Consider the following 57,671-nt stretch of genomic DNA (forward strand, 5'->3'; position numbering starts at 1 on the left):
GTAGAAGACGGAACAGTGATACTGATTGGGGCCACAACGGAGAACCCGATGTTTGAAGTTAACCCCGCCCTTATTTCACGGTCAAGGCTATTCAGACTCCAGCCGCTAACAGATAATGAGGTAAAACGTGTCATTCAACAGGCAATAGAAGACGAGGAACGCGGATTCGGAAAATACAAGATAGAGGTAGCTGATGAGGCGTTTAACCATATGGTGGATATATCAAATGGGGATGCGCGTACAGCATTAAATGCCGTTGAGCTTGCTATCTTAACAACGGATCCTGATGAGAATGACACCATTTTTATAGACCTTGAAACGGCGGAAGCATCTATTCAAAAACGAATGATTAGATATGATAAAGCTGGAGATAATCATTATGATACGATCTCTGCCTTTATTAAAAGTATCCGGGGGTCGGACCCTGATGCGACTCTTTACTGGCTTGCGAAAATGATTTACGCAGGTGAAGACCCCAGATTTATTGCCAGGCGTCTTTATGTTCATGCAGCTGAAGATGTAGGGCTCGCTGATCCTAATGCTCTTCTTATAGCCCAGGCAGCCTTTCAGGCTGTAGAGTTCATCGGTATGCCTGAAGCAAGAATTCCTTTGGCCGAAGCTGCACTCTACCTGGCGACAGCCCCTAAAAGCAACGCAGTAATTAAAGGGATTGACGAGGCTTTAAACACGGTAGAAAAAGAGAAAGCAGGTGAAGTGCCAGTCCATTTACGTGATGCTCATTATAAAGGTGCATCAAAATTAGGCCATGGCCAAGGATATTTATATCCCCACAGTTATGAGCATCATTACGTTGTCCAGCAGTACATGCCTGACCACCTCATTAACCGGAATTTTTATTCTCCTTCCTCTAACGGTTATGAGAAAACGGTACAGAAGAGGCTTGATTACTTTTTACAGAGAAAAGAAAAAGATAAATAAAATACCTTTTCAATGCTTAAATGTAAGCCTTTGAAATTGAGCCCAACTAAATATTTACTATTACCGGATCTTTCCAGGGATAAGCAATACAAGGCTTAATAGTGGAAAGAGCTTTATCCAGGAAGCCCGGCAATTACCGATGCTTCGTTTAGAGAATGGAAGATAAGCCAGGAATATCACCGGTACCGTCCCGCCGCTGAATACTATGAGAATAAGCTCTTATAAATTCATGAAATAAACCGGCGTATCTATTTATAAAATCTCTTTTATTTGAAGTTACGTTAATAAATAGTATACTTTCAGCGTTAATTGTCCATCTTAATAGATAAAGAAATTAGTTTAGTAAAGAAAGGATTGGACAAATAATGAAAGTTAGACAAGATGCCTGGTCTCATGAAGATGACCTTTTATTAGCTGAAACAGTACTGAGACATATTCGAGAAGGAGGAACCCAACTGAATGCCTTTGACGAAGTGGGCGACGCCTTAAACCGGACATCAGCAGCATGCGGGTTCCGATGGAATGCGGTGGTACGTGATAAATATGAGGATGCAATTAAACTAGCAAAGAAACACAGAAAGCAGCGCAAACGTCAATTGGCCCAGCAGGCAAAGCCTCAATATAAGAGTTTTGAGCCTAAACAAGAGCCGGTAAAAGCCCCTTCGTTTATGGAGGAGTTCTCTAAAAGCTTTGAAGCTGTTGACAGAGCAATGAACAAACCAAGAGAGCTTAGCTTGGATGACGTGATCTCGTTTTTGCAGACGTTTAGAGAAAACGGTACAAAATCTTTTATTTTAGAAGAGGAAAATGAACAGCTCAAGAACAAAGTAGTTGAGCTGGAAGAAGCATATGCCCAATTACAAAAAGAATACCGTTCAGTAGAAGAAGATTACCAGTCAATTATACAGATCATGGACAGAGCAAGAAAAATGGCTGTCCTTGAGGATGAAGGAGTCGACAGAACTGCTGCTTCTTTCAGGATGGATAAAAACGGAAATTTAGAAAAAGTCGCTAAATAATAAAATGGGGCGGACCAAGTGGTCCAGCCCCATTTTCTATATCAAAATCGTTTCCCCAAGACCTTTATTTGCTTATGAGACAAGCTGTAATAAACTCACCACCGGAGAAAACTAATAAAATATCTGCCAAACGATAAAAGTAATGAAAAACTCCTTTGAAAAACAAATCATAAAAAATAAAAAACACCTTACTCAGGTGTTTTTTTAATATAATAATATTAAGAGTCCCGTGTTTGCCGTTCCTTGTTTTGAACCTGCTTTGGCAGGTGGGTGCTCTGCTCATTTCTTCTAACTTCCCCGCCTCTTTCAGCAGGGCGTGTTATAGAAAACGAGACGTTGAACTCCCGTTGTATAAGTGTTGGTTCAAACGTATTGTATAGACGTACAACATAGGACTCTTAAAAGTGATAACCTTTCGGTAACTATATATTACAAAATTAATTAAAGAATTTCAAGTATTATTTGTCTAAATATATGACAGTGTCATGACTTTGATAACTTATTATATTATCTATTTTGTTTAGTTCCCCGTTTTTTTTCCAGTAAACCTCTTTTTTAGAATTTTAACATTTATTTCTGAAAATCACCAGAAGAAAAAATGGCCGTCACCTAAGTGAAGGCCATTTTCATAAACGAATTTATTTCAAAAACTTTTTTAATTTATTCACCGGTTTCCTGTTTTTTAGGTATGACAGAGAGATTCAACTCATCAAGCTGTGCATCACTTACACTGCTCGGAGCATTTGTTAACAGGCAGCTGGCACTCGCAGTTTTCGGAAAGGCAATCGTTTCACGCAGGTTCGTTCTTCCAGCCAGAATCATAACCAGCCGGTCAAGTCCCAAAGCAATTCCTCCGTGAGGCGGTGTCCCATACTCAAAGGCATCCAGTAAAAACCCGAACTGGCTCTTAGCTTCCTCATCAGAGAAGCCGAGAGCTGAAAACATTTTTTCCTGAAGCTCCCTTTCGAAAATACGCTGAGAGCCCCCTCCCAGTTCATATCCATTCAACACAAGGTCATAGGCATCTGCTTTTACTTTTTCAGGAGAGGTTTCGAGAAGTTCCTGGTCTTCTTTTAACGGCCGGGTGAACGGGTGGTGTTCTGCCACATACCTTCCTGCATCTTCATCATAAGAGAGTAATGGGAATTCTGTGACCCACAGGAAGTTAAATTCATCATAGTTAATAAGGTTAAGTTCCTTGGCAAATTTAATCCGCAGTGCTCCTAACGCGTCCCAGGCGACCTGTTTCTTATCTGCTACGAAGAAAAGGATATCTCCTGCTTCTGCCTCAAAACTGTCAATTAGCCCTGAAGCTTTATCTTCGTCAAAGAATTTGGCTATCGGCCCTTTCAACGTGTGATTCTCTTCCACTTTTAACCACGCGAGTCCTTTTGCTCCATAGATTTCTACAAAGGACCCCAAACTGTCCAGGTCTTTTCGGGAATATTGATCTGACACTCCTTTTACACAAATTCCTTTAACTACTCCGCCGTTTTTAACAGTATTGGCAAAAACTTTAAAATCACTTTCAGCCACCTGTTCAGAGACATCTTTTAATTCCATCCCGTAACGGGTGTCCGGCTTATCAGAACCAAACCGGTTCATAGCTTCTTCGTAAGTAAGTCTTGGAAAAGGTTTAGGAACGTCAATACCTTTTAATTCTTTAACAATTCTCACCATCATATCTTCCATCATCGAAAGTAAATTCTCTTTTCCCATAAAAGAAGCTTCAATATCCACTTGAGTAAATTCCGGCTGCCGGTCAGCTCTTAAATCTTCATCCCTGAAACAGCGTGCAATCTGATAATAACGCTCAAAGCCTGAAACCATCAGCAGTTGTTTAAAAAGCTGAGGAGACTGGGGCAGAGCATAAAACTCCCCGTGGTGTACTCTTGACGGCACAAGATAGTCACGCGCCCCTTCAGGAGTACTCTTAGTCAGCATAGGTGTTTCTACTTCCATGAAGTTCTGTTCATCTAAAATATCACGGATCAATTTAGTAGTGCGGTACCTTGTATACATCGTGTCATGCATTTTTGGCCGGCGTAAATCAAGATAACGGTATTTTAAGCGGACGTCCTCAGAAATCTCTTCTTCATCTTCAATCATAAACGGGAGTCCTTTAGCTGCATTCAAAATGTGAATCTCTTCAGCCATGACTTCCACTTTACCAGTGGCGATTTTATCATTAACGTTTTCTTCATCCCTTGCTACCACGCTGCCTGTTACTTCAATCACGTATTCATTTCTGACTTTCTCAGCTACTTGGTGGGCTTCTCTGTTTTCTTCACCATTAAATACCACCTGAACGTGGCCTGAACGGTCGCGTAAATCTACAAAGATGACCTGGCCTAGATCACGTCGTTTTTTGACCCACCCCTGGAGTGTGACCGTCTGGCCTATTAATTCTTCCTGAATTTTACCGCACACATGTGAGCGTTCTTTCACAATTAATCCCTTCCTTCTGCTTAGTCAGCTATGAAAATTTTATCTTTTATTTCATTAAGGGGCACCAGTTCCTGCTCCCCGGTTTTCATTGTTTTCATCATGACACTGCTTTCTGCTAATTCATCTTCACCTAAAATCAATACATAATCTGCCTGCTGGCGGTCGGCCGCTTTCATTTGGCCCTTAACTTTCTTCTTCATATAATCAGCATCCACTTTAAGTCCTTCTTTTCTTAACTGGTGAAGAAGCTTAGGCGCGGCGTTTTTGGCCGCTTCTCCCATCGTGACAATATAAGCGTCCAGACCCTGGTCGACAGGAAGCTCAATTCCCTGAGTTTCAAGAGCCATTAAAAGCCTTTCAAGACTTAAAGCAAAACCAATACCAGGAGTGGCAGGGCCGCCGATTTCTTCTACCAGCCCGTTATACCGTCCTCCGCCTGTAAGGGTAGTAATGGCTCCAAAGCCTTCTCCGTCAATCATAATCTCAAAGGCAGTATTATTATAATAATCAAGGCCTCGAACAAGCCGTGAATCCACTTCATAAGCAATATTCATATCTGTGAGATACTTTTTAACCTGGTTAAAATACTCTTTTGACTCATTGTTTAGATAATCAAGTATTGATGGAGCTGTCTTCATTAGCTCGTGATCCTTGTCTACTTTGCAATCTAAAATTCTGAGAGGGTTTTTCTCCAGCCTCGTTTGGCAGTCGCCACAGAACTCAGAAATACGCGGCTTAAAGTGATCGATAAGCGCATTGCGGTGATTGTTACGGCTTTCAACATCTCCAAGGCTGTTAATCACAAGCTTTAAATTATTTAAACCAAGTTCCTGATAAAAATCCATCGCCAGCCCGATAACTTCTGCATCCACCGCCGGGTCATCACTGCCCATTGCTTCTACTCCGAGCTGGACAAACTGCCGCATTCTTCCTGATTGAGGACGTTCATATCTGAACATCGGCCCTATGTAGTAAAGTTTGACAGGCTGGTCAGCCCACCCGTGCATTTTATTTTCTACAAATGCCCTCACCGTAGAAGCCGTCCCTTCCGGCCGCAGGGTTAAGCTGCGCCCTCCCCGGTCTTCAAACGTATACATTTCCTTTTGGACAATATCAGTTGTATCGCCCACTCCCCGTGCGAACAATTCCGTCTGTTCAAAAACAGGTGTACGTATTTCTTTATAATTGTACCTTCTGCAAAGGTCATGTGCCTTCTGCTCAATATACTGCCATTTCTTTGACTCGGAAGGCAGAATATCCTGAGTACCTCGCGGGATTTTATACTTCATAGTGTTTCCTCCTGACATCTATACTTTTTAATAAAGGCTCTGTTAAACTTTGTGGTTAATTATTAATCGCATTTCCCTTTAACAGCGCTTATATAATTAAATTTGACAATATAAAAAACCCCCACCCCTGAACTTGTCAGGGACGAGAGTTAATTCCCGTGGTGCCACCCTAATTGAAGCTGATAAAAAGCTTCCACTTAGATCAGTTAACGCCTGATTTACGATTTTTCCTACTGCCTCAAAGGGTTTCGAAAAAATACCTAAGGAGTGTTCATTCATAAAGGTTCAAATAGAAATGCTTCCAGCCCAGGACATTTCCTCTCTGTTTTTGAAAAACTTTATTACTGTGCTCCCTCAATGGTGTTGAAAAGTAATTCTTGAATTTTAATCTATCATACGAATTGTATTCAAATGTGTCAACCTCTATTTACAGAACCGTTCTTAATTTCGTTCGAGCTTTTTCTTCAGGGCTCTGGCGTCTCTGATTGACAACCCGTTTTCTGAGACTGATTCAAACAGGTTTTCTCCCTGTTCAGCTTCTGAAAACCGATGCAAATCCGGATTCATAAGCCGGCTCTCAGCAGCTGTGAATTTTTCATGGTTGAATCCTGATCGCATAAGTAAAGCCCCCTTCTTTTTAACTTCATTGTAGCCATAAAAAAGGGGATTTACTCATTTTTATTTACTTTCCACAATTAAGGTGACCGGCCCGTGATTTGTAAATGAAACATTCATCATTTCACCGAAAGACCCTGTTTCTACTTTAAGGCCGTGAGCTTCCCTGAGCCGGTCGTTAAATTCCTCATAAAGGCTTTCTGCCTGTTCAGGCTTAGCAGCTGCCATAAAGTTTGGACGGCGTCCTTTCCGGCAGTCCCCGTAAAGAGTAAATTGAGAGATCGACAAAATCTGGCCGCCTACATCCTGGACAGATAAATTTAACTTTTCATTCTCATCTTCAAAAAGTCTGAGATTTGCTATTTTATCTGCTGTATAATGGGCATCTTCGGTAGTATCTTCATGGGTGATCCCGACAAGAAGAACAAGACCATGGTCGATCGCTCCTACCACTTCTTCATTTACAGTTACCTTTGCTTCTAACGAGCGCTGTACGACAACCTTCATACTGATCTACCTCTCTGTTAATGCATAATTCTCCGTACAGAATAAATATCTGAAATCTGCTTAATTCTGTCTACAACCCGCTGAAGGTGCGAGATATTTTGAATGGAGATGGTCATATTAATAGTGGCCATCTTATTTTTATCAGATTTTCCCGAAACCGCATTAATGTTTGTTTTAGTTTCCGCTACAGCCTGTAGAACATCATTAAGCAGCGCTCTCCGGTCATAACCTGAAATCTCAATATCCACATTGTAATTTTTCGGTTTCTGATGATTGCCTTCCCACTCTACAGGCAAAAGCCGTGTATTAGCTTCTTCATTATTAATATTAGGGCAGTCTGCCCGGTGAATGGACACGCCTCGGCCTTTCGTAATATAGCCGACAATATCATCCCCTGGAACAGGATTACAGCATCTGGATAAACGGATCAGCAAGTTATCAATCCCTTTAACACGCACTCCGGTGCTTGTTTTGCTGACAGTTTTTTCCTGGGGTTTCAATTCCTCCACCGCTTCAGACAGTGATTGAGTTTCCTGTTCTTCGTCCTGCTTTTTACGGATATCATCTGTGAGTCTCGTAACAATTTGCGCCGCTGTAATTCCGTTATACCCTACAGCCGCGTACATATCTTCTTCCGAAGAGAAACTGAATTTGTCTGCTACCCGCTCAATATTTTCAGCAGTCAGCACTTCCTTAAGAGGATAACCTTTTTTTTCAATTTCTTTCTCTACCTGATCTCGGCCTTTTTCCACATTTTCTTCACGTCGCTCTTTTTTAAACCATTGTCTAATTTTATTTTTAGCATGAGAGCTTTGTGTAATCTTAAGCCAGTCCTGGCTTGGACCATAGGAATGCTTTGAAGTCAGAACCTCCACAATATCCCCTGTCTTCAGCTGGTGGTCGAGGGGGACCATTTTTCCGTTAACTTTAGACCCAATACAGCGGTTGCCCACTTCAGTGTGAATCCTGTAGGCAAAATCTAAAGGCACTGACCCTTTTGGAAGCTCGATGACATCCCCTTTAGGTGTAAACACAAAGACCATATCGGAAAACAGATCAATTTTCAGTGATTCCATAAATTCCTGGGCATCATTTGCATCATTTTGCCATTCAAGAATTTCCCTGAACCAGGACATTTTTGTTTCTAAAGACTCTGAATCATTAACCGTTTTCCCTTCTTTGTATGCCCAATGAGCCGCCACCCCGAACTCAGCTACTTTGTGCATGTCTTCCGACCGGATTTGCACTTCAAGAGGATCACCTTTCGGCCCGATAACAGTCGTATGAAGGGACTGGTACATGTTGGCTTTCGGCATGGCAATATAATCTTTAAATCGGCCGGGCATTGGCTTCCAGTGAGTATGAATGGTCCCCAGCACGGCGTAACAATCTTTAATGCTTTTTACAATAATCCTTACCGCAAGGAGGTCATATATTTCATTAAACTGTTTATTTTGGAGGACCATTTTACGGTATATACTGTAAATGTGCTTTGCGCGGCCGTTAATTTCAGCCTGGACATTCATATTCTCCAATCGTTCCTTAATCTTATTCTGGACCTCTTCTATATAGTCTTCACGTTCAGCCCGCTTTTTCTTCATGAGATTAACAATACGGTAATACTGCTGCGGATTTAAATATCGTAATGAAGTATCTTCCAGTTCCCACTTAATTGTGGATATACCAAGACGGTGTGCCAGAGGAGCAAAAATTTCGAGCGTCTCATTAGCTATACGTCTTTGTTTTTCCGGCGGGAGATGCTTTAAAGTCCTCATATTATGAAGCCTGTCAGCAAGTTTAATAAGGATGACTCTTATATCTCTGGCCATAGCTACAAACATTTTGCGGTGATTCTCTGCCTGCTGCTCTTCTTTAGATTTATATTTGATTTTTCCAAGTTTCGTTACTCCGTCAACAAGCATGGCTACTTCTTCACCGAACTGCTTATCCAGTTCTTCAAGTGATATATCTGTATCTTCCACTACATCATGAAGAAAGGCAGCTGCTACTGTATTAGGATCCATACCTAGCTCAACCAGGATGCCCGCTACTTGAACCGGATGCCAGATATAAGGCTCACCGGATTTACGGTACTGCTCACTATGGGCATAGTCGGCCATCTCATAAGCTTTCCGCAAAAAGGCAACATCCTTATCGGATAAATATTCACTTGCTTTTTTTAGTACTTGTTCACTAGTCATGGAATCACCTAAATTATCCTAAAAATTTATTGGAAAAACCGCTTTTCCAAAAATGAGCAAATATATCAAAAATTTAGAAGTTAACTCTATTATTAATAAATTTATTCGTCTTGTAAAGCGACGTGAAATTTGTCGAATTAGTTTATAAAAAAAGGGTCTCTTCCGGAGAAAAGACTTTCAATAAGCATAACATATTTTTTATAATAATAGCATTTTTTATTACTTAAAATATACAGCAGGAGGAGTGCTCTTAAGCACCCCTATCTCCTTAATATTCCATTAAACTGAACACATCGTAATCATCAAGCTTATCCCTGCCGTCTAAATAACTGAGTTCAATCATAAAAGCAATGCCCGCTACAATGCCGCCAAGTTTTTCCACCATTTTGATGGTTGCTTCAATTGTTCCGCCGGTTGCTAAAAGGTCATCTGTAATTAACACTCTTTGGCCAGGTTTAATTGAACTTTTGTGAATGTTTAACGAGTCTTTTCCATACTCAAGGCCGTAATCAACTTCCAGCACTTCTCTTGGAAGTTTCCCTGCCTTACGCACAGGAACAAACCCGATCTCAAGAGAATATGCGATTGGACAGCCAACTACAAACCCTCTCGCTTCAGGGCCAACTACGACATCTATATTTCTATTCTGTGCATACTTTACCATTTCATCAATTGCCTGCTTGTATGCTTCACCGTTTTCCATCAATGTCGTGATGTCTTTAAAACGCACTCCTTCTTTTGGAAAATCCTCAACTACAGTAATGTACTGCTTAAAATCCATAATGTTTCCTCCTAATTTCACCTTGACTATATTATTTCACCAGCGTTCATCTCTATAATATTTAAATTATGCCTGTATTGCCGATGGTAAGTGATCGTTATTTATAACCCGGTCCATCCAGAGTTTTAACGAGCGGTAGGATGAATAATATAATTCATTTTCAATATGACTTAGTTCAAGATGTTTTTGATAAGTAGATGATGCAGTTAGATCTTTTTTTTGCGGCTGGGGATTTATTTCAATCACACCATTGTTCATTTTAACAAAATCCAGTTCAAAAAACACCTTACTCATAAAGTGGACTGCGTTTTCTGACCAGCCTTTATACTTTGCCAGTTCGTGTGTTCTGTTTTTTATATCAAATGATTGCCGCTTTAACAGAAAACCGTAAAACCATTTAAACTGGTCCCTTGTAGGAACCGCTTCAAAGAAATAGTCCTTCTCATGGATAAATGCTGCAAAAAGCCTCTCAAGTTTATGAGCCATGCTGATAACCTGTTTAATCGCTTCTGTGGTGTCAGGCAAATCCAATAAGAGTATATTATCAGCCTTTTCAATTTTTTCAAGATCCGCACTCTCATCAAAGTACCTGACTATTTCCCAATGGCCGGGCAAGCGGCTGAACCATTGACTTGAGGACTCCTGGAAGACCACCACTGTACAAAGCCCAAGGTTCATAAAAGGCTCATTTTGCCACAGCCTCTTATCTCCCCTGAAATCGAATAGCTGCCATTCCTTTACTTTCAAATCTTCTATAATGAATTGCGGTTTACTTTGCCCGTTCCATTCGTTAACTGCGAGCTTGCCTACTGCGGATACTCTTGATAGGGGAGAAATATGGTCATGCAAATTCCCCATTCTGAAACCGATGCAATCCAGCTGTTTATCTTTCCCGGTATTTTCTACAACCAATTTTAAATGGTCCCCATTAGCACCAATTTTTTTGATCATTTGAAGATTGACATCATCAATTAAGAATTTAGGAGCGGGATTCCCCATCCCGAATGGCGCCATCTGCTGCAAGTCGTAAATAGCCTGAAGGGAAACCTCCTCCAATGATACTGGAAGATCGATATCAAGAGATTTTTTCCAATCATCTTCCGATAAGCTGTTCAGCGCGATGTCGGTCAGTTTATTTTTTAGAAGTTCTACATGTTCAATCTTTAAAGTCATTCCGGCCGCCATAGGGTGCCCGCCGAAATGCGGCAGCCATTCCCTGCACTGGGACAGTGAGCGGAACATATCGAAACCTTTAATACTTCTGGCTGACCCTTTCGCTAACCCTGTCTCTTGATCGTAACTTAAGACGATCACAGGCCGGTAATACTTTTCTACAAGCCTGCTGGCCACAATGCCGATAACGCCTGCATTCCATCCTTCATTCCCAACTACAATGACAGGCGGAACGCCTTCTTCTTCTACTTTGGTCTCTGCTTCTGCGGCGATTTCTTTTACAATTGTTTGCCTTTCTTTATTCAGGTCATCAACCATTTGTGCTAACTCATCGGCTTCTGCCAAATCGCCGGTGATTAATAACTCAACAGCAGGATCGGCAGCATCAAGTCTTCCAGCTGCGTTCAGCCTCGGTCCGATTAAAAAACCGATCTGTTCTTCATTCAGTTCCTGAGGGTTCGAGCCTGTCCTTTCTAATAAAGCTTTTAAACCCGGACGCTGATACCTTGAGAGCGCTTGTACCCCTTTTATTGTTAAAAATCTGTTTTCTCCCTGCAGGGACACGAGATCGGCTACCGTGCCAATAGCAGCCAGATCATAGTATTCTTCAGGGATTCTGCCAAGCAACGCCTGGGCTACTTTGAAAGCCACCCCTACTCCGGCCAAATGGCTATTCGGGTAAGAACACCCTTCCTGTTTAGGGTTAATAACGGCAAATCCCTCGGGAAGTTCCGGCGGCGGTTCATGGTGATCTGTAATAATTAAATCAATGCCCAGTTCTTTTGCAACTTGAGCTTCATGGACAGCAGAAATACCTGTATCTACTGTAATAATTAAAGAGACACCTTCTTCCGCCGCCTGCCGGAAGGCATTCTCATTTGGTCCGTATCCTTCCGTAAACCTGTTAGGAACATAGAATCCGGCTTCGGCTCCGATTTCCCTGAGCGTCATATACATAAGCGACGTGCTGGTCACGCCATCCGCATCATAATCTCCAAAAATAAGGATGCGTTCCCCGGCCTGAATCGCTGTTTTAATTCTTCCAACAGCCTTATCCATATCTTTTAATTGAAAAGGATCATGTACAGCCTCTTCATCCATATGTAAAAACGCGTCTATTTCTTCTTTAGTTTTAATTCCGCGCTGGACAAGAAACCTTGCCGCAATTTTTGATATCCCTGTTTTATCTGAAAGAAGAACGACTTCTTCTTCATCAATTTCCGTTACATTCCATACTGCTTGTGAAGAAAGCATAAAAAAACCACCCCTGACTCACTTATTATACAAAAGGTCAGGAGCGGGAGCAATGAATCAAAGGACCATTAAACATGTTTTTTATGTTGCCCGGAAGGATCATCAGGCTTATCTGATTCTTTTTTACCCTTTCTTTTAGCATCTCCACTGTTGGATTTTAACTGTTTAATTTCCTGCTGAAGGCGGTGAATTTTAACCATCCCCACACTGCCGACAATAAGTCCGCCCATAAGGACTGAACCGAGGATAATGAGTACAAGCGGCCACTCGTTTTGGCCGAATAAATAATTAACCTCTACAGGGTCTACATTAATAACAGCAAAAATGGCAATGATAAGCACGAAAACGAGACCTGTAATTAAACCCCATTGTCCTTTCATTTTATGTCTCCTCTCTCGTATAAGGGTTGATATGGACACGGACGTCTTGAACGTACCCATCTTCCATCAGTTCTTTTTTAACTTCTTTTCCGATACTGTGTCCTTCTTCCACTGTGATTTGCGGATCGACTGCTATTTTTATATCCACTATGACATAATGGCCGTGCTCCCTTGCAAGAAGTTCGTCGATTTTCATCACACCTTTTACCCTGCCGGCTTTTTCGAACATTTCAACTGTGTCTTCTTCATGGAGGACGTGGTCTAGAGTGTTATGAATCGCTTCACTGCCCAATTTCCAGCCCATTTTCATAATCAAAAGAGATACAAAAATTCCAGCTGCAGGATCCATATAAACCAGCCAGTCTAATCCGATGTTTCCGCCAACAATTGAAGCACCGACACCCACTAATGCAGCCAGCGAAGAAAAGACGTCAGAACGATGATGCCAGGCATCAGTGACTAAAGCATCGCTTTTATATTTTTTACCCAAAAAGATTTTATACCTAAACATTAATTCTTTCACAACAATAGAAAATAAAATAGCATAGATAGCAATTATTCCGGGAACAGCTATCGGTTCATAAAAAGAACGTACAGCACTAATAGCGATTTCCAGTCCGACCACAAACAACAGGACAGCCACTATAATTGCCGTAACTGTTTCAGCTTTTCCGTGTCCATAGGGGTGGTCTTCATCCGGAGGCTGTTTAGCGGCCCTTATACCGATCAGAACTGCTACAGAGCCGACCACATCTGAAGCTGAGTGGACGGCATCAGCCACTAAGGCGCGGCTGTCTGCCAGCATACCGATAATTCCTTTCAGTACAGCTAAAACGACATTCCCTGTAATACCTATCCATGCGCCAAAACGCACTTTTTTATATCTGATATCCTGGTCCTGACTTGTCAAATTAACCACTTCCTTAAGTTTCACAACTAATCACATCTTTGGTTTTATCTTACCTTTTTTATACACTGGAACCAAATTATTTGTTAATAATCTGGTCAGGAGGCTCCATATAATAATTAATTTTTAACATTCCCTTAGTCCAACAAAAAAACGGCGCTGGGCGCCGTTTTCTTTATGCTTCCGGTTGTTCTGTCTGTACCTTGCGGTAACGGATTTTTTTCAGCTGACGTGATTTCAGCACCAGCCAGATTTGCGCGGCAATAAAGAGTGAGGAGTAAGTTCCTGCTACCAGGCCGACCACAAGTGCAAACGAAAACGTGCGAAGGCCTTCACCGCCAAGGATAAACAGCGCACCCGCTGCAAACAGGACTGTCAGGACAGTGTTAATTGACCGTGCGAGAGTCTGCACCAGGCTTTTGTTGACCACTCTGGCTAAGTCGGAAAAGTCTTTTACTCTTTTCTCAAAATTCATATTCTCACGAATACGGTCAAACGTTACGATCGTATCGTTAATTGAATAACCGATAATCGTGAGAACCGCAGCAATGAATGGAATATTAACCTCCATTTGTACGATGCTGAAAATAGCAAGAATGAAAAGCGCGTCATGAAATAAGGCTATAATCGCTGAAATACCGTACAAAAATTCAAATCGGACAGTGACATAAAGTATAATGCCCACTGCAGCAATCAGAACTGAAATCACTGCATTCCGGGCTAATTCTTCCCCGACAATCGGCGTTACTGTACTCACGTTTGGCGTGTTGCCGTATACATCTTCAAAATGACTTTGCACAGCCAACGTTTCTTCCTGATTCAATCCGCCAATAAATGAAGCTCGTCCGATTTCATTATTTTCTCCGGCAAGCGTAATATCGTCCGGAGTAAGTCCGACTTCTTCAAAATGCTCATTAATTTCATTGGCTGTTACTGTTTCCTCAGCCATGACATCTATAGTAGTTCCACTCTGAAAATCTATTCCCAGGTTTAATCCTAAAGTCGCCAGAAGAATGACTCCTGTTAACAGAAATACTGCTGAAAAGATAAAAAACTTCTTTCTATGCTTAATAAAATCGAGTTTTGTTTGTTCGTGATCAAAGTTCACTGATTTCACGCTCCTTCACGCCGAACATGCGGGGCTTTTTGTTAAGAATACGGCTGTTCACCCACAGCCCCAGCAACAGGCGCGCCCCAAACACAGCAGTGATAAAGCTTGTTAAAATACTGACAATCAGCATAACAGCAAAGCCTTGAACAGCACTGGTGCCAAAATAGAAAAGGACACCGGCAGCCAGAATAGTCGTAATATTGGCATCAAGAATGGTCGATAATGAGCGGCGGCTTCCGGCTCGGAAAGCGCTGATCGTTGATTTGCCAGAACGCAGTTCATCTTTTATCCGTTCAAAAGTAATAATATTAGCATCTACCGCCATGCCCACTCCCAAGATTAACGCAGCTATACCAGGAAGTGTCAGAACAGCGTTTAACCAATTAAAGACAACAAGCACTAAGTAGATATATGCTGTGAGAGTTAAAACAGCAATTATTCCCATAAAACGATAGTAAACAAGCATATAAGCAAATATGAGGGCTACACCAACCATCCCGGCGTTGATAGCCATATCCATAGAACGTTCACCTAAAGACGCTCCTACTGATTCAGCCTGCAGTTCAGTCAATTCCACCGGCAATGCCCCTGCATTTAATATACCGGCAAGCTCCTGAGCTGAATCGACCGTAAAACCGCCTTCAATCATCACATCTCTGCTGGGAATGACTTGCCTGACTGTAGGCGCTGAGACGATTTTGGAATCTTCTTTTGCTATTTCTTCTTCAAAAGAATCTTCTTCGTTATAGTCCAGCCATATTGCCAGGATGTTTTCTCCAGGAGGACGGTTGCTTAAATCTCTCGTTATCTCTTCAAAAAGAGTAGGATCATCAACTGTTACTGTTACAATCGGCTGGTTAGTTTCAGGGTGGAAGCTTTGTCTCGCTCCTCCTTCAACTAAATCAGACCCGTCCATTTTTAATTCATCATTTATATCCCTGAATGAAAGACGTGCTTCAGTCGATAATAACTCACGGGCTGCCGCCTGATCGGTAACTCCTGCCAGCTGCACCCGGATCCGGTCTTCTCCTTCAATCGTAATATTTGGTTCTGAAACCCCGAGGACATCTATCCGCGCATTTAACGCACTTACAGTGTCACTTAGCAGTTCCCTGTTCACTTCGCTTCCTTCATCTACCGGCTCCACTTCATATAAAACTTCAAAGCCTCCCTGAAGGTCCAGCCCTAAACTGATATCTTCTGCGTGGTCCTGGACATTTGTTGCAATCAGAGCGCCTAGTGCAATTATTATGGCAAAGAATGCAACAATCAGCCCTTTTCTGACCCCTTTTCTCTTTTTCATGAACGCATGCTCCTCCTTCACAAATCCACATAACGATACGGTCCTGAACGGAAAGCAGGACCGTTTGATTAAACGTTTCGTATATCTCTAACTCTGCAGTTAAAAAGCTAAAGCAATACACCTGTATCTTTAAACCAGTAGTACCATTATAGCGATATTGAAAAACCAGTGTCAATATCAGGCAGAATACCTAAGCGTGGTCCTCCTCATAAGAATTTAACCGGCCATCCACCGGTTCATCACGGTCAAACCAGTCAGGCCCCTTATAAGCTTCAATAGTTAATAAATTCATATAGTCGTTGGCTTTAAGTCTGAAAAGTTCAGCTGCAATCCAGTGTGTCCTTATTTTATCGGGTTTGTCTTTATTTTTTTCCAGTTTAGCAATAAAACATTCCCATACATCTTTCTCTGTTACGTTTTCGTAACCCAGCATATGCCACTCTTCTACTTTACTTTGAATAATTGGCTCGAGCTTAATTTTCCAGTAACTCCACTGTTCTATCCCCATTTAGTTTACCTCCTCGAATAATAGATTGTTCAGAGAGAGCTTAGTCAGTTTTGACCCGGCTGCTTAATAGAAAAAGAAAGAACAGCAGGATCACTTTTTAGCAGCAAACTATTTTTTTGAACCTAGCATAAGAGCTGTATAAGCACCCGCAGCGAAAGTGAGAAGACTTGGGAAAACTGCAGCCCCCCCGTTGCCAAACCCCGGGTAAACGAGCACACACGATCCGAGCAGAAGGCCTATTATAGCGGCGTAAGTCATATACGGGAAATTGTTAAGCAAGTATTTTATAAACTTACTGCTGATAACAAAACCGACGATTATTCCTGAAGCAAGAATGAATATAACAGGTAAATCCAGCGTAGCCAGTGCGTTCATTGCTGTGTAATACACACCAAACAGAATGAGAACGAGCGCTCCGCTCATCCCCGGAAGAAGCAATGACATGCTGGCCACCCATCCGGCAATAAAAAACCAGATGCCGTTAACCATTGTCAGGTCCAGGACGACAGCCGTCTCGTCGGGATTTACTATACCTATAGTTCCGACGAGGGAAGCCGTAAGAATAAGCACTGTATAATGTACTGCCTTAAATTTTTTTTTCATATCTGACTGTTTAAAGAGCAGTGGAACCACTCCGATGATAAGTCCTAAAAAGAAAAACTGCGTCGGCTGCTCAAAGTGGGTAATCAGCCACGTGATCAGTCTGCCGAAGGCCATAATTGCTCCAATAATCCCTATCCCTAAAGGTATAAGGAACCCTAAGGTCTGACGCCACCTTGGGCTGAAAAAATCACTAATGGAAACAATTAATCTATCATAAATACCTAAAACGAGTGCAATCGTCCCTGCACTCACCCCCGGGATAATGTTACTGACTCCCATCAGCATCCCTCTGTAAATATTTTTCCATTCCACCTTTTTCACTTCTCCTTTGTTTGTCCCTTTTTCACTATGTATATTAGCAGATTTAAAAAATATATATTTATTTTCTAAACCTTGTCATGCTTGGCCACCTTTTCAGCATATACATCTTTAGCGAAAAAATCTATGATTTTTGAAAAGAAAGTAGGGACCGGAATGACTAGACAAACTTTTTTAAAAGGAGCCGTTATTCTAATTTTAGCAGGGTTAGTAACGCGGATTCTCGGCTTTATTAATAAAATAGTTGTTGCGCGGATTATGGGTGCTGAAGGGGTCGGCCTGTATATGATGGCTGTTCCTACATTACTGCTTGTCATTACTTTAACCCAGCTTGGACTGCCGGTTGCCATATCCAAACTGGTCGCTGAAGCAGACGCGGAAGGCGACAGACCGAGGATTAAACGAATTTTGGCAGTTTCCCTCATGGTCACAGGAACCTTAAGCATTGTTTTTACAGCTTGTATGATTTTATTTGCGCCAGTTGTTTCTTCTACTTTTTTGACTGACAGCAGAGCCTTTTACCCGTTAATCGCCATTTCACCAATTGTACCGATTGTCGCTCTTTCATCTGTCATCAGAGGTTACTTCCAAGGCTTGCAGAACATGAAGCCTACAGCCTATTCACAAGTGATTGAGCAAGTTGTAAGAATTACATTCGTTGCCGCCTTAACTTCTTTGTTCCTGCCTTACGGGGTTGAATACGCCGCCGCAGGAGCTATGGTTTCTGTTGTGCTTGGAGAGCTTGCTTCCCTTGTATTTATGATTACAATGTTTAAACGGAGAAAAACGTTTAAAGTAAGAAAACAGTTTGTCAGCCAGATCAAAGAAGGTAAAGATACATTTAATGATTTGATGACAATCGCGCTCCCGACTACAGGCAGCAGGCTGATCGGTTCAATTTCCTTTTTCTTTGAGCCTATTGTAGTTGCCCAGAGCCTGGCTATTGCCGGAGTTGCAACCGTGGTGGCTACCGCCCAGTACGGCGAACTCGCGGGATATGTTATCCCCATGCTGCTCTTGCCTACGTTTATTACTTATTCTTTATCCGTTTCGCTGGTTCCTGCTATAAGTGAAGCAGCTGTTGTAAAAAATTATGAGATGATTCACCACCGTTTAGCCCAGGCCCTTCGCTTTGCACTGATATCCGGCGGCGGTGCTGTTGTAATTTTATATATATTTGCAGAACCCGTCATGGATCTGGTTTATAATGCTCCTGAAGTAGCCAGTTATTTAAAAATTATGGCGCCGTTCAGTCTCTTTTTGTATTTTCAAGGTCCACTTCAGGCAACCCTTCAGGCCCTTAACCTGGCAAAAGCTGCGATGATCAACAGCCTGATAGGGGCAGGAGTGAAAACAGCAGCCATTTTTATCCTCGCTTCCCGTCCGGAGTTAGGCATCATGGGCGCAGCCTTAGCTATTGTTCTAGGTTTTCTGTTAGTCACCATGCTCCATTTTGCCACCCTTGTGAAAGCGATTAGTTTCACGGTCCACCTCCGTGACACTTTTAAAGTACTTGCAGCCATGGCAATCAGCGGATTTGCCGGCCGCCTTGTCTGGATTTCGCTTAGCCACGATTATTCATTATTATGGCAGACTGTTATCAGTATTTTATTTACATCTGTCATTTATATGGCTCTCGTCCTCCTTATGAAGCTTATCCACAAAAATGAACTCAAAAAAATGCCCGTCATAAAAAAGTGGTTTTAATGCAAACCAAAAACTGGGGGGACAGTCCCCCCAGTTTTTGGCATTACTTATCTTTTAAATCAACGTACAAGGAGTGGTCTTTATTCAAAGAACAAAAAGAGATTTCTTTCACATTATAGTACCCCAGCTCTCTCAGTTCTTGTCTCAGCCATTTCTCATCCTGCTTTATTTCCTCAAGATGATCAGCCTGGATCTCCCCATCCAGTATTAAAGGAAGCGGGAGGAAGGATGGCTTTCCGGTAATAAGCTGATCAGGGTCCTTTCGTATGACCGATAATTCCCCTGAAGGTTCCAGGATAGCAAATTCCACATCAGACATATACTGGATATCTTTCTGCCTGAGCTGAAGCATTAAATCATCAAAGTTATATCTTTGTCTGCTCATTTCTTTTTCATCTATTTTTCCCTGCCGGATGATGACCGATGGTTTACCGTCGATTAATTTTCTTAACCCTCTGCTTTTTAAAGAGACATAAGCAAGGGAAATCTGAATCATCATAAGCAGAAACATAGGCACAAGCTGATGTGTGACAGGAACCCGGATATTTTCAATAGTCATAACCGCCAGTTCAGCGATCATTAAAGAAATGACGAAGTCGACGATGGATAATTGTCCAATTTCCCTTTTCCCCATGAGTCTGAAAACAACCAAAATGACAACATAAATAACGAGCGTCCGAATGACTATAATATAAAGCTCCATTTCTCTCTCCCTCATTCTCATATCCTCTGTATAGGTTTACCATTTTAACCAGAAGAATACTTAAAGAGAGCAATTCCATTCCTGCGTTTATAAAAAATCAGTTAAATATCTGAAATACAGATAAATGCTTGAAATAACGAATGATACAAGAGCAGTCGGCACTCCGACTTTTAAAAAGTCCACATAAGTAAACGGCTGTTTTGCCTTCATGGCAAGGCCCGCGACAATGACATTTGAACTCGCCCCGATAAGTGTGCCGTTTCCTCCGAGACAGGCTCCTAAAGCTAAGGCCCACCATAGAGGGTCAAGGTTTGTCATTCCGTATTCCTGGAATTCCAGAATGACAGGAATCATCGCAGCGACAAAAGGAATGTTATCAACAAACCCTGATAAAATTCCTGAGGACCATAAAATTAATAACGACGTAGAAGGAACATCCCCCTCCGTATAGTAAATGATCGATTTAGCTATTTCATCTATTAATCCTGTTTCTTTTAACCCCCCAACCAGCATAAACAATCCCGCAAAAAAGAAAATAGTTACCCATTCCACCGTCTGGAAAACTTCCTCCGTCCTCTGGTCATCATTCGTCAGCAGCATAAGTAGCAGAGCGCCAGCCATAGCAATACTTGTTAACTCTACATTAAGCAGAGGCTGAGCAATAAACCCCGCTGTGGTCAATATAAGGACAGTGACAGATTTAAACAGCAGTGAACGCCGAGTCAAATAAATTCGCGGATTCACATTCATTAACTTGTTCCGGTCGTGATCTCTTACCGTCAACTTGTTTCTGTAAAGGAAAGAAATCCCTGCAATTACTACAATATAAATTACCAGAACAACAGGTCCCAGGTGGATGAGAAAATCATTAAAATTTAAATGGGCAACGGCTTGGCCAATCATTAAATTAGGAGGGTCCCCAATGAGCGTAGCCGTGCCTCCTATATTCGAAGCAAGTATAGTAGCCAGCAAATAGGGAATGGCAGAGATCTTCAGCATACTGGTAAGTGTTATAACAATAGGTACGATGAGAAGGACAGTTGTAACATTATTTAACAGCGCAGATCCGGCAGCGGTAAGAGTGGAAATGACTACTAATAAAGCAACAGGCTTTCCCTTAACCATCCTGGCCAGGGAAATAGCCAAAAACTCAAATAATCCGCTCTGACTCGTAATAGAGACAAGAATCATCATCGATAAAAGCAGAATAATAGTGTGCCAGTCAATATGCTGCAAGAAGACATTCTCCAAATTTAAAACACCCGCCAGCAGCATAAATACCCCGCCGAGACACGCGACAAGTGCACGGTTGAACTTCTCCGCTATAATGAGCGTATAACTTGCGATAAATATAATTAGTGCCAGAATCCATTCCATAGAACAACGTCCCTCCCTGTTTCATCGATACATTCTATGAAAAAGAGTGGACAATCATGTTAAAAAACACTCTGTCATACAAATCAATGCAAAAATTATTAAAAAAAGCCCGTCTATTTCCCCCTCTGGCAGAATAAGAATTATAAAAAAGACAGAGGTGAGTTAATATGCTTTCCCACAGATTAATCAGCAGTGTGCTTTATGGCGTTCTGGCTATCTTTATAATAGTGATAGCAGCCAGTTTCATAAGCTCAGTCATTCTCCGCTATACGGAAATTGCGGAAGGAACATTCCTTTGGATTTTAATTATCCTTTCTTTTATTGCCTTGTTTATTGGAGGATATATTTCAGGAGGGAGAACAGGTGAACGGGGCTGGTTTGCTGGTGCGCTTACAGCTTTGGTTTATTCGTTAACTGTCTTTCTGACACAGTACTTGAGTTTTAACGAAACCTTTGACTTACAGCAGTTGCTCATGCACAGCGGTTACTTGATAACAGGGGTTTTCGGAGGGATGATCGGTGTCAATATCCATGGAAATTCGCACAGGGACAGCTGATCATTCCTCCTACTGAAAAAACGGCTTCCACATGAAAATGGAAGCCGTTTTTGAAATTCCAGCTATCAGTCAGGGTTAATTACTTCCCTTATTGCCTGACGGTCAAAAGTAAGTTTTTGAGCACCGTCAACATTCACTACCACACGATTGTCATCAATAGCATCAATTGTACCATGAAGACCGCCGATCGTGATAATTTTATCTCCCTTTTGAAGAGAAGCATGCATTTCCTGCACCTTTTTCTGACGCTTTTGCTGCGGGCGAATTAAAAGGAAATAGAAAATCGCAAACATAAGCAGAAGCGGGATTAAAGCACCAAATAAGTCCATTCATTTCACCCCTTTCAAAACTAACACCTTTACTCTTGCCATATATCGCTCATATGAAGGTCTAAACCGGCAAAAGTGCCTTATTTCATTCGTTTACCTCGAATGGCATTAAATAACTCTCCCGTACTATTGTAGACAAACTTCCCTTTAAAAATCAATCAAAAGATAGGAAAGTTAAACGTTTTATTAAAAGTTTTTAGCGTTTGGTTTATTAAAGCCGTATGCTTCAAAAAATTCTTCTCTAAAATCGAGCAGGCGGTCATCGCGGATCGCTTGTCTTACCTTTTCCATTAATTCAAGTAAAAAGTATAAATTATGGTAAGAACACAACCGAAGCCCCAGCGTTTCATTGCATTTAATTAGATGCCTGATATACGCTCTGGAATGGTTTTGGCACACATGACAGCTGCAATTTTTGTCGAGTGGACTGAAATCTCTGGCATACGAGGCATTACGGACCACTAAACGTCCTTCACTAGTCATAATGGTACCATTTCTTGCAATTCTTGTTGGCAGCACGCAGTCAAACATATCTATCCCGCGGATCGCCCCGTCAATAAGAGAATCAGCCGAGCCTACCCCCATCAGATAACGGGGTTTATTATCGGGTAATAGCGGTGCCGTATGCTCCAGTACCTTATTCATGACGTCTTTAGGTTCCCCTACTGATAAACCGCCTATTGCATATCCCGGAAAATCAAGGGAAACAAGATCTTTTGCACTCTGACGGCGAAGGTCTTCATATTCCCCGCCTTGGATAATTCCAAATAGCCCTTGATCCTCCGCACGCGAATGGGCTTCAAGGCAGCGTTCAGCCCACCTGCTTGTCCGTTCCACCGAAGCTTTCATATAAGCATGCTCAGCTGGATATGGCGGACACTCGTCAAAAGCCATCATAATATCAGGTCCCAGGGCGTTCTGGATTTCCATTGACCTTTCAGGCGTTAAAAATAACTTTTCGCCGCTTAAATGATTTCGGAAGTGTACCCCTTCTTCTGTAATTTTACGCAAATCGCTTAAACTGAAAACCTGGAACCCGCCTGAATCAGTCAGAATAGGGCGATCCCAGTTCATAAATTTATGAAGGCCGCCAGCTTCTTCTACAATATCTTCTCCAGGCCGCAGCCAAAGGTGATAAGTATTGCTTAAGATAATCTGCGCGTTCATACTTTTTAAATCTTCAGGGCTCATTGTTTTAACTGTTGCTAACGTACCTACAGGCATAAAGATCGGTGTTTCGAACGATCCATGGGGTGTGTGCACGATTCCGAGACGCGCCCCCGACTGCCGGCATGTTTTTATATGTTCATACGTAATAGCTTGCATAATTTTATTCCTTCTTTCTTTTCATTACTTTAATTAAATAAGCAGCATAGCATCCCCAAAACTGAAAAATCGGTAGCGTCTTTCTACTGCTTCTTTATAGGCTGCAAGAATATTATCTTTTCCTGCAAACGCACTCACTAGCATAACGAGAGTGGATTTCGGCAAATGGAAATTTGTTAAAAGCCCGTCTATGGCCTTAAACTGGTACCCAGGAAATATAAAGATATCTGTCCATCCGCTCGAACGTTTAAAGTCTCCCTCATTATCCCGTGCGATAGTTTCCAAGGTACGCGCAGATGTTGTCCCTACAGCAATAATGCGCCCTCCATTTGTTTTCGTTTTATTAAGCAGCTCTGCCGTTTCATCTCCAATCTCATAATACTCCGCATGCATGGTGTGATCTTCTACGGTGTCGACGGAGACTGGCCTGAAAGTTCCGAGGCCGACATGCAACGTTACATAAGCAATTTTCACGCCTTTTCTTTGAACCTCTTCCAAAAGGTCTGTCGTAAAATGCAGCCCGGCTGTGGGTGCAGCTGCAGACCCGCGATGCTCAGCATAGACGGTCTGATAACGATCCTTTTCCTCAAGTTGCTCCTGAATATAAGGAGGAAGCGGCATTTCTCCAAGTTGATCCAGTATTTCGTGAAAGATGCCATTAAAATGAAAAGTAATCTTTCGGCGCCCTTCCTTCATTTCCTCTTTGCATACGCCGGTTAATAAACCGTTACCGAAATCGATCACGGTTCCTTCCCTGACTCTTTTTGCCGGCTTGACCAATGCTTCCCACGTATGATTTTCCTCTTCTTTTAAAAGAAGGAGTTCGATCTTCGCACCCGTTTCTTTTTTTACGCCAAATAGCCTTGCAGGAATTACTTTTGTATTATTTAGTACGAGTGTATCGCCTTTCTCCAGGTAATTCAGAAGATCCGGGAAGCGCCCGTGGTTAATATTTCCATCTATTTTGTCCATTATTAACAGTTTTGAACCTATACGGTCTTTTAAAGGGGTTTGAGCTATCAGTTCTTCCGGTAAATCATAATCAAATTGTGATACATCCATTACTTTATTTCCTTTCTTTTATCGAAATCGTCCGAATAAATATAAAATTAAAGATAACACCACACTGATAATAATAGATGTCATCAGCGGAAAATAAAACGTCGAATTTTCCCTGCGTATAATAATATCGCCGGGTAATTTACCCAAAGAGAAGTATTTTCCTCCTACCTGCCAGACCAGGCCGGCAATGATTATGACGACTCCTGTTATGATTAACAGTTTAGGAATTTGAGTCACCGTTCAGGCACCTCCATATTAAAATGCTGATAAACAAGAGGAGTTACCATTCTCCCGCGCGGCGTACGCTGCAAAAATCCTATCTGCATCAAGTAAGGTTCGTATACGTCTTCAATCGTGTGGGCTTCTTCCCCAATTGTCGCTGCAATCGTATCCAGCCCTACAGGCCCGCCCCGAAATTTATCAATTATGTTCCTGAGGAGTTTGTGGTCTATATGGTCAAGTCCAAGCTTGTCAACCTGAAGCAGATCCAGAGCCTCGCTTGTAATAGCATAATCAATTGTGCCGTCGCCCCGTACTTGCGCAAAATCTCTCACTCTCCGCAAAATACGGTTAGCAATCCTCGGCGTGCCACGTGACCGCCTGGACACTTCTTCAGCTGCTTTTTTATCTGTTTTTACGTCCATAACTTCCGCAGTGCGTTCCACGATTTCTTCCAATTCGGAGGGAGTATAATATTCCAGCCTGCTGACTACTCCAAACCGATCTCTTAATGGTGCTGAAAGCATGCCCGCCCGCGTTGTTGCTCCAACAAGAGTAAAAGGAGGCAGGTCCAGACGGACAGAGCGTGCTGACGGTCCTTTTCCTATTACTATGTCGAGAAAGTAATCTTCCATAGCAGGATAAAGCACTTCTTCAACGGAGCGGTTTAACCGGTGTATTTCATCAATAAAAAGGACATCTCCCGGTTCAAGTGCAGTAAGTACAGCTGCGAGGTCTCCAGGACGTTCAATTGCAGGTCCTGAAGTAGTCCTTAAATTTACTCCCATTTCATTAGCTATAATCATAGCTAATGTTGTTTTCCCCAGTCCTGGCGGTCCATAAAGCAACACATGATCCAGACATTCTTCACGCATTCTGGCCGCTTCAATAAATACCGTCAAATTCTCTTTGACTGTTTTCTGCCCGATATATTGAGACAACGATTGGGGACGGAGGCTTCGCTCTTCCCAATCTTCCTGTCCTTGAGCTTCTCCGCTGACAATACGTTCTTCCATACTATCTTCCTCCGATTTGTAGCTCGTTCATTTTATCTTTGAAGCATTTCTTTTAATGCCAGTTTAATGTACTGGTCGGTACTGAGAGACTCCTTCTGAAGCGTCGGAATAACTTTCTTTATTTCTTTCTCTATATAACCTAAGGCTCTTAAAGCCTCTATTGCTTCCTCAAGCTCCTGGGAGTATGAAGAAGTTCTGGACGTCCTGGCTTCGCCTGGCACAGATTGAGTCAGAGAAGGGACAAACTCTTCCACTTTTCCTTTAAGATCCAAAATAATCTGCCGGGCCGTTTTCTTTCCAACCCCAGGGAATTTAATTAAAAACTTTTCATCTTCATTTTCAATAGCTTCCACTACGAGCCCCGGCTGCTCTGAGGCAACAATAGCAAGTGCCCCTTTAGGGCCTATACCTGATACTTGAAGTAATTTTTCAAACAGCCGCCGTTCTTCGCGGTGGCGAAAACCGTACAGCCGTATAGCATCCTCTCTCACGTGCTGGTAAGTATAAACAATAACTGTTTCATTCAGCCATTCCTCATACTTGTATGGATTTCCTGCATATATCAAATAACCGACTCCCTGTACTTCTATTACGACAGTTTCCGGTTCTATATTAATAACTTTTCCTTTTAAACATTCAATCACCGTTTTTCCCCCACTCATTAATTCTAATACGAACACATATTTCTATTTTAGCATAAATCCTTAACAAAGTCGGGGGTCAGTCTCCAGCGAAAACGAATAAAAGCTGCCGTGCACCGGGCAGCTTTTAATAATTTTTTTATAAACCATTTATGGCATATTTTTTGCAATTTTTCAAGACTTCCATATACTCATCTCTCGTTGAAACAGGTATTCCTTCCATAAGAGATTCATGAATGTGGCTTTTCAATTGTTTTGTATTAATCTGGAAGAACGATTGAATAACCTCATTTTCCTGAGGTTTCCCATTATAAATACTCAGTGTGCCGTCTTCGTCCACACCAAAATATCCGTGCATTTTCAATAATGGGGAAATATCATTAATATGTTTTTTAAATACAATTTGATGCTCACTCAGATTAACCAGATCCCAATCATTATAATAAGACCAGAAATCTTCCATTGACCAGATTGTCTCTTCTATTTCTTCTTCACTGATTTCCCCGTCAAGGTAATGTCTTTGCAACACAACTTCCACCTCATGCGGCCCTTCTGAAACTTTCGGCGCGTCAGCCAGCGCCACAGCATCCGGTAAAGTATTACTTACAAAGACAGCAGATATAAATAATACGGCACCTATCAACAGCAAACGCTCTTTATATTTATTTGGCTGGTTCTGATTTATTATGATCACAAACATTGGCATGTCAGCCGCCCCCCGTCTGAAAAAAATGAATTTAAGCTATTCATGCCTAGCTTTGCCATCAGACAGGGAATTTATTCCTTCATTACAAGATAGTAAGTCAGTCTTTTAATTCTAAATTGTGGTATACATTTTGAACGTCATCGTTATCTTCCAAAGCTTCAATAAGCTGAAGGACTTCTTCTGCCTGAGTCTCACTAACAGGAGTGTAAGTATCAGGAATCATAGAAACCTCCGACACCGAAGGATCCGTTTCCAAAGTATCAGTTAGTGCTTTTCTTACTTGCTGCAATTCCTCAGGGGCAGTGTATACTTCAAACGCTTCTTCTAAAAATAGAACGTCTTCTGCACCGGCATCAATTGCTTCGAGCATAAATGCTTCTTCGTCAAGGCTTTCATTTTTTTCAAATAAAAGTACTCCTTTTCTTTGAAACATGAATCCAACACAGCCGCTTTCACCGAGATTTCCATTATTTTTATTAAAAGCCAGCCTGACTTCAGCTGCTGTCCGGTTTTTATTGTCAGTCAAAGCTTGCACGTAAACCGCTACTCCATGAGGCGCATACCCTTCGTATGTAATCTCTTCATATACAACTCCTTCAACATTGCCAAGCGCTTTGTTTATCGTTCTATCAATATTATCGTTTGGCATATTAGCTTGTTTCGCTTTATCTATAGCTAATCTTAAATTGTGGTTGGTCCCCGGCTCATCCCCGCCTTGTCTGACTGCCTGAAAAATTTCTTTAGATAATTTAGTAAATATTTTTCCTTTTTTGGCATCCTGCCGGCCTTTCCTGTGTTTAATATTACTCCATTTCGAATGTCCTGCCATCTTCCAATTCCCCCTTGCACCAGCTTAAACTTTCTGTTTTTACTATAGCACAACACGAAGAAAGGCAAAACTGGCATAGCAAAGTAAAAGGGTATCTCCATTTTGTAAACGGGATACCCTTAACCTTATGCAGTTTATAATTATCTGGTTCGTTCAAATGGACGCTGAATAGCATCTCCAAGGTCATCAAGCATCGCATTAAAAGTAGCGCCGACTTCTTCAAATGGCTGGCCATCTCTCAGCCTGTCTTCCATGCCCTGAATTCGCTCCACACCTGAACGCTCGGTAACGACAAAGATTTGGTTATCGTCATCCATATTTGCTACAAGAGATCTTACTTCATCTTCGATTTGCTCGTTATTGCCTCTGGCTTCCACGGCGATTACTACATCATTGTCTCTGACAATCACGTTAGCGTCTCTAACGCCTTCAATATCTTCTACGCGATTCTCAATTTTTCTTGCTGTTCTTCCTTCATCAGTGTCGAAGTAACCTCTTCCGCCTTGCTGTTGAGTGCGCCCGGCCATTCCATCCATTTGGCCTCTGGTGCCTCTGTTTAATTGGCCATCGGCCTGATGCTGGTTAAAGCCTTCAGTTTGAGTAAAACCTTCAGTACGGTTTAAACCGCGAAGACGGCCGTTTATTAAACCATTGCTGTCAACCATACCCGGTCTGTCATTACCAGTAATACCTCTGGAAAACCCTCCTGTAAAGCCTCTTCCACCTTGACCTCTGCCAAAGAAACCTCCACGTCCGTCAGCAAATCCTTGCTGTCCGCCGAACCGGCCTCGGCCTTGGCCTTTGCCAAACATCCCGCCACGCTGATTAGCAGCTCCCTGGTAACCGGTCATTTGGTCCTGGCCTCCTGGAGTGTTCATGCCGTAACGCTCTGTTTCTCTGCCCATCATTCCGCGCTGGCCATAATTTGCACTACCCATGCCAGTGCCATCCATGCGCTGGCCATCAAAACCTGTTTCATAACGGTTCTGACCGCCAAAACGTTGGCCTTCAACGTTATTAGCATTATCCATGTCTCCACAACCAGTAATACCTGTGAACATTAATGTAGCAAGTGATAAACATAAAGTCATCTTTTTCATTCATTCTCCTCCTTTCACCATATAGGGTGATCGGAAAAGAATAAAATAATCCTGTTAAATAAAGGTATTAAGCGTCTTCATCCTCCTCATGCGCCTTTTGTTCTGTAAAAGTCCTCTGCAGAGGAGGATACGTCCACGGCATCATTCCGTAATAAGCATCATAAGGGGGAGGAGTATGCTGATATGAATAAGCAGGCTGAGTCCCCTGTCCATAGGCGTCATTTGTTAAATCGCCATAGTCACTGTTACCCCTCTCTTCTGTTTCGACCTGTTCCTGACCTTCTTCACTGTCTGTATCATGCCTCACCTGCGACTGGTGACCGTATTGCTGCTGGTGGTAAGGGTGTTGGAAATATGGCTGCTGCATTTGCTGTGGATGAGGCATCTGATTCATCTGGTGCATTTGCGGCATTTGCGGCATAGGCATCATTGGCATCATTGGCTGCATACCCATCTGCATCATATGCTGCGGATGGTAAGGCTGGTGGTACATACCATGTACAGCTCCCTGAGGCCACATTCCGTGCGGGTGATAAGCACACAATTGTTCAGGAGATAAACATCCTTCCATAGGAGCCATAGGCATAGGCTTTGGATACGGCTGCGGCATTGGCTTCTTCATTTCGGGCTGCGGCATCGGCTTTTTCATTGCAGGCATAGGCGCTGGTTTAGGAGCCGGCGCTGGCTTTTTCTTTTCAGGCATTTTTTCCATTGGAGTTGGCATAACTATCTCTTTCGGCTTCGCCTTAGGTTTTTCTTTCACTTTCTTTTCTTTAGGCGGCTTTGGTGCCGGTGGTGGAGCGGGCATTTTTGGATAGGAAGGCTGCTTATATACATTGACATTCATTTTAGCCTGCTGCATGTGATAAGATGGCTGAGGCTTCGGCTTAGGTTTTGGCTTGGGCGGCGGCATTGGTGCCGGAGCCACTGCTTCAGGCTTTTTTTCTTCTTTTTTTACAGGCTTTTCTTTAACTGGCTTCTCTTTTGGCATTTCTTTTTTTACAGGTGCTTCATTTGCCGGTGTTTTTACCTGCTCTTTTTTCATAGGCTTTCCGACTGAAGGTATTTTAATCTTCATTCCCGGCATAATCATATCCGGATTAGCTAAATGAGTATTTGCCTGTTTAAGTTTTTCAAAGTCGACCCCGTACTTTTTTGATAACTTCCATAAGGTGTCACCTTTTTGGACGATATGCATTTTCACTTTAAAGATCCCTCCCATACTATGTCACTTTATCCTATGCACACTTGGGCGAATCGTCACTATAAATACGCCTATGACAGTTTACTTCACAAAAATATATGTACCATGCTGGTGTATTAGAAGTGAAAATAAAAAAACTGTGACACCAGGCTGTAAGCCGTGACGTCACAGTCATCAAAAAATGACGGTTAAGTAACTTCTTTTTTCACCATTTCTTTTTGAAACCCGCTTAACTCTTCCCATGTAAAACAAGGGTAACTCCCTAAAATTTGCACTTCACACCCTAAAGTTTTTAATTCCTCACAGACGGAAGGAATAAGAATGTCGTCCTGCTTCATTGCCGCATCGATAATAAAGAAATAATTCCCTAAGCCTGTTTTAGTAGGCCTGGATTCTATTTTCGATAAATTAATTTTTCTCCAGGCAAATGCCGCAAGTACCTGATGGAGAGCTCCTGAGTAATCTGACGATAAACCTACCATCATAGTCGTTTTATAGTCTGTTTTAGCTGAAATAAACCCGTTTGTGAAAGGAGCTTCTTCATTGGTAAAAAGCATAAACCGTGTCCGGTTATTTTCGTAATCATTAATTTTTTTCTGAGCTATCTTCAGCCCGTACGCTTCTGCCGCAATATCATTCGCAATAGCTGCTGCATTTTCCTGCTGATTTTCCTGAATATATTTTGCGGCAGCTGCAGTTGAGTTAACGTAAGAAATTTCCGCTTCAGGCAAGTATGTTCGTAAAAATTGATGGCACTGGGCAATGGCATGAGGATGGGAATAAACCTTTTTCACCCTGTCCCATGATTTCAGGTGTGATGGAGCAACAAGTAAATGCTGCTCAATCGGAGCAGATATTTCAGCTGCCATATTCATCCTCTGATGATGAATAAAATAATCGAGTGTAATATTTACCGAGCCTTCAATTGCGTTTTCCATAGGTACAACCGCGCGGCTGACAGTCCCTTCTTTCACAGCATCCATTGTATCTGGAATAGAACGGAAAGGCACCCGTTCATCATTTGGTACAAGAGCCTTGGCTGCCGCTTCTGTAAATGATCCTTGTGGACCTAAATAACCTGTTCTTTCCACACCGTTCCACTCCTTTTACTGACTTGCAAATAATTTAAGCACCGGAACCTATAAGTTCAACTTTCACTACAGGTTCAAGCGATTCAAGTTTTTTTAACAATACCGTAACATCTGAATTCATCGCAGCTGTTTCAATAGTTAATGTAATCGTAGCTCTCCCCTGAAGAGGAATCGTCTGATTTATTGTTAAGACATTAGCGCCTGTTTGAGCCACCGTCGACAAAAGTTTGGAGAGTGCTCCCGATTGATCTTCCAGATGAACAGATAAAGTAATAATTTTCTCTTTTACCATTGTATGAAAGGGAAATATCCCGTCTTTATACTTATAAAAAGCACTGCGGCTTAAATCCACCTGCTTTACCACTTCATTTATTTTATACTGTTTCCCGCTATCCAGAATTTTTTTAGCTTCTGCTGTCTTCAGCATAGCATCCGGCAGCATATCTTCTCTTACTAAATAAAACTGGTCTGTTCTTTTTTTCAAATTGTTCACCACCTGATAAGGAACCTATTCCACCATTATAAAGTCAGATTAAGAAGTTGACAACACTGCCTCTGACGATTTCTGAATATTCAATTCAATATTAATACATAAAAAGCCGTGACAGTTCCCTTGTACCTTCAATAACAGTACTTTGGGCTGTTACGGCTTTTCGTCTATTCAATAAATTCAAATTCATAATTGAGGATTCGGACCGTATCGCCGTCTTCAGCACCTAAATCCCTTAGTGCCTGATCAATCCCCATCCGGCGCATCTTTCTGGAAAAGCGCTGAACTGAATCATGTCTATTGAAATCAGTCATTTTAAACGCTGTTTCAATTTCATGTCCTTCTATAGTAAACCCGCCATCATCATCTTTAATAATTTTGAACGGATCTTCTTTTTTAGTGTACTTATACACGACACGCTGATCTATTTCTTCTTCTTCATACAGAGGAAACTCAGGTGTAGATTCCACTTTATCAGCGATGCTTCTCAATACTCCGGCAAGACCTTGTTTTGTAACTGCAGAGACAGGATAGATTTCAACATCTTCTCCAGCCATTTCCTTAAAAATCTCCAGGTTCTCTTCTGCATCAGGGAGGTCCATTTTGTTAGCCACAATAATCTGCGGTCGTTCTGTCAGCCGCATATTATATTGTTTTAATTCTTCATTAATTGTCTGGTAATCTTCATAAGGGTCCCGTCCTTCGATACCGCTCATATCAATGACATGCACAATAACTCTTGTCCTCTCAATATGGCGCAAAAACTGGTGTCCCAGTCCGACCCCGGAGTGAGCCCCTTCGATAAGCCCCGGAAGATCTGCAAGAACGAAACTCCTCTTGTCATCTGTTTCAACCACTCCCAGATTCGGCGCCAATGTAGTGAAATGGTAATCTGCAATTTTAGGTTTAGCAGCTGAGACTACGGACAGGAATGTAGACTTTCCGACGCTTGGAAAACCGACAAGGCCTGCGTCTGCCAGTAGTTTCAGTTCCAGCACCAGCTCTTTTTCCTGGCCTGGTTCCCCGTTTTCAGCAATTTCAGGCGCCGGATTTGAAGGAGAAGCAAATCTTGAATTACCTCGACCGCCTCTCCCTCCTCTTACAACAGTGGCTCTCTGGCCGTGTTCTGTTAAATCAGCCACGACCGCCCCAGTCTCTTCGTCTGTTAAAGTTGTTCCCGGCGGGACTCTGACAGTCATTGCATCCCTGCTTTTGCCATGCTGGTTTTTCGGACGTCCGTTTTCACCGCGGTCAGCCTTAAAATGGCGTTGGTAACGGAAATCCATCAGGGTTCTTAAACCTTCATCCACTTCAAATACGACGTCAGCTCCTTTGCCTCCGTCGCCGCCAGCCGGACCACCATCCGGAACGTATTTTTCCCTGCGGTAAGCGACAATTCCATTTCCACCGTCGCCAGCTTTTACATAAATCTTTACTTTATCAACAAACATTCTTTTCACCTCTTCATCCAATGCTCCTGTTAAGGCTGTGTATAGCTGCCTTCCGCGTACTTTCTCTGATTAACTCTCTCTACACAGAACCTTACATAGCATTCGGACTCATTCCACTCAATTTCATCAATTTGCTGTCCATAAGCTTGTTCTAAACGGGTGATTTTCCTGTGCCAGTCCTTATCTACACAAAGACTGCCCTGAAAATCTATTTCCAATACTTTTTCTTCAATATCATTTATCATTAAAAAGACATTCTGGTCTTCGCCGAATTTAGTGTATTCATCAAACAGACTCATCAATTCCCGAAAAAAAGATACAATCATTTCTTCCCAGTATGACCAATCATCCGCTTTAGAAAGTACCTCAAACTTTAAATGAAAAGAGTGCGCTTCCCAGTTAAAAGTCAGCACTTCTTTTGCAAACTGATTCAAATTTAAATTTGATAACTGGCTTTCATTCTTAGATTGCCGCACTAATTCATCAATTAAACTTTGGACTTTTTCAACTTTCCCCATTGCTAAATAACCATTAATTAACTGAATATGGTTTAACAAATCGTGACGATAATGGCGTAAAATGCTGATAACATCCCATTCTTTCTGCATATGAACACTCCTAAATCATACTTGGCTGCTCTCTGTCTGTTAACAGCCGCCCTGTGGTAGTCTTCTGGAAAAAAAATTAGTGTGATTCGCCATTTATTTAGAATAAACCATAACGTTTATCATACCATATTTTCGACAGGAAAACTAATTAATTACTACTTACTGCCTGACTTCTTTCTCCACAGGGAAACGGAGTTTAAAAACGGTCCAACCTTCCTTTGAAGTATAATCGATATCTCCTTCGTGTTTTTTCATTAACTGCTTTGAAACCGCCAGTCCTAATCCTTTTCCCAGCTCTTTAGTACTCACAAAAGGTTCAAACATCGATTGTCTGATTAGCGCCGGGACTGGAGGGCCATTATTTGAAAAAGTAATGAGGGCATCAGCCTCTTTTTTAGTAAGCCATATTTTCAAACACCTGTTTTTTTCTTTCATTATCAGGGCATCATGGGCGTTCTGCATTAATTTATAAAGTACAAGTTTAATTTGTTCTTCTATACCTAACGTGGTGACGTTTTCACATAAGTTCAGTTCCACATTTATTTTATTCTGATAAAACAGGGGCTGAAAATAGTCTACAGCATCATATAACAATTGGTTTAAACTGACAGAAGTAAAATAGATATCCTGATGATTTTTTTCATGCGACAAAAATAAGATCTGATTTACCTGCTGCTCGAGTTCTTCCATTTCATTATAAATATAACTAAAGTAGTTTTTTTCTTCCACCGGTGTCTCCATGCGCTGTTCAATCAATTTTATAAAACCTTTAATGGACGTTAACGGATTGCGGATTTCATGAGCAAAACTCGACGACAGCTTGGAAAGTATCTCCATCCGGTCGCTTTTCAATTGGGAAAGCTGATCATCTTTATGTAGCAATTCTTTATTTTTTTGTTTAGCTGTTTCTAAATAAGCCTCTTTTTGAAGGTCCAAAAAAAACCGGTAAAGTTTTGCAATGGTTAATGTTTTGTTTGTTTCATCTACTGGCATTGAGGATATATGACTTTCCATGACCACCCTTATCTCATCAAATCTTGTAAGAAAGTCTTCCACTTCCATATCATACCGGGACATAAATTCCTGGACCCTTGCACCAAAATCAGCGGTATTCAAACAGGTATCTGACGAAATTTTCAGTAAAAATAGATCAAACAAAAATGATATTCTTAATTTTAACGCTTCGAGATCTTCTTTACTGCGTAATATATCTTTAAAAGGATACACCATATCCTTTATAATGTGTTCTTTTTTGTCCCTTAACAGTTCCACCATGTGTCTAATTGCAAGCTTGTCCATAGTACAGTCCCCTCCCGTTCTGTTTCTTAATTAGTATAATTTACTACGGCAGTTTATCGCACAATGACTTTTAGACATTTTTCTTCCCCTGCACTCTTTTTTCGACTATTTTCAATATCAAATATGTCTATCTTTGCAGTATCTTTTTTAAACTAGGCAAAGCTCGACAAAAACATCATATTATTAGGTCAAATGATTTATACAGCTTCCTCTATTTGCGTTGCCTGTGATTTTTTCAGGTGAAAAAATGGCATACAAAACAGGAATTTTATGAGTTGGCCAGGTTACGTCTTCTAAGTGGATTTTAATTTCGGTTTATGGCCCACTCACTTGCCGGGGCGCGTGATGAGAGGACCTAATCACTTTATTAAAGCCGGAGAGGATCCCTGGGCTTTTATACGGCTATGAAAAAAAGCTTCAAGCTCATCCCGCATAGCATATTTTAATAATTGGTTTAGCAGGTTAGAAAAAAGGGAAATTAACAGAGAGAGCACTTTTACAGAGGAGGATATGATAATGTCTACACCTTTTATTTATGGTAATACCCCCTGTTTTTTAGGCGCTGAAAATTTAGTCCGCAACCCCGACAAAGAAAAGGATATGGATGTGACTATTTATGGCGTTCCATGGGAAGGAGCGGTAACCTGGGGCGACTATACAGGCTGCGAACTGGGCCCTAAGGTCATCAGGCTTAGTTCAGCAAGGTACAGCGGCTATTTACCGGAACTGGACCACATAGATGTATTTGAACATTTGAAACTTGGTGATAAAGGAGATGTTGCCGTCACTCCTGCTGAACCGGAAGATACAATGAGAAAAATCCGGGAATTCTCAAAAAATATATGGGAAAAAGGCACCTTTCCAATTGCTTTTGGCGGCGATCACGGAATTACTTATCCTATTATGGAAGGTTACATCGAAGCGACCGGGAAAAAAGTAGGTATTATTCATTTAGATGCCCATTATGATAATAACAATGAGTCAAATGGCGACCCATATGGAAGAGGAACCCCTTTCGCGCGTCTTTATGAAACCGATGGCGTAGTAAATGAGTCTCTCGTTCACTTGGGAATACATGGACCAAGAAATAAGCCTGAAAATGGCCGTTTGGCCCAAAAAGCAGGAACAACCACTTTAACAATTGAAGATATCCGGCAAGCTGCCCATGTCAGGGAGATCGCTAAAAGATCCTACGAAATTGCTTCTAAAAACACAGACGCGGTTTATCTCAGCATCTGCAGCGATGTGCTGGACCATGCCTTTAACCCGGGAGGCCCGGTAGACGGCAATGGACTAAACTCTTATGAGCTGTTAAACATTGTGCATGAAATTTGCTCTCTTGGAGTCATTGGAATGGACTTTGTTGAAGTTTATCCCCAGCAGGATGGCAATGACTTCAGTTCCCACTTCGCTTCATTCGTCGCACTGTACGCCTTAGCAGGCCATGTTACAAATATTAAAAATAAAAAAGTTTAAAAATGAGGTTTAATCATAAAATACACGGGTATTTAATATTATATAACTCCCCCCACTTTCTCATATTTTCCTCTCCCTGTGGAAGCCGTACGTTTATACGTGCGGTCTTTTTTTGCTCTCATGACAACAGAGGCTCAGACTAGCCTAAATACCACAAATAAACCAAAAATCCGAAGAAATATCGTAAGTGAACTGCCCTAATATCAAGGAGATACGGAGCAGTTCAACTATCAAACATTTCTTCGAATTTCTTTAATGACTATTCTTTTGTTTCTGACTCCACTTTAATTTCCGCCAGTTAATATATCCTCAACTGCTTTTTTACCCTGATCCACGCAATCAGGAAGGCCGATACCGTGATAACTGGCACCTGTTAAAGTAACTTGCGGATAATGTTCAGCCAGTTTGGTCTTTACATAGTGAAGTTTCTCAACATGCCCGACCTCATATTGCGGCATTGATTCCTTCCAGCGCTTTATACGGTAAAAGTGGGGTTCCCCTTCAATGTCCATAATATGATTAATATCTTCTTTCACTTTAGCCAGGATCGTTTCATCCGGCTGATCTACGATTGCATCATCGCCAGCTTTACCTACGTACACCCGCAGTAAAGCATAATCTTCCGGAGCGGCATGTTCCCATTTCTTATGAGTCCACGTACAGGCGGTAATGGTATAATCGGATTTTTTTGATACTACAAACCCTGTACCGTCAATATCTTTCTTAACAGCTTTTTTAGGATAAGCTAGTGCAATAGTCGCTACTGACGTTGAAGGCATGTCTCCTAAAGGCTTCATAAATCCGTGGCCGTTAAACAGCTCATAAGCGTGCTGATGAGGCGTAGTCAATATAACTTTGTCCACTGTATCTTCTGTCCCGTCACTAAAAATAAGACGGCAGCGCTCATCTTCGTTTTTAATCTCTGTCAACGCTTTTCCTTTTTGTACGTTTTCGTTGTCCAAATGTTCTTCCATTCGGTCGACGAGCGACTGCAAGCCGCTTTTGAAGGTTAAAAACATCCCGGACGGCTTTTTCTCAGGTTCATTAGAAGAAGGGGAAGCACTTTGACGCTTTGCCATCGAAGTTTTCATTCCTACGATGAGACTGCGGTACTTTGCTTCAATTTGCCTGAATTGCGGGAAAGTAGCCTTAAGGCTTAGACGGTCAATATCTCCTGCGTAAATCCCTGATAAGAGTGGTTCAATTAAATGGTCAACCACTTCGTTTCCCAGTCTTTTTCGGAAAAATCTCCCCAGAGACTGATCATCATCCCCTTCCGCTGTCCGCGGAATCACAAGGTCCATAGCTGCACGGGCTTTTCCGGCAGGCGAAAAAAGGCCTGTCTTAATAAATGGCATCCATTGGGTTGGAATACCCATAACGGCCCCTTCAGGCATAGGGTAGAGCTTATTATTATGAAGAATGAAAGAACCTGATTTATTATCAATTAACTCGTCTTCCATTCCTAATTCCCGGGCAAGCTTAGTCATGCTTGTCTTTCTGGCTAAAAAGGAATCCGGTCCCTGCTCAATAATAAATCCATCAGTGTAATCCGTTTCGATACGGCCGCCCAGTTTGTCTTTCGCTTCATACAGGACAAATTCCGCATCAAGGTTATCCTCTTTAATTTTCTTTTGTAAGTAAAAAGCGGCAGAAAGACCTGTCATACCGCCGCCAATCACTGCAATTCTTTGTTTAGGCATAGGTTATACATCCTTTAATGTTTTTTCAACCACTGTGGCGAGGGCATCGATGAATTCGTCCTTTGCATTTGGCATCTCAGGGCGGTAGTAGCCTGCGCCAACTTCATCTGTTACCACTTTACATTCATAATCGTTATCGTATAACACTTCAAGATGGTCAGCTACAAAGCCTACCGGACAGTACATAAACGCTTTATATTCATGCTTCTCATATAAATCTCTTGTGAGATCCTGCACATCCGGTCCGATCCAGGGATCCGGCGTATTTCCTTCACTCTGCCAGCCTATTCCATAATTCTCCACCCCAGCTTTTTCAGCAATTAATTCAGCGGTTTCTTTTAGCTGATCAGGATATGGATCGCCATTTTTTAAAATTTTCTCAGGCAGGCTATGCGCGGAGAAAATAACGACGTGATGGTTTTTTTCTTCTTCAGACATGGTTTCACGTGTTTTCCTGATTTCTTTGGCCCAGTAATCAATAAACTTCGGCTCATTATACCAGCTTTCCACACTTTTAATTGATGGACCGTTAATAGATTCAGCCTCTTCTTTCGCTCGACCATTATATGATTTTACACTGTAGGAAGAATAATGAGGCGCTAGTACAACACTGACCGCTTCGCTGATCCCGTCTTCTTTCATGCTGTGTACAGCATCTTCAACGAAAGGGTCAATATGTTTCAGCCCTTGATAAGCTTTAAACTGAACATCAGAAGAACGCCGGTTTAATTCCTGTTCCAGCTTTTCTGTCTGAGACGTCGTAATTTTAGCTAACGGGGAAATCCCTCCAATCGCCTCGTAACGTTCAGTCAAATCATCAAGCTGCTCCTGTGAAGGCTTTCTTCCTCTTCTGATATGGGTATAATACGGTTCAATCTCATCCATGCTTCTTGGTGTTCCGTAAGCCATAACTAATAAACCAATTGTTTTCTGCATCACATTCACCCTTTACCGGTTAATTTGAGCTAATTTCTCAGCTGAATACTCATGGACGAATGAAGTAAGCCGTTTTAACACAGCCGGATCGATCTCTGGGAAAACACCATGGCCTAAATTAAATATAAAACCAGGCTGCTTGATTCCCTGATCAATAATATGTTTTGCTTTTTCTTCAATAACAGACCAGGGAGCCATCAGCACACAAGGATCGAGGTTCCCTTGAACCGCTTTAGTAATCCCGTCTGCCCGCGCTTCCTGAATAGGATATCTCCAGTCCAGTCCAACGACATCGAGAGGAAGGTCATGCCAGTCCATTGTGAGATGCCTGGCCCCCACTCCGAACATAATAAGAGGTACCCCTTCTCCTCTTAACTGGGAGAATATTTTCTCCATAACCGGTTTGATATATGTCCGGTAATCCTCCCGGTTTAAAGCGCCAACCCAGGAATCAAAAATTTGAATGGCCTGGGCACCTGCTTTTATCTGAGATTTGACATAAGTTACGACCATATCGCCAAGTTTTTCCATCAGCAAATTCCATGCTTCAGGCTGAGAATACATCATAGCTTTCGTCTTATTATAATTTTTTGAAGGTCCGCCTTCAATCATATAGCTCGCAAGTGTGAAAGGAGCACCGCTGAAACTGATTAAAGGAACGCTTAACTGTGTACGCAGGATTTTAATTGTTTCCAGAACAAAATCCACGTCTTGTTCAGGTTGAATACTAGTGAGACGCTTAACGTCATCAAGAGTCCTGACCGGGTTTCCAATAACCGGCCCGATTCCTTTTTTAATCTCTACGTCCACTCCCATGGCCGGTAAAGGGGTCATAATATCTTTATAAAGAATGGCTGCATCATTGTTATATTGATCAACCGGCAGTTTGGTTACCCATGCACAGGTTTCAGGCCGGTGTGTAATCTCTTCAAGACTGTATTTTTTCTTTAATTCTCTGTATTCAGGCTGTGATCTGCCTGCCTGCCTCATATACCAGACAGGAACGTGGTCAATTTGTTCTCTTTTACAAGCTTTCAAAAACTGGTCATTAAACTGAACGGTCAATGGTTACACCTCAAATCATAGGATAACTTCTCTCTATTAAAAGCGTTCCAATAAAAAAGAACACTAAGGTAAATTTTACACTACATCCCGCATCCGGGTATAGTGCAGATGCTCTTTTGTTCACACATTTATCACATTTCCCGTTATATCCTTCCAAAAGTCCCTGCCTGCCATTTTTTCTGAAATAGAGCTTCAAGAAGCGTTATCCTGGGAAAACAGGCGAAAACGTGCTTCAGCGACGTTTGACTCGGAGCCTTCTCTGTCAATTTGGGGATTGTACGGTACTACCACATACTGTGATGACGAAAATAAGCTCGCCCCTTGAACAGTATACTCAGTTTCACCTACTACTTCATCAATTAACGTTTTCCCACCGCCTGTTCTTTCATAAATCCGGTAATGCACCCGCTTATCACCGCTCCCTGACCATTCCAGGTCAACGTGTGCTCCTCTGAAGCCGACAGAAAAATCTGCCGATAAGTCAGTTATTTCAACCAGCCGGATGGGCTCGGCCAAATCTTCTACACCGGAAGGTTTTTGAAATGCCAAAGCAGTTTCACTTCTTCTGTCATTAATTTCTCCTAGTATCGTTTTAAACGCTCTGACTGACACAGCACTTGAGTCAGTCAAATAGTAATCGGAATCTGTACGGTCATATCCCATCCAGATTGCTCCGGTCAGGTCAGGGGAATATCCTGCGAACCACAAATCCCTGGCAGCTCCTTCCACTGATTCAAAAGAAGTCGTTCCTGTTTTACCTGCTAAGGCCCCTTTATAATCGCCGGCACTTCCAGTCCCTTCCTCAACGACAGATTCCAGCATTCTTGTCATATACCAGGCAGTCTGGGGTGAAATGACCTCCGTTTCCTCTGTTTCATTCTCGGCAATTAAGTCACCGTTTCTGCTGTAAATTTTTTCTATAAAATAAGGGTCGGAGTATGTCCCTTCATTAGCAAATGTACGGTAAGAAGCAGCCAGCTGAACAGGAGTGACTCCATTCTCCAGTCCTCCTAACGCAATACTGAGCCCTTCATCTTCAAGAAGGATATTCTGTTTTTCCATGTACGCTTTAGAAGTCTCCACACCAAGCTGCTCAAGTGCCCAGACAGCTGGCAGATTTACCGAGTTTTTCACTGCGTCAAACATTGTCACTTCGCCTGCGTAGCTCCGATTAATATTCCTAGGACTGTAACCCTCAAAATCCATTTCTTCATCTTTTAATAATGAGAACGGATTAAACAGATTTTCTTCCATGGCAGGAGCAAACACTGCCACAGGTTTAAAAGCAGAACCCGGCGAACGTTCTGCCAAAGCACGGTTAAAGCCTTTCCTCACATAATCACGCCCGCCCTGAACTGCTGCAACGCCTCCAGTTTTATTATCAAGAAGCACGACACTTCCCTGAACATCCTGTCCGTCTTTCGAAGCCGGAAATAAATCATCTTTTTGAAAGTTATCATATGTCGTTTGCTGGGCATCCGGATCCATCGCTACGACTATTTTATAACCGCCTTTCAACAGCTCATTTTCACTTATACCGTATTTTTCCTCCGCTTCCAGCAAAACCATATCAATATAAGTTAAATAAGCAGGGTTTTGTGTAATCTTCGTCTGGTCGGAAGGCAATGTGCGTCCCTTCAGCCTTACGGCTTCCTCAGCTGTAATGAAATCACGGCGCTCCATCACATCCAGCACAAGATCTCTTCTTTCCTTGCTTCTTTCAGGGTCCAGGAATGGAGAATAATGGTTAGGAGCTTTTGGCAAGGCGGCAAGCAAAGCACCTTCTTCTATAGAAAGGTCATTGACAGGCTTATCAAAATACAGTTTAGACGCTGCTTCGACCCCATGGGCCCCGTGGCCGAAATAAATACGGTTTAAATACATTTCAAGAATTTCCTCTTTTGTGTACCTTCTTTCGAGATTCACAGCAATTAAGACTTCCTTAGTTTTTCTCATCCATGACTTTTCATGGGTAAGAAAAGCGTTCTTGGCTAATTGCTGGGTGATGGTGCTCCCTCCTTCAGCTTTAGATCGGGAGATAATATCCCTGTACAGAGCACGCCCGATCGCTCTGAAGTCTATGCCTGTATGCTGAAAAAAACGGTGGTCTTCCACAGCAATAAACGCCTCCTGAACATGCTGCGGAATCTCCTCTAAGTCCACCACTTCCCTGTTTTCAAGAAATAATTTAGTGATTTCATACCCTTCCTGGTTAACCACCGTCGTTGATTCATTAAAAACCAGCTCTTTTTCATCAATGGCATAGTTTCCAAATATGATGATCCCCGCATAAACAGAGAATCCGATTATTAAGAATGATAGAATAAATACAATACCTAGCATCATCTTTCGTTTCCACATGATGGTTTCACCCCCCCATTATCTAACCATTATACGCCACGTCGAAAAAATTGACGAATATTCACACCTCCAGTTTACGGGATAAGGTTTCCTGGGGTTTCAACAAGTGAACAATAAGTGAAATTCATTCTAACTTACTAAATTTTCGTGTATAGTATTAGTGATAACTGTTTTTAATTGGCTGGGGGTTATAGAGATGGATTTAATGAGTATTTTTGTTATAAATGAAGTCACATTTTTGTCCTTATGGATTGCTTTACTTGCAGGAATAATTTCTTTTTTATCTCCTTGTGTTTTCCCGCTCGTTCCTGCCTATATTGCTCAGCTGACAGGGAGCGGAATTGCGGATAATGAAATTGCAGCTGACCGGAGACTGATCTTCACGAGAAGTATAGGCTTTATAATCGGCTTCACTTCCATATTTTTAATTCTCGGTGCTTCCTCCTCATTTATCGGTACCCTTTTCTTTCAGAACCAGGGCCTGCTTGAACAGCTTGGGGGAATCATTATCGTATTATTCGGGCTTCAGCTGATGGGCGTATTTAACCTGAATTTCCTGATGAGCGAAAAAAAACTTATGAAACCTACTAAATCAACAAGCTTCGGCCGGTCTGTTTTATTTGGTTTAGTGTTCGCTGCCGGCTGGTCGCCTTGTATTGGTCTTGTATTAGGTTCTATCCTTACCTTGGCTGCTCAAAGTACAGATACGTATGGAGCTATGCTGCTTTTATTTTTCTATTCTATCGGGATCGGTATTCCGTTTTTAATTGTAGCCATGATCTATTCAAAATCGATTAATAAAATCCGTAATCTTAACCGGTATCTGCCTGTTATCCAGAAAACAAGCGGGGCGATTATGATTGTTTTAGGGGTAATGCTCTTCACCGGAATATTTGCCAGAATGGCTGCTTATCTGTCACAGTTTATCCCATTTAATATTTAGCTTATTTCAGACTCTCATTTCCTTTTAAAAAGGAATGAGAGTTTTTAAATAAAGGAGATAGCCCGTCCTGTCCAGAAATATTTTAAAGATAAAGAATCTATAAGTATGAATTTTTTTGCGAGGAGAGATAGGAGAATGTACAAACAACTAAGTGAAAAACTTGCAGCTTATTACGAAGAAATGGTGAATATCCGCCGTCATTTGCACCAGTATCCTGAACTGTCTTTTAAAGAAGTTAAGACACCCGAATATATTGCCGACTATCATAAACAACTTGGGCATGATGTAAGAGAAAACGTCGGTGAAAACGGAGTCACAGCCGTGCTTAAAGGTAATTCCCCCGGCCCCACGGTAGCTTTAAGGGCCGATTTTGACGCCTTGCCTATCCAGGATGCGAAAGATGTGCCTTACAAATCACAAGTACCCGGAGTTATGCATGCTTGCGGGCATGATGCCCACACGGCGCTTCTACTCGTGCTCGCTAAAGCATTAAATGAGATGAGAGGGGAACTCCAAGGGAATGTGGTCTTTATCCATCAGTATGCAGAAGAATTAGCTCCCGGCGGAGCAAAGCCGATGATTGAGGACGGGTGTTTAGATGGGGTGGATGTCATTTACGGAACCCATTTATGGGCGACAACTCCTTTAGGAACTATAGAATATAATGAAGGCCCGCTTATGGCAGCTGCTGACCGCTTCAAAATCAAGGTGCAGGGCAAAGGCGGACATGGGGCCCAGCCTCATTTTACAAAAGACGCTGTGTTAATCGGCTCTCAAATTGTTCAATCGTTACAGAACATTGTCAGCAGACGGGTAGACCCTCTTGATGCCGCTGTTATAAGCATTGGGGCTTTTGAAGCAAAAAACGCTTTTAACGTCATAGCAGATACGGCCACAATGGACGGAACCGTCCGGACATTCAGTGAGGAGGTCCAGGAGCAGATTCAAAAGGATATGTCGGAAGTCATTCATGGAGTGACTGCCAGTTTCGGTGCGGAAGCCGATTTTAAATATTTCAAAGGCTACCCTGCTGTTATAAACCATAAAAATGAAGCAGAATTTTTAAGAGAAACCGCGTCTGAAACAGCAGGAATAGAAAAAGTGGTGCATGCTAAACCTCAAATGGGAGGGGAAGACTTCAGCTACTATCTTCAAAATGTCAGAGGAGCTTTCTTTTTTACAGGCGCAAAAAATCCTGAATGGGAAACAGCCTATCCTCATCACCATCCGCATTTTGATATAGATGAACGCTCCATGCTTCATGGAGCAAACGTCCTCGGCAACCTTGTTTTAAAAACGTTTGAAAATAATTAATTTAGAGGGCTGGGACAATAAAATAGAAATCATAAAGAAAGCCGAACAAACGAAAATTTTGTTCGGCTTTTCTTTTTGAGAAAGGTGGATCACTTTTAGTTTTACCAATTATTAAATAGCCTCAGTTTTTTATTGAAGGACAGAAGGCGGTGACGCCACAGGGGGTTAAGGCTGAAGATCCAATTCAACGAAGCTCCAAGCTGAGTTGAATTTAGCTGAAGACAAGCCCCTAGGCAAGCGTCCGCCTGGCGGACTGAAATCACTTAACCACGAGATTGTAAAAGACGAACAACAATTTTATCAGTATCCCATTACTTTCTTATTTCATTATACATAATTACCCAGTGATTAGATCATCCTACCAAATGTAGTAAATTATCACTCGAGGAGATGAAAAGATGAAGAAAAGAAAAGTAATGCTTCGTATTGTAACTATTTTATTTGTCCTGGTAACTTTCACAAAAATGGTTTCAGCGGACGGAATGGAAAATGCTATGGTGAGGATAGTGCATGCTTCTCCTGATGCTCCAGCGGTTGACATTGCGGTTAATGGCGATGTCGTTGTAGAAAACCTTGATTTCAAAACACCGACTGATTACTTAGAACTCCCTGAAGGCACACATACGGTTGAAATCTTTCCTGCAGGAGACTTAGAAACAGCGGTACTAACGAAAGACTTGTCGGTTGAAGGCGGACAGGCTTATACGGTGGCAGCAATTGATAGATTGGAAAACCTTCAGTTGAAAGTAATTGAAGATGAGACTGCTGCAACAGAAGGTATGACTTGGGTTCGCGCCGGCCACCTTTCACCAGATGCGCCGAGCGTTGACATTACCGCTAATGGAGAGGTTCTTTTTGCAAGTGCTTCTTTCCCTTCAGTAACGGATTATGCAGAAGTTTCTCCAATGACTGCCGATTTAGAAGTCAGAGTTGCAGGCACTGAAGATGCTGTCCTTGAACTTCCTCAGACTCAGTTAGAAGCAGATACGCTTTATACAGTATTAGCTGTTGGTTTAGTAGAAGGCGAACCTGGATTGGACGCTATTGTTCTCGCTGATCCATCTATGGACCGCATGCCTTCTGAGATGCCGGCTACTGGAATGGGCGGCGCTTCCTCCTATTCAGATAACTCTACTGTCCTTGGCGGCTTCTTAATGATTTTAATCGCACTTGGCTCAATCTTTTTATTATTTCGCCAGCCATGGCAAACAGAAAACTAAGCAAAAGTTATATATGGTGATGTCAGCAGGCGTTCTGCTTTTTGGATCGAACGTACACGCGTCAGCTTCCGCTGAGGGACTAACTGCTCAAGGTGTGACGCCTGTACTCATCCATATTCCAAAATTTAATCTGTCTGTGACAGTGGAATCCTGCAGTTTAAAGAAGGACGGCTCCCTCGAATTGCCGGAATCCGGGGACGTCGCCGGCTGGTTTACGAATTCTTCTAAACCGGGAGCTTCAGGAAATGCTGTTATTGCAGGGCATGTGGATGACTTTACGGGGCCTGCTGCTTTTTTCCCTTTAAAAAACCTGGTTGCAGGTGATGAAATAATCGTAGAGTCCGCTGACAGCCAGACGCTTGTCTTCCAAGTGACTGATTTGAAAGCATATCCAAGGGAAAATGCCCCTATCCAACAAATATTCGGTTATTCGAGTAAACCTCGCCTGAATTTGATCACATGCCATGGTTTATTTAACCGGGACTTGAAAACGCACGAAGAGCGTCTCGTCATTTTTACAGATTTAAAGGGTTAAAACCATGTTAAAAAGCCTGTTTGGGAACTGTTCCCAAACAGGCTTTCTGATGAGGCGGAGACAAAAAGAATAGTCTCTTCAGCCCTTCAATAGACGGTGTCTGTAACTGTTTTTCGCATGATAGGCGAGAATATCCAAGTAGTGATAATTAGCCGTTGCTCCTACAATAGCACCAAAGCCGGGAATTAACTGCAGCGTTTTCGGCAAATCAATAAAATCCCGGTACTCGAGCTGGAAAGATCTCCAGTCCAAATCCCTTAAATCAGCTGCTTCACCTTTTAAACTCCGCACGTTTTCTTCCCAGTTCGTAATTTTATAAAAAACTTCTTTCTTCTTTTCCTCTCTTGAAAAAGCCAGTTGAAAGACGTGCAGTAAAAACATGCGTTCCTCAATCTCGTCGACATTAAAACCGTAAATTTTTCCTGCATCAAATAAAAATTTCATTTTTATAGTCAGCAGCAGCGGAAAGTCTGCAACCCCGAGTAAAATCCCTCCGAAACCTGTGCCTGCCCCTTCTACTGCCGCTGTCCGCTTATAGGTGGTGACCCGTTTATCGAAAATTGATTCCCGTTCTTCAAGCGGCACATCTTCAAGCTTATTTAAATCGGACAAATAATCACTGCTCACTAAAGCTGCCTGAACCATTTGCCTTACACTTTCTGTAACCACTGCATGAAACCTTTCCGGCAGCCTGTTATTAATTTTGTTTTGCCATCGTTTACTGACTTTAGCAGGCATTGATGGTTCACGGCGTGTTTTATGTTCCCAACGCTGCATCTCACGCTCGACCTTCTCCATATACTCGCTCATCTCGGTCCCTCCTTATTTATATTTTACGTTAAGACCGGGAGAGAGTTTCGTACTTTTTCGGAAGTCTTACCATCAGATGGTACGAATAAACTGCAAGTGACAAAGCTAAAATGATAAGCCCCTGGCCGGCTCCGTAAGTAAGTGAAGCCGTTATTCCGAAGATAAGCGACTGAATAATCCCGAGAAATACAATCCAGAATTTATGCCCTGCCTGCTTATTTTCGGTCTGGAGAGGATATAAATCAACCATTTGGCTCGTATCATAGTGGTTCTTTAATGTTTCTATCTGAAGGGCCGTCATATAGGCAAATAAGGCGGCAACTAACCAGCGTCCCCAATCAAGCTCTACAATCGATATGAATAACCCGCCAATAATTGTCAGCCTTAAAAATATTCCGAAATAATCATTAGCTCGGAAAAAAGACCGGGCGAACATGTATTTATAAACATTTTTCTGCTCGAAACTGACAAGGTTATAGAGGGGATTCAACCAGCGCCGAAACCTTATTTTTGATTTTAAACTCGGTACATCAGTAAAGCTGTTAGCTACCCGGTAAAAAGTCATCACGGTCTGATTTTCAATCTCAACGAGCCTTTCCCACTTTAAACTGTAAGTTCTGGCTATTGCTCTGTAATACCCAATATAGAAAATAATCAGCGCACCAGCTATAAAAGCGAAAAGCCACCAGGGCTGCTGGGAAAACAGGGCATAGACAGCTACAGCATTAAGTCCTGCACGGAGGAATGTATGGTTTGTGTACTGTTTCCTGTCAAGTACTCTTTGTTCTTCAAAGCCGGCTGCCAGATTCCATAATTTTAATCCGCTTAATAATAGTAAAATAAGAATAAAACTGGTTCCTGTCTCACTGAGCCTGTCAAAAAACAACGGGGCAAGGATGAGCATACTTAAAGTCAGCCAAAACGTCTCCATCATCCAGCTGTACCGGATAGAGGAACGAATATATGCTGAGAGTTTTCCTTCCAGAGGAGTAAGAAAAATCAGATCGCCTTGCTTAAAGAACGTTCGGACCCGGCCTCTGGTTGTTAGCCACGTAAAGACCAGCGTAAAAAAGATGACAGCTGGAAAAGTTTCCGGGAGCCATTGCAAAAACTGCCCATAGTAATAGCTGCCAAACACAAAAAGTAAATAAATTGTAAATAAAAATCCGCTGTTTCCAATAAGGCGCAGATATCTTACCGCCATAGTCCAGTAATCACTGCGCCTTTTATCCCAAAGCTCCGCATTAGTCATGTCGATCTTCCTTCGTCATTTCAACATAAATATCGTCCAGGTCTGCACCGGGCATTTTAGCCTGCGCCTGCAGTTCATCCATCGTTCCCTGTAATATAATTTTTCCCTGGTGAAGAAACAAAAACCGGTCGCAATATTTTTCTGCCGTCGCTAATATATGGGTAGACATAAGAATTCCGCATCCTTCTTCCCTAAGTTCAAGCATTCTGTCCAGAAAAGATTTTATTCCTATAGGGTCGAGGCCCACAAAAGGTTCGTCAGCAATGTAAATAGAAGGCCTGATTAAAAAGGCACTCATAATCATCACCTTTTGCCTCATTCCCTTTGAAAAATGGCTCGGGAACCATTTTGCCATTTTAGTCATCCTGAATTCTTTCAGCAAACGGTTTGCCCGTACCTCAAAAACCTCTTTTTCCAATCCGTAAGCCATAGCTGTTAACTCCAAATGTTCCCATAGTGTCATTTCTTCATATAAAAGAGGAGTTTCAGGAATATAGGCTAAATTCTGCCTGTAATCGGTTTTGTTCTCTGCCATCGTTTTCCCAAGAATACGAACCTGCCCTTCATGAGGTTCCATCAATCCAAGAATATGTTTAATTGTCGTACTTTTCCCGGCCCCGTTCAGACCAATTAACCCAACCATCTCATTCGGATGGACGGAAAAAGAGACATTATGTAAGACCGGCTTATTTTTTTGATACCCGCCTGAAATCTGCCGGACATCCAACAATTCACTCATCTGCCAATTCCTCCTTCTCTTAACCACATCTTATTCCATTCTTTACTATATCTAAAACACTTAAACTTGAAAAGCAAGCACCGCAAAAATATGATAATATGTTAAGAAAGATTTTTATTAGGTGATGTTAAAGCACCGCAGGGGGCAGACTGTATAACTTTCAATTTTTTAAGAACGTGCGGTCTCTGCATAAAAGGCCTTCCCTGTGAGCTTTAACTTCTGATCTTCTATGCTTCCTTAAGCATACATAAGTCCATCCGCTTAAGCCATCCTATTTAAAGAGGTGATAACTATGCACGCACAAGAAGACTGTATTTTTTGTAAAATTATCGCAGGTGATATTCCTTCTGCGAAAGTGTATGAAGATGAAGATGTTCTGGCTTTCCTCGATTTAAGCCAGGTAACAGAAGGTCATACGCTGGTAATTCCAAAAAATCATGAAGAAAACCTTTATGAATTATCTGAAGAAACAGCTGAAAAGTTATTTAAAGCAGTCCCTAAAGTAGCTAATGCTATAAAGAAGGCGTTTAACCCTCTCGGATTAAACATGCTCAACAATAATGGGGAAGCTGCCGGCCAGTCTGTTTTCCATTATCATGTTCACTTGCTTCCGCGCTATGGAAAAGGGGACGGGTTCGGCGCTGTCTGGCACGACCACAGCAGCCAATACTCTTCTGAAGATTTAAAAAACATTGCAAAAACGATTCAATCAAAACTGTAAAGGCACCCGAAGCAAATCGATTGTACGGGAACTAACTCTCGTACAATTTATTATTTAGCTCTGTTAATGGCAGGCTGTTTTAAAGAGCGGAGCGGCCTTTTTTTAAAATCAGCAGCCCTAATGACGGAGCCCATTATTTTTAAACAGGATTGTCAGAAAGTTTAAAGAATTTATTCAGGAGGTTTTGTAAAGTGACAACAGTTTATAATTTTAATGCAGGGCCCAGTCCGATACCTGCGCCCGTTTTAGCAAAAGCCAAGGAAGAAATGTTCAATTTTGAACAATCCGGTATGGCGGTGATGGAAATGAGCCACCGGAGCGCTTTATACGAAAAAATTCATTTTCATGCTATCGATCAGATTAGAAAAGTTCTTCATATTCCTGAGGAGTTTGAGATCCTGTTTCTGCAGGGAGGTGCCACCCTTCAATTTTCTATGGTCCCAATGAACTTTCTCCCTGAAGATAAATCCGCCGCCTACGTATTAACAGGGTCATGGTCTGAAAAAGCGCAAAAAGAGGCAAGTGCGATCGGTAAGGTTGAAACGTTCGCCAGCTCAAAAGATAATGACTACCGCTATATTCCTTCAGTTGATTTGGGTGGGCTGCCGGAAAACACGGCTTATGTTCACTTGACATCCAATAACACTATTTTCGGTACCCAATGGCCTGATTTCCCGGAGAAAAGTCACTGCCCTGTCATTGTAGATATGTCCAGTGATATATTGAGCCGGAATATTCCTTGGGAAAATATTGATATGGTATATGCCGGAGCCCAGAAAAACGCAGGTATGTCAGGAGTAACGTTAGTTATATTAAGAAAATCTTTACTTGAAAAAGCTAACAGCCAGCTGCCTCCCTCTTTGTCCTATAAACAGCACGCTGATAAACAGTCACTTTATAACACTCCGCCAACGGCAGCAGTCTATATTACCGGCTTAGTTGCTGACTGGATTGATGAACAACACGGCGTAGAAGGAATGGCTCAATTGGCAAAAGAAAAAGCAGACATGATTTATAACCTGATAGACGAGTCTAATGGTTTTTACACAGGACACGCCAGCGTTCCTTCACGATCCATGATGAATATAACTTTCCGACTTCCATCGGAAAATCTTGAGAAAAAGTTCCTCCAAGAAGCAGCAGCTAAAGGTTTTGTTGGATTAAACGGGCACCGGTCTGTTGGCGGATGCCGGATTTCGAATTACAACGCGGTACCTGTTTCCCATGTAAAAATCCTTAAAGACTTCATGATCGAATTTATGAATAGACACAGCTGATTATTTTAAACTTCCACTTTAACGCTTTAAACCAATTCTACCTCTCTATAATATTGACGTTCTTCATTAATATAATAGCCAGGAAAAACGAGCCTGTTTTTCCTGGCAAAACTCACTTATATAATTGTAATTTTATGGTATTATTTTAAAAAGTGCACCACATGGAGGTATTTTCCGGGTCCAATGGTCCATCAGTTCCCTAATTTAATTTTCAGAAAATACAGAATGATATTGAGAACCAAACATTTATTATGTTATGATGTTAATATCATTTTCCTAGTAAAATAATGAATTTTTTGAAAATATGAAAATTTAACTTTTCAGATGGAGGGAAACTATGGATCAACAATCTTCGCAATCCATGAAACAGTCTATAATGTTCAGTCATAAAATAGCTCAGCTGAGTAAAGCCCTATGGAAGTCTATTGAAAAGGACTGGCAAGCCTGGATTAAGCCATTCGATTTAAACATCAATGAGCACCATATTTTGTGGATCGCTTATCATCTGGAAGGGGCATCAATCTCCGATATTGCAAAATTCGGGGTAATGCATGTGTCTACCGCATTTAATTTCTCGAAAAAATTGGAAGAACGAGGGTTACTGACTTTTTCAAAACGCCAGACCGATAAACGGAATACCTACGTTTATCTCACTCCCGAGGGTGAAGAGTTGTTACTGGAAACGTTTGAATGTTATAACCCGCAGACTTACGGGGTTTACAGCGGCTCGCTGCCGATTAAAGACCTCTATGGAAAGTTTCCTGAATTCTCAGAACTGATGAGTATCGTTAAACATATTTACGGCCCTGATTTTATTTCAATTTTTGAGAAATCATTATCCAAATTTGAAGAAGATTTTACTGAAGAGGATGGGAAACTGCGCCCCATCCCGAAAAATAAAGAAGCGTCGTCCTCTTAGTAAAAAAGCAGACGGTGCCTCATTGGCCCCCAAGTGTTAGCCGCAAGCTAACATTTGGGGGCTTTATTTATGCTCTGATCCGTGCCGAAATTATCTCATTCAAAGTATTTCAAAAAATCGTATGGATTTATAAGTAATATTCTCTTATGAATCTTGTAAAAAGATAATGTATTTTACTAAGTGTCACAAACATTTCATAAAAACATATTCAAACAGAGTCATTCGATATCCTTAGGAAATCAAAGGAATTAGAAGAACAGAAGATGTGAACGCTTCACAATAAACGAAGAGCTGAAAAATTAATATTTTTTTTGCTAAAAACTATTGATTTCTTTTCGATTTCATCGTAAATTACTATAGTGCTTGATTGAAGCTTACTTTATTTCCAATATATAATTTCGTATTTTCAATGCAGGCTACAGCTTTGGGAGGTGGAAGCAGATGAACTGTCTAAAAACAATTTCGGTAGAAACACAATTTGGTAAAATGCGTCTTTGGTTTTTATCATCACTTATTATGATGGGATACTTTTTAATATTCTTTATGGTTTTCAGAACCTTTTTCTTTGCAGCACCTCTGGTTGATTACGGGGCAATTTTTCTGCTTCTTTCCCTTGCTGTTGTTTTGCCGCTCCATTTAGTTTTACACTGTCTTCCTATATGGCTCGTCGGTAAAAAAGCAACCTTTGGAATCAGAAAAAATCAATGGCCATATTTCTATTACTCAACAAAACAGCCGCTTTCCAAGCATATGAGTTTATTATCAACGGCTTCGCCTGCTTTTTTATTAACAGCTGTTTCAATAGCAGGAGCGTTTTTATTTCCTCATCTCGTTCATTATATTGCTATGATGTCTGCTTTGAATGTCGGTATTTGTGTTTATGACTTTATGAATTTTAAACAGATTAAAAGCGCACCTAAAGAGTGTTTGATTGAAGAAACCCGGGACGGATTTTACGTCCTTTATCCAACTTTTACTGATAGCTGGAAAAAAGAACCCTCATAAAGGGTTCTCAAGGCTGGGACAAAAGAATAGTTATCATAAAGAAAGCCGAACAAAATTCTCGAATTTTGTTCGGCTGTTCTTTTGAGAAAAGGAGATTTCAGTCCGCCAGGCCGACGCTTGCCCAGGGGATTGTCTTTTTAATCTGTCGGTTCACTTCCGGCGAAGGCTTACACCACAGGCATAAGTGCAACATCAGCTCGACAGAACCTCGCTGTGTTTTCTTTACCCGAGGGCTTGTCTTCAACTAACTTTCCCGAAGGATTGCTTCGGGAAAGTGGATTTTCAGACTTCGCCAATCCTCCGGGTGTCCTCGCCTTCGTTCACCAGAAAAAAAGTATTTAGCGGGTGCGTTTTTCTACAGGATTAGCTAAAATTAACTCAGCCTCGAGCTTCGTTAAATTGGATCTTCAGACTGTACTGGCGCTGGCGCCGGCGCCTTTCGTTCTTCAATCATTGTTCCAATTCCCTTTTCACTAAAGCAAGTAAAAAAGAAACCCGCATTTTCTATAAATGTGGGTTTCTCGACCATCTGAGAACCCTCTTAAAGGGTTCTTTTTTTAAGTTTGTTTCTTCAGTTTTTACCATTCATCGTACGTGATATGGATTTCTATATCATTATTTTCCAGGTCAAATGATTGAATTTGCAATACCATCTCCTCAGAGACCCCTTCCCTGACATTAACATAAAATAAGCTTTCTTCAGGGACTACATAAATCCACTCCGGCAGGTCTACAGTGGCACTGATTAACTGGAACACACGGCTTGAAGGAAGGTTAATATTACCTACTCTGAATGCCTCTTCCCGCAGTTCCAGATTTCCTTCCTCTGTCACATTTGGAGACAGAACCATTTCTATAGGGATAGTGACTCCAAAAGTTTGAACAGTTGTTTCCATATAGACAGCATCTTCTATATATAACTCATACTTATCCGAATCCTCTTCTTTTGCCAGTTCCTGCTGAAGCCAATAGTTTATATCCTCTCTCGTTGTAGTTACGGTGAAGGAAGCCCCTTCACGATCTTCAAACTCGTAAGCTTCAAATCCCCGTTCTCCCTCCTCAGGATCAGGAAAAGTATTGTTCACCCAGACGATTGCCGTAATAAAGAATATAATAATTAAACCCGCCAGAATAAAAAAAGCAGCTTTCCATTTATTAACCATAACGCCCTCCTATGTGGATGATTAATGATTGAGGAATGTGTTCCCTCCTCTTTTATAAAAAAAGTCATTCTTTAAAAACTTTAAACAAAACCCGGCTCTTATGCAAGTTTGCTAACATCCCAGTTTCTTCATTTCACGGAAAGGGAAATCTCTGTTACAATGGACATATTATGATTAAAGACACTCATCCTGCCTTCAATTTTACAGGATCACATTTTCCCTGTTCAGTCACTTTTAGAGTTTAAATTCAGTAGGATAGAAGTCTACCTTAAATGGAGGTTACTTACTTGATGTATTTACCTTTTTTCCTTTTTGCTACACTGTATCTTTTCATTATTAATTCTATGACAAACTCGTTATGTATTCAAAAAGAAATACCTGAAGAGCGGCAAGGGAAGGTTTTCAGGACTATTAATGTTCTTATAACCATACTGATTACTTCTTCATTTTTCAGGATATTTTTAACTTAGCATAACCGCTCTTTTAACTAAATGTTTTGTTAATAATTAAGGTAAAATTAACACTTATTTTCAACAGAGCGAACCTAAAAAGAAAAACTTGGCAAAGAGCCAAGTTTTTCTTTTTAGGTCATTTTAATACCACCAGGAAGCCCCTACTATCACGAGAAGGATAAATAATACCACCAGTAAAGCGAAACCATTATGATGTGAATAACTCATATTAACACCTCCTCTTGAAATTATGCAGAGCGCTCCAATGATTTAGTACCCCCAGGACGCGCCAATAATTACCAGTAAAATAAACAGTACAACTAACAATGCAAAGCCTGAATGATAAGAGTGAGACATTTAAATTCCTCCTTGTTTTAACGTTCCATACATCCTATTACTAAAATTAAAAAATGTATGGACGTTTATCACGGTTTTAAATAAAAGTTGAATAAGAAGGTAAGGTTAAGAAAATATTCCAAACTGATTTTGTATATGCTATATTTATACAGAAGCTTTATCAATTTAATGAAAAATAACATAGGAGTGACGGGTAAAGTGATAAAACGAACGGTATTATTTATTTTTACAGGGTTTGTAATGCTGACCGGGTGCACGAATGATTCAGAAGCAAATAACCTGGCTAATTCTGATAACGGAGAAACCAATGAGCAGATTATTGTGGAAACTGATGCGGGGGATGTGACTGAAGAAGAATTTATTCAGACTCTAAAACACAAATACGGTGACCAGGTACTCACTGAGCTAGTTCAGCAAAAAGTAATTGAAGCTGAAGCAGAGAATTTAGGAATAAATGAAGAAGATGTCCAAAATGAAATTGATTCTCTTATGGAAAACATGGGAGTCTCAAATGAAGAACAGTTTTATGAAATGATGCAGATGCAAGGAGTGGCTGATGAAGAAGAGCTTAGGGAACGTATCGTTAACCACCTCGTTATGCAGCATCGTGTTGGTCATGTCGGTGAAGTCAGCGATGAAGAACTTCAAGAAGAATTTGAAAAAGGAGAAGAAGTCGAAGCCAGACACATCCTTGTTTCTGACGCTGAGACAGCTGAAGAGCTCCATAACCGTTTAAATGAAGGAGACAATTTTGCTGATCTTGCCGAGGAATATTCTGAAGATCCTGGTTCCAGAGATGAAGGCGGCAGTCTGGGCAGTTTTCGAAGAGGAACGATGACTCCTCCTTTTGAAGAAGCAGCATTTAATCTGGAAATCGGGGAATTAAGTGATCCAGTTGAAAGCCAGTTTGGATTCCATATTATTGAGGTCACTGACCGTATTCCTTTTGAGGATGACTTTGACGAAGTAAAAGAACAGCTGAGGGCAGCATTTACCGAGCGAAAACTTCACAGAATGAATAAAGAACAAGAAGAGTTGATGGATAATATTAATATCGAAGTCCACTCTGAAGAGTATGAGCATCTTTTTAATACTGAAACCGAGTAAGAGCTGCCTCAACCTCGTCAATAGATAACATACGCAATTTTTGACCCACTCAGTTAAGGTACTGCCTGCTGAGTGGGTCTTTACTTATCTGTCCGAACGTTACAAAAGGGGAGCCTAAAAGGCTCGATTTTTGCCCCTTTGTTTTTTATCATATGTTATTCGCCGTTTTGTTTTCACCTGATCCTTCAGGCTTACATAAAGTAAATATAGGTTAATGGCCTAATTCCATCAAGGAAAGGGTGAAGTAGAATGTCAGGCAATGCCGCTTCTCCTGAATATTCAAGTTTTACATTAATTGTAGTTTTGTTTATTCTTCTTATTATTATAGGCGCTGCTTACTTGTATTAGTTTTTTTCTAAATAAACCGGGCTCCCATCGAAAATTAAATGTGGGAGCTTCTCCCTTCTTCTTTTCATAAGCTCTTTCTTTAATAGTCATACATCCGCTTGCAATGACCCCCAATAGCAGAAAATAAATCCACCACGGCTGGTTAAACAACCAAGTACCTAAAGACGTTAAAGAAATGATACGGATCGCAATGACCATAAAGACTGCTCCTGCCAGGGTAAAGACAACTGTTAACGGGTTCATGAAATACCTCCTTATACTAAATGATTTGCTCTATTAAAAGGTATGAGTAACTCTATTAAAAAATGATAGATGTTTTGGATTTTTTTATAAGGGTAGATAAACATTACATTACTTAATACGGAGGAGACTTAATCATGAGAAATATTCAGCTTAATGAAATGACATATGGCGAATTTCAAGAGCAGCTTGTCCGCCACGTAATGAAAAAAATCGAAGAGGAAAAGGATACATCTTCACTTATTTATTTCCCAGTGGTACATGAAAGAGTGGAAGCATTTTTACTTGCTCACTGGCAGCAGGCATGGCAGGAATGCAACCAGTTAACATGGAATGAATGGTTATTATCCAGCTGTTATACTATTTTTGAAAATGAAGTACTTGATGATATTTTAGAACCGGATCACCTCTTTGACCTTACAGAGCAGACAGAGGAAGTGAACCCGGTTGAAAACAAATAAGCTGTCCAGAAACATTAAAGTCCACCAATCTTAGTAACTATGGATGAAGAGGTATGACATAGTTACAGAGTGGTGGACTCATTTTATATTCTTTTAAATTATGTATCTGCCGGTCTATAAATCGATTGGCTTCTGATGAAAGCCTGGCTTGTAAAATGAACGGTTGTCCATAGCAAAGACCCGCTCTGAAAATTCC

General features: G+C 41.5%; 59 protein-coding genes, 1 other RNA gene, 1 pseudogene and 1 other annotated feature (2 of these 62 cut by a window edge). Of the genes and pseudogenes, 17 read left to right on the forward strand and 44 right to left on the reverse strand.

What is annotated here, in order from left to right; genetic code table 11:
* Positions 1-939, forward strand: partial view of an AAA family ATPase gene (locus tag BMW59_RS04720; protein WP_177174183.1) — the 3' portion only. The gene continues 390 nt to the left of window position 1, outside the view; the window shows 939 of its 1,329 coding nt (coding positions 391-1,329); the start codon falls outside the window, past its left edge; the stop codon is at positions 937-939.
* Between the two features lie 365 nt (positions 940-1,304).
* A complete protein-coding gene (locus BMW59_RS04725) occupies positions 1,305-1,958 on the forward strand; it encodes an RsfA family transcriptional regulator (RefSeq protein WP_093048022.1) in 654 nt (217 codons plus the stop codon).
* Between the two features lie 220 nt (positions 1,959-2,178).
* On the opposite strand, the gene ssrS is transcribed toward BMW59_RS04725, so the two are convergent.
* The 14 genes from ssrS to BMW59_RS04790 form a co-directional block, all read right to left on the reverse strand.
* Positions 2,179-2,357: non-coding RNA, 6S RNA (ssrS, locus tag BMW59_RS04730), on the reverse strand.
* A 261-nt stretch (positions 2,358-2,618) separates the two neighbouring features.
* Entirely contained in the window at positions 2,619-4,406 is a 1,788-nt protein-coding gene (gene aspS / locus BMW59_RS04735) for an aspartate--tRNA ligase (RefSeq protein ID WP_093048024.1), read from the reverse strand.
* 20 nt (positions 4,407-4,426) lie between these two features.
* Positions 4,427-5,695: a histidine--tRNA ligase gene (gene hisS, locus BMW59_RS04740; RefSeq protein WP_093048026.1), complete on the reverse strand. Its 1,269-nt coding sequence runs from the start codon at positions 5,693-5,695 to the stop codon at positions 4,427-4,429.
* Positions 5,696-5,830: 135 nt separating this feature from the next.
* Positions 5,831-6,062: a binding site (T-box leader), on the reverse strand.
* A gap of 74 nt (positions 6,063-6,136) precedes the next feature.
* Entirely contained in the window at positions 6,137-6,313 is a 177-nt protein-coding gene (locus tag BMW59_RS21530; protein ID WP_177174184.1) for a hypothetical protein, read from the reverse strand.
* 60 nt (positions 6,314-6,373) lie between these two features.
* The gene (gene dtd, locus BMW59_RS04745) at positions 6,374-6,817 is read right to left on the reverse strand and encodes a D-aminoacyl-tRNA deacylase (RefSeq protein WP_093048028.1); all 444 of its coding nucleotides are present in this window, start codon (positions 6,815-6,817) and stop codon (positions 6,374-6,376) included.
* Between the two features lie 17 nt (positions 6,818-6,834).
* Positions 6,835-9,018: a RelA/SpoT family protein gene (locus BMW59_RS04750; RefSeq protein WP_093048036.1), complete on the reverse strand. Its 2,184-nt coding sequence runs from the start codon at positions 9,016-9,018 to the stop codon at positions 6,835-6,837.
* Positions 9,019-9,286: 268 nt separating this feature from the next.
* Positions 9,287-9,799: an adenine phosphoribosyltransferase gene (locus BMW59_RS04755; protein WP_093048038.1), complete on the reverse strand. Its 513-nt coding sequence runs from the start codon at positions 9,797-9,799 to the stop codon at positions 9,287-9,289.
* A gap of 66 nt (positions 9,800-9,865) precedes the next feature.
* The gene (recJ, locus tag BMW59_RS04760) at positions 9,866-12,226 is read right to left on the reverse strand and encodes a single-stranded-DNA-specific exonuclease RecJ (protein ID WP_093048051.1); all 2,361 of its coding nucleotides are present in this window, start codon (positions 12,224-12,226) and stop codon (positions 9,866-9,868) included.
* A 68-nt stretch (positions 12,227-12,294) separates the two neighbouring features.
* Positions 12,295-12,606 (reverse strand): LapA family protein, encoded by a 312-nt coding sequence (locus BMW59_RS04765; protein ID WP_093048054.1) that lies wholly within the window; start codon positions 12,604-12,606, stop codon positions 12,295-12,297.
* Between the two features lies 1 nt (position 12,607).
* Complete coding sequence (locus BMW59_RS04770; RefSeq protein WP_245732948.1) at positions 12,608-13,540, reverse strand: cation diffusion facilitator family transporter; 933 nt, start codon at positions 13,538-13,540, stop codon at positions 12,608-12,610.
* Positions 13,541-13,688: 148 nt separating this feature from the next.
* On the reverse strand, positions 13,689-14,621 hold the full coding sequence (gene secF, locus BMW59_RS04775; RefSeq protein WP_093048056.1) for a protein translocase subunit SecF: 933 nt from the start codon (positions 14,619-14,621) through the stop codon (positions 13,689-13,691).
* The gene (gene secD / locus BMW59_RS04780) at positions 14,611-15,927 is read right to left on the reverse strand and encodes a protein translocase subunit SecD (RefSeq protein WP_093048058.1); all 1,317 of its coding nucleotides are present in this window, start codon (positions 15,925-15,927) and stop codon (positions 14,611-14,613) included. The genes secF and secD overlap by 11 nt, the downstream gene beginning before the upstream one ends.
* A gap of 190 nt (positions 15,928-16,117) precedes the next feature.
* The gene (locus BMW59_RS04785) at positions 16,118-16,435 is read right to left on the reverse strand and encodes a post-transcriptional regulator (RefSeq protein WP_093048060.1); all 318 of its coding nucleotides are present in this window, start codon (positions 16,433-16,435) and stop codon (positions 16,118-16,120) included.
* A 108-nt stretch (positions 16,436-16,543) separates the two neighbouring features.
* Positions 16,544-17,350 (reverse strand): DUF368 domain-containing protein, encoded by an 807-nt coding sequence (locus tag BMW59_RS04790; RefSeq protein ID WP_093048062.1) that lies wholly within the window; start codon positions 17,348-17,350, stop codon positions 16,544-16,546.
* A 162-nt stretch (positions 17,351-17,512) separates the two neighbouring features.
* Between BMW59_RS04790 and spoVB the strand changes: the two genes are divergently transcribed.
* Entirely contained in the window at positions 17,513-19,063 is a 1,551-nt protein-coding gene (gene spoVB / locus BMW59_RS04795; RefSeq protein ID WP_093048517.1) for a stage V sporulation protein B, read from the forward strand.
* Between the two features lie 43 nt (positions 19,064-19,106).
* Here the strand turns inward: spoVB and BMW59_RS04800 are convergent, their stop codons facing one another.
* Together BMW59_RS04800 and BMW59_RS04805 are read right to left on the reverse strand one after the other, a co-directional pair.
* The gene (locus tag BMW59_RS04800) at positions 19,107-19,766 is read right to left on the reverse strand and encodes a DUF421 domain-containing protein (protein ID WP_093048520.1); all 660 of its coding nucleotides are present in this window, start codon (positions 19,764-19,766) and stop codon (positions 19,107-19,109) included.
* Positions 19,767-19,853: 87 nt separating this feature from the next.
* Entirely contained in the window at positions 19,854-21,143 is a 1,290-nt protein-coding gene (locus BMW59_RS04805; protein ID WP_093048064.1) for an ArsB/NhaD family transporter, read from the reverse strand.
* Between the two features lie 167 nt (positions 21,144-21,310).
* On the opposite strand from BMW59_RS04805, the gene BMW59_RS04810 reads away from it, so the two are divergent.
* A complete protein-coding gene (locus BMW59_RS04810; RefSeq protein WP_093048066.1) occupies positions 21,311-21,700 on the forward strand; it encodes a TIGR04086 family membrane protein in 390 nt (129 codons plus the stop codon).
* 65 nt (positions 21,701-21,765) lie between these two features.
* Here the strand turns inward: BMW59_RS04810 and yajC are convergent, their stop codons facing one another.
* The 15 genes from yajC to BMW59_RS04890 all read right to left on the reverse strand — a co-directional run bounded on the left by yajC (position 21,766) and on the right by BMW59_RS04890 (position 35,071).
* Positions 21,766-22,029, reverse strand: coding sequence for a preprotein translocase subunit YajC (gene yajC, locus BMW59_RS04815; RefSeq protein ID WP_093048068.1), 264 nt, complete (start codon positions 22,027-22,029; stop codon positions 21,766-21,768).
* Positions 22,030-22,215: 186 nt separating this feature from the next.
* Positions 22,216-23,355 (reverse strand): tRNA guanosine(34) transglycosylase Tgt, encoded by a 1,140-nt coding sequence (tgt, locus tag BMW59_RS04820; protein ID WP_093048070.1) that lies wholly within the window; start codon positions 23,353-23,355, stop codon positions 22,216-22,218.
* 33 nt (positions 23,356-23,388) lie between these two features.
* Entirely contained in the window at positions 23,389-24,417 is a 1,029-nt protein-coding gene (queA, locus tag BMW59_RS04825) for a tRNA preQ1(34) S-adenosylmethionine ribosyltransferase-isomerase QueA (protein WP_093048072.1), read from the reverse strand.
* An 18-nt stretch (positions 24,418-24,435) separates the two neighbouring features.
* A complete protein-coding gene (locus BMW59_RS04830; RefSeq protein ID WP_093048074.1) occupies positions 24,436-24,654 on the reverse strand; it encodes a DUF2905 domain-containing protein in 219 nt (72 codons plus the stop codon).
* Positions 24,651-25,652 carry a Holliday junction branch migration DNA helicase RuvB gene (gene ruvB / locus BMW59_RS04835; RefSeq protein ID WP_093048078.1) on the reverse strand — a complete coding sequence of 334 codons (1,002 nt, stop codon included), beginning with the start codon at positions 25,650-25,652 and terminating at the stop codon, positions 24,651-24,653. Before ruvB ends, BMW59_RS04830 begins: the two co-directional genes overlap by 4 nt.
* Before the next feature lie 32 nt (positions 25,653-25,684).
* Positions 25,685-26,296, reverse strand: a complete 612-nt coding sequence (gene ruvA, locus BMW59_RS04840) for a Holliday junction branch migration protein RuvA (RefSeq protein ID WP_093048081.1) — start codon at positions 26,294-26,296, stop codon at positions 25,685-25,687.
* A 136-nt stretch (positions 26,297-26,432) separates the two neighbouring features.
* Complete coding sequence (locus tag BMW59_RS04845) at positions 26,433-26,999, reverse strand: BofC C-terminal domain-containing protein (RefSeq protein WP_245732949.1); 567 nt, start codon at positions 26,997-26,999, stop codon at positions 26,433-26,435.
* A gap of 97 nt (positions 27,000-27,096) precedes the next feature.
* On the reverse strand, positions 27,097-27,828 hold the full coding sequence (locus BMW59_RS04850; RefSeq protein WP_093048084.1) for a YebC/PmpR family DNA-binding transcriptional regulator: 732 nt from the start codon (positions 27,826-27,828) through the stop codon (positions 27,097-27,099).
* Positions 27,829-27,968: 140 nt separating this feature from the next.
* Positions 27,969-28,928 (reverse strand): YhcN/YlaJ family sporulation lipoprotein, encoded by a 960-nt coding sequence (locus BMW59_RS04855; protein WP_093048088.1) that lies wholly within the window; start codon positions 28,926-28,928, stop codon positions 27,969-27,971.
* 67 nt (positions 28,929-28,995) lie between these two features.
* Positions 28,996-30,126, reverse strand: a complete 1,131-nt coding sequence (gene safA / locus BMW59_RS21315) for a SafA/ExsA family spore coat assembly protein (protein WP_245732956.1) — start codon at positions 30,124-30,126, stop codon at positions 28,996-28,998.
* 194 nt (positions 30,127-30,320) lie between these two features.
* Positions 30,321-31,223, reverse strand: coding sequence for a prephenate dehydratase (gene pheA / locus BMW59_RS04870; protein ID WP_093048092.1), 903 nt, complete (start codon positions 31,221-31,223; stop codon positions 30,321-30,323).
* Positions 31,224-31,257: 34 nt separating this feature from the next.
* On the reverse strand, positions 31,258-31,707 hold the full coding sequence (locus BMW59_RS04875) for an ACT domain-containing protein (RefSeq protein WP_093048094.1): 450 nt from the start codon (positions 31,705-31,707) through the stop codon (positions 31,258-31,260).
* Between the two features lie 173 nt (positions 31,708-31,880).
* The gene (obgE, locus tag BMW59_RS04880; RefSeq protein ID WP_093048096.1) at positions 31,881-33,164 is read right to left on the reverse strand and encodes a GTPase ObgE; all 1,284 of its coding nucleotides are present in this window, start codon (positions 33,162-33,164) and stop codon (positions 31,881-31,883) included.
* Positions 33,165-33,193: 29 nt separating this feature from the next.
* Positions 33,194-33,772 (reverse strand): Spo0B C-terminal domain-containing protein, encoded by a 579-nt coding sequence (locus tag BMW59_RS04885; RefSeq protein ID WP_093048098.1) that lies wholly within the window; start codon positions 33,770-33,772, stop codon positions 33,194-33,196.
* A gap of 159 nt (positions 33,773-33,931) precedes the next feature.
* Positions 33,932-35,071: an ATP-binding protein gene (locus BMW59_RS04890; protein WP_093048100.1), complete on the reverse strand. Its 1,140-nt coding sequence runs from the start codon at positions 35,069-35,071 to the stop codon at positions 33,932-33,934.
* A gap of 516 nt (positions 35,072-35,587) precedes the next feature.
* Here BMW59_RS04890 and BMW59_RS04895 point away from each other — a divergent pair.
* The gene (locus BMW59_RS04895; protein ID WP_093048102.1) at positions 35,588-36,547 is read left to right on the forward strand and encodes an agmatinase family protein; all 960 of its coding nucleotides are present in this window, start codon (positions 35,588-35,590) and stop codon (positions 36,545-36,547) included.
* A gap of 284 nt (positions 36,548-36,831) precedes the next feature.
* Here BMW59_RS04895 and hemY read toward each other — a convergent pair whose 3' ends face one another.
* The 4 genes from hemY to BMW59_RS04920 form a co-directional block, all read right to left on the reverse strand.
* Positions 36,832-38,250 (reverse strand): protoporphyrinogen oxidase, encoded by a 1,419-nt coding sequence (gene hemY, locus BMW59_RS04900; RefSeq protein ID WP_093048104.1) that lies wholly within the window; start codon positions 38,248-38,250, stop codon positions 36,832-36,834.
* Between the two features lie 3 nt (positions 38,251-38,253).
* On the reverse strand, positions 38,254-39,186 hold the full coding sequence (gene hemH / locus BMW59_RS04905) for a ferrochelatase (RefSeq protein ID WP_425441253.1): 933 nt from the start codon (positions 39,184-39,186) through the stop codon (positions 38,254-38,256).
* A 12-nt stretch (positions 39,187-39,198) separates the two neighbouring features.
* Positions 39,199-40,251, reverse strand: a complete 1,053-nt coding sequence (gene hemE, locus BMW59_RS04910) for a uroporphyrinogen decarboxylase (protein ID WP_093048111.1) — start codon at positions 40,249-40,251, stop codon at positions 39,199-39,201.
* Positions 40,252-40,443: 192 nt separating this feature from the next.
* On the reverse strand, positions 40,444-42,612 hold the full coding sequence (locus tag BMW59_RS04920; RefSeq protein WP_093048115.1) for a transglycosylase domain-containing protein: 2,169 nt from the start codon (positions 42,610-42,612) through the stop codon (positions 40,444-40,446).
* Positions 42,613-42,808: 196 nt separating this feature from the next.
* Here BMW59_RS04920 and BMW59_RS04925 point away from each other — a divergent pair, with 196 nt between their 5' ends.
* The 4 genes from BMW59_RS04925 to BMW59_RS04940 all read left to right on the forward strand — a co-directional run bounded on the left by BMW59_RS04925 (position 42,809) and on the right by BMW59_RS04940 (position 46,624).
* Positions 42,809-43,555 carry a cytochrome c biogenesis CcdA family protein gene (locus tag BMW59_RS04925; protein ID WP_093048117.1) on the forward strand — a complete coding sequence of 249 codons (747 nt, stop codon included), beginning with the start codon at positions 42,809-42,811 and terminating at the stop codon, positions 43,553-43,555.
* Positions 43,556-43,690: 135 nt separating this feature from the next.
* On the forward strand, positions 43,691-44,869 hold the full coding sequence (locus tag BMW59_RS04930; protein ID WP_093048119.1) for a M20 family metallopeptidase: 1,179 nt from the start codon (positions 43,691-43,693) through the stop codon (positions 44,867-44,869).
* Positions 44,870-45,267: 398 nt separating this feature from the next.
* The gene (locus BMW59_RS04935) at positions 45,268-46,089 is read left to right on the forward strand and encodes a DUF4397 domain-containing protein (RefSeq protein ID WP_093048121.1); all 822 of its coding nucleotides are present in this window, start codon (positions 45,268-45,270) and stop codon (positions 46,087-46,089) included.
* A gap of 13 nt (positions 46,090-46,102) precedes the next feature.
* Positions 46,103-46,624 (forward strand): class F sortase, encoded by a 522-nt coding sequence (locus tag BMW59_RS04940; protein WP_093048123.1) that lies wholly within the window; start codon positions 46,103-46,105, stop codon positions 46,622-46,624.
* Positions 46,625-46,702: 78 nt separating this feature from the next.
* On the opposite strand, the gene BMW59_RS04945 is transcribed toward BMW59_RS04940, so the two are convergent.
* Genes BMW59_RS04945 through BMW59_RS04955 form a run of 3 tightly spaced genes read right to left on the reverse strand, consistent with a single transcriptional unit; the run spans position 46,703 to position 49,425 of the window.
* Complete coding sequence (locus tag BMW59_RS04945) at positions 46,703-47,434, reverse strand: EcsC family protein (RefSeq protein WP_093048125.1); 732 nt, start codon at positions 47,432-47,434, stop codon at positions 46,703-46,705.
* 28 nt (positions 47,435-47,462) lie between these two features.
* Positions 47,463-48,686: an ABC transporter permease gene (locus BMW59_RS04950; RefSeq protein WP_093048127.1), complete on the reverse strand. Its 1,224-nt coding sequence runs from the start codon at positions 48,684-48,686 to the stop codon at positions 47,463-47,465.
* Positions 48,679-49,425 carry an ABC transporter ATP-binding protein gene (locus BMW59_RS04955; protein ID WP_093048130.1) on the reverse strand — a complete coding sequence of 249 codons (747 nt, stop codon included), beginning with the start codon at positions 49,423-49,425 and terminating at the stop codon, positions 48,679-48,681. Before BMW59_RS04955 ends, BMW59_RS04950 begins: the two co-directional genes overlap by 8 nt.
* A 292-nt stretch (positions 49,426-49,717) precedes the next feature.
* Here BMW59_RS04955 and BMW59_RS04960 point away from each other — a divergent pair, with 292 nt between their 5' ends.
* The 4 genes from BMW59_RS04960 to BMW59_RS04975 all read left to right on the forward strand — a co-directional run bounded on the left by BMW59_RS04960 (position 49,718) and on the right by BMW59_RS04975 (position 53,347).
* The gene (locus BMW59_RS04960) at positions 49,718-50,146 is read left to right on the forward strand and encodes an HIT family protein (RefSeq protein WP_093048133.1); all 429 of its coding nucleotides are present in this window, start codon (positions 49,718-49,720) and stop codon (positions 50,144-50,146) included.
* Positions 50,147-50,337: 191 nt separating this feature from the next.
* Positions 50,338-51,423 (forward strand): 3-phosphoserine/phosphohydroxythreonine transaminase, encoded by a 1,086-nt coding sequence (gene serC / locus BMW59_RS04965; protein WP_093048136.1) that lies wholly within the window; start codon positions 50,338-50,340, stop codon positions 51,421-51,423.
* Between the two features lie 337 nt (positions 51,424-51,760).
* On the forward strand, positions 51,761-52,342 hold the full coding sequence (locus BMW59_RS04970) for an HTH-type transcriptional regulator Hpr (protein WP_093048139.1): 582 nt from the start codon (positions 51,761-51,763) through the stop codon (positions 52,340-52,342).
* A 441-nt stretch (positions 52,343-52,783) separates the two neighbouring features.
* Entirely contained in the window at positions 52,784-53,347 is a 564-nt protein-coding gene (locus BMW59_RS04975) for a DUF3267 domain-containing protein (protein ID WP_093048142.1), read from the forward strand.
* 394 nt (positions 53,348-53,741) lie between these two features.
* Here BMW59_RS04975 and BMW59_RS22195 read toward each other — a convergent pair whose 3' ends face one another.
* Together BMW59_RS22195 and BMW59_RS04980 are read right to left on the reverse strand one after the other, a co-directional pair.
* On the reverse strand, positions 53,742-53,876 hold the full coding sequence (locus BMW59_RS22195) for a hypothetical protein (RefSeq protein WP_281244216.1): 135 nt from the start codon (positions 53,874-53,876) through the stop codon (positions 53,742-53,744).
* Positions 53,877-53,925: 49 nt separating this feature from the next.
* The gene (locus tag BMW59_RS04980) at positions 53,926-54,510 is read right to left on the reverse strand and encodes a YpmS family protein (RefSeq protein ID WP_093048145.1); all 585 of its coding nucleotides are present in this window, start codon (positions 54,508-54,510) and stop codon (positions 53,926-53,928) included.
* A 290-nt stretch (positions 54,511-54,800) separates the two neighbouring features.
* Between BMW59_RS04980 and BMW59_RS22000 the strand changes: the two genes are divergently transcribed.
* A complete protein-coding gene (locus tag BMW59_RS22000; protein WP_093048148.1) occupies positions 54,801-54,980 on the forward strand; it encodes a hypothetical protein in 180 nt (59 codons plus the stop codon).
* Between the two features lie 123 nt (positions 54,981-55,103).
* Here the strand turns inward: BMW59_RS22000 and BMW59_RS04990 are convergent, their stop codons facing one another.
* Both BMW59_RS04990 and BMW59_RS04995 read right to left on the reverse strand, forming a co-directional pair.
* Positions 55,104-55,190: a YjcZ family sporulation protein gene (locus BMW59_RS04990; protein ID WP_093048151.1), complete on the reverse strand. Its 87-nt coding sequence runs from the start codon at positions 55,188-55,190 to the stop codon at positions 55,104-55,106.
* A gap of 42 nt (positions 55,191-55,232) precedes the next feature.
* On the reverse strand, positions 55,233-55,319 hold the full coding sequence (locus tag BMW59_RS04995) for a YjcZ family sporulation protein (protein ID WP_093048154.1): 87 nt from the start codon (positions 55,317-55,319) through the stop codon (positions 55,233-55,235).
* Between the two features lie 168 nt (positions 55,320-55,487).
* On the opposite strand from BMW59_RS04995, the gene BMW59_RS05000 reads away from it, so the two are divergent.
* Positions 55,488-56,426 (forward strand): peptidylprolyl isomerase, encoded by a 939-nt coding sequence (locus tag BMW59_RS05000; protein ID WP_177174186.1) that lies wholly within the window; start codon positions 55,488-55,490, stop codon positions 56,424-56,426.
* A gap of 249 nt (positions 56,427-56,675) precedes the next feature.
* A complete protein-coding gene (locus BMW59_RS22005; RefSeq protein ID WP_093048159.1) occupies positions 56,676-56,774 on the forward strand; it encodes a YjcZ family sporulation protein in 99 nt (32 codons plus the stop codon).
* 66 nt (positions 56,775-56,840) lie between these two features.
* Here BMW59_RS22005 and BMW59_RS22010 read toward each other — a convergent pair.
* Positions 56,841-57,017: pseudogene (locus BMW59_RS22010) on the reverse strand (hypothetical protein); the annotation flags it as partial.
* Positions 57,018-57,151: 134 nt separating this feature from the next.
* On the opposite strand from BMW59_RS22010, the gene BMW59_RS05010 reads away from it, so the two are divergent.
* Positions 57,152-57,475: a hypothetical protein gene (locus tag BMW59_RS05010; protein WP_093048162.1), complete on the forward strand. Its 324-nt coding sequence runs from the start codon at positions 57,152-57,154 to the stop codon at positions 57,473-57,475.
* 114 nt (positions 57,476-57,589) lie between these two features.
* On the opposite strand, the gene yhaM is transcribed toward BMW59_RS05010, so the two are convergent.
* A protein-coding gene (yhaM, locus tag BMW59_RS05015; RefSeq protein ID WP_093048164.1) for a 3'-5' exoribonuclease YhaM crosses the window boundary here: on the reverse strand, positions 57,590-57,671 show its 3' end. The gene runs 878 nt beyond the window's last position; only the last 82 of its 960 coding nucleotides appear in the window; its start codon lies beyond the right edge, outside the window; it ends in the stop codon at positions 57,590-57,592.

Source organism: Salipaludibacillus aurantiacus, assembly GCF_900111295.1.
Classification (GTDB): domain Bacteria; phylum Bacillota; class Bacilli; order Bacillales; family Salisediminibacteriaceae; genus Salipaludibacillus; species Salipaludibacillus aurantiacus.

Coding starts and splice junctions, on each gene's coding strand:
- BMW59_RS04755 (WP_093048038.1), bottom strand. CDS start 9,799: ATGGATTTTAAGCAGTACATTACTGTAGTTGAGGATTTTCCAAAAGAA.
- BMW59_RS04785 (WP_093048060.1), bottom strand. CDS start 16,435: ATGGGGATAGAACAGTGGAGTTACTGGAAAATTAAGCTCGAGCCAATT.
- BMW59_RS04725 (WP_093048022.1), top strand. CDS start 1,305: ATGAAAGTTAGACAAGATGCCTGGTCTCATGAAGATGACCTTTTATTA.
- BMW59_RS04960 (WP_093048133.1), top strand. CDS start 49,718: ATGCACGCACAAGAAGACTGTATTTTTTGTAAAATTATCGCAGGTGAT.
- obgE (WP_093048096.1), bottom strand. CDS start 33,164: ATGTTTGTTGATAAAGTAAAGATTTATGTAAAAGCTGGCGACGGTGGA.
- queA (WP_093048072.1), bottom strand. CDS start 24,417: ATGGATGTATCACAATTTGATTATGATTTACCGGAAGAACTGATAGCT.
- BMW59_RS04890 (WP_093048100.1), bottom strand. CDS start 35,071: ATGGACAAGCTTGCAATTAGACACATGGTGGAACTGTTAAGGGACAAA.
- BMW59_RS04980 (WP_093048145.1), bottom strand. CDS start 54,510: ATGGTTAATAAATGGAAAGCTGCTTTTTTTATTCTGGCGGGTTTAATT.
- BMW59_RS04940 (WP_093048123.1), top strand. CDS start 46,103: ATGGTGATGTCAGCAGGCGTTCTGCTTTTTGGATCGAACGTACACGCG.
- BMW59_RS04850 (WP_093048084.1), bottom strand. CDS start 27,828: ATGGCAGGACATTCGAAATGGAGTAATATTAAACACAGGAAAGGCCGG.
- BMW59_RS04895 (WP_093048102.1), top strand. CDS start 35,588: ATGTCTACACCTTTTATTTATGGTAATACCCCCTGTTTTTTAGGCGCT.
- yajC (WP_093048068.1), bottom strand. CDS start 22,029: ATGGACTTATTTGGTGCTTTAATCCCGCTTCTGCTTATGTTTGCGATT.
- BMW59_RS05010 (WP_093048162.1), top strand. CDS start 57,152: ATGAGAAATATTCAGCTTAATGAAATGACATATGGCGAATTTCAAGAG.
- BMW59_RS04945 (WP_093048125.1), bottom strand. CDS start 47,434: ATGAGCGAGTATATGGAGAAGGTCGAGCGTGAGATGCAGCGTTGGGAA.
- BMW59_RS04990 (WP_093048151.1), bottom strand. CDS start 55,190: ATGAGTTATTCACATCATAATGGTTTCGCTTTACTGGTGGTATTATTT.
- BMW59_RS04845 (WP_245732949.1), bottom strand. CDS start 26,999: ATGCCAATGTTTGTGATCATAATAAATCAGAACCAGCCAAATAAATAT.
- hemH (WP_425441253.1), bottom strand. CDS start 39,186: ATGCAGAAAACAATTGGTTTATTAGTTATGGCTTACGGAACACCAAGA.
- BMW59_RS04935 (WP_093048121.1), top strand. CDS start 45,268: ATGAAGAAAAGAAAAGTAATGCTTCGTATTGTAACTATTTTATTTGTC.
- BMW59_RS05000 (WP_177174186.1), top strand. CDS start 55,488: ATGAAAAATAACATAGGAGTGACGGGTAAAGTGATAAAACGAACGGTA.
- safA (WP_245732956.1), bottom strand. CDS start 30,126: ATGCATATCGTCCAAAAAGGTGACACCTTATGGAAGTTATCAAAAAAG.
- BMW59_RS04855 (WP_093048088.1), bottom strand. CDS start 28,928: ATGAAAAAGATGACTTTATGTTTATCACTTGCTACATTAATGTTCACA.
- BMW59_RS04995 (WP_093048154.1), bottom strand. CDS start 55,319: ATGTCTCACTCTTATCATTCAGGCTTTGCATTGTTAGTTGTACTGTTT.
- ruvB (WP_093048078.1), bottom strand. CDS start 25,652: ATGGAAGAACGTATTGTCAGCGGAGAAGCTCAAGGACAGGAAGATTGG.
- BMW59_RS04765 (WP_093048054.1), bottom strand. CDS start 12,606: ATGAAAGGACAATGGGGTTTAATTACAGGTCTCGTTTTCGTGCTTATC.
- BMW59_RS04810 (WP_093048066.1), top strand. CDS start 21,311: ATGCTTTCCCACAGATTAATCAGCAGTGTGCTTTATGGCGTTCTGGCT.
- BMW59_RS04970 (WP_093048139.1), top strand. CDS start 51,761: ATGGATCAACAATCTTCGCAATCCATGAAACAGTCTATAATGTTCAGT.
- BMW59_RS04930 (WP_093048119.1), top strand. CDS start 43,691: ATGTACAAACAACTAAGTGAAAAACTTGCAGCTTATTACGAAGAAATG.
- BMW59_RS04920 (WP_093048115.1), bottom strand. CDS start 42,612: ATGTGGAAACGAAAGATGATGCTAGGTATTGTATTTATTCTATCATTC.
- BMW59_RS04925 (WP_093048117.1), top strand. CDS start 42,809: ATGGATTTAATGAGTATTTTTGTTATAAATGAAGTCACATTTTTGTCC.
- BMW59_RS04885 (WP_093048098.1), bottom strand. CDS start 33,772: ATGCAGAAAGAATGGGATGTTATCAGCATTTTACGCCATTATCGTCAC.
- BMW59_RS22000 (WP_093048148.1), top strand. CDS start 54,801: ATGTATTTACCTTTTTTCCTTTTTGCTACACTGTATCTTTTCATTATT.
- dtd (WP_093048028.1), bottom strand. CDS start 6,817: ATGAAGGTTGTCGTACAGCGCTCGTTAGAAGCAAAGGTAACTGTAAAT.
- BMW59_RS22005 (WP_093048159.1), top strand. CDS start 56,676: ATGTCAGGCAATGCCGCTTCTCCTGAATATTCAAGTTTTACATTAATT.
- spoVB (WP_093048517.1), top strand. CDS start 17,513: ATGACTAGACAAACTTTTTTAAAAGGAGCCGTTATTCTAATTTTAGCA.
- BMW59_RS21530 (WP_177174184.1), bottom strand. CDS start 6,313: ATGCGATCAGGATTCAACCATGAAAAATTCACAGCTGCTGAGAGCCGG.
- hisS (WP_093048026.1), bottom strand. CDS start 5,695: ATGAAGTATAAAATCCCGCGAGGTACTCAGGATATTCTGCCTTCCGAG.
- BMW59_RS04975 (WP_093048142.1), top strand. CDS start 52,784: ATGAACTGTCTAAAAACAATTTCGGTAGAAACACAATTTGGTAAAATG.
- secD (WP_093048058.1), bottom strand. CDS start 15,927: ATGAAAAAGAGAAAAGGGGTCAGAAAAGGGCTGATTGTTGCATTCTTT.
- BMW59_RS22195 (WP_281244216.1), bottom strand. CDS start 53,876: ATGGTCGAGAAACCCACATTTATAGAAAATGCGGGTTTCTTTTTTACT.
- hemY (WP_093048104.1), bottom strand. CDS start 38,250: ATGCCTAAACAAAGAATTGCAGTGATTGGCGGCGGTATGACAGGTCTT.
- tgt (WP_093048070.1), bottom strand. CDS start 23,355: ATGCAAGCTATTACGTATGAACATATAAAAACATGCCGGCAGTCGGGG.
- recJ (WP_093048051.1), bottom strand. CDS start 12,226: ATGCTTTCTTCACAAGCAGTATGGAATGTAACGGAAATTGATGAAGAA.
- BMW59_RS04805 (WP_093048064.1), bottom strand. CDS start 21,143: ATGGAATGGATTCTGGCACTAATTATATTTATCGCAAGTTATACGCTC.
- BMW59_RS04955 (WP_093048130.1), bottom strand. CDS start 49,425: ATGAGTGAATTGTTGGATGTCCGGCAGATTTCAGGCGGGTATCAAAAA.
- BMW59_RS04750 (WP_093048036.1), bottom strand. CDS start 9,018: ATGACTAGTGAACAAGTACTAAAAAAAGCAAGTGAATATTTATCCGAT.
- BMW59_RS04950 (WP_093048127.1), bottom strand. CDS start 48,686: ATGACTAATGCGGAGCTTTGGGATAAAAGGCGCAGTGATTACTGGACT.
- BMW59_RS04800 (WP_093048520.1), bottom strand. CDS start 19,766: ATGGAGCTTTATATTATAGTCATTCGGACGCTCGTTATTTATGTTGTC.